This window comes from Mesorhizobium sp. M0923 (genome assembly GCF_040319365.1).
Taxonomy (GTDB): domain Bacteria; phylum Pseudomonadota; class Alphaproteobacteria; order Rhizobiales; family Rhizobiaceae; genus Mesorhizobium.
Window position 1 is genome coordinate 226804 of the sequence record NZ_JAMYNW010000007.1, and the last position, 54101, is coordinate 280904.

The 54101-nt window shown below is 62.6% G+C and carries 57 protein-coding genes, 1 tRNA gene and 2 pseudogenes (2 of these 60 only partly in view); 25 read left to right on the forward strand and 35 right to left on the reverse strand.

All coding sequences use genetic code 11. The annotated features are described in order from the left end of the window. Positions 1-697, reverse strand: the 5' portion of a protein-coding gene (locus NKH89_RS14810) for a DMT family transporter (RefSeq protein ID WP_352515704.1). Its footprint begins 263 nt before the window's first position; 697 of the gene's 960 nt are visible here — the first part of the coding sequence; its start codon is at positions 695-697; its stop codon lies off the left edge, out of view. A gap of 401 nt (positions 698-1098) precedes the next feature. Here NKH89_RS14810 and NKH89_RS14815 point away from each other — a divergent pair, with 401 nt between their 5' ends. From NKH89_RS14815 to NKH89_RS14830, 5 genes and pseudogenes are all read left to right on the forward strand, one after another. After that, positions 1099-2430 carry a PQQ-dependent sugar dehydrogenase gene (locus NKH89_RS14815; protein ID WP_023720304.1) on the forward strand — a complete coding sequence of 444 codons (1332 nt, stop codon included), beginning with the start codon at positions 1099-1101 and terminating at the stop codon, positions 2428-2430. 168 nt (positions 2431-2598) lie between these two features. Further along, a pseudogene (locus NKH89_RS35835) lies at positions 2599-2712 on the forward strand (transposase); the annotation flags it as partial. A gap of 826 nt (positions 2713-3538) precedes the next feature. Further along, positions 3539-3724, forward strand: coding sequence for a hypothetical protein (locus NKH89_RS14820; protein WP_023720306.1), 186 nt, complete (start codon positions 3539-3541; stop codon positions 3722-3724). A 49-nt stretch (positions 3725-3773) separates the two neighbouring features. Further along, positions 3774-4025, forward strand: coding sequence for a hypothetical protein (locus NKH89_RS14825; protein ID WP_352909209.1), 252 nt, complete (start codon positions 3774-3776; stop codon positions 4023-4025). Then, positions 4022-4315, forward strand: a complete 294-nt coding sequence (locus NKH89_RS14830) for a hypothetical protein (protein ID WP_352482028.1) — start codon at positions 4022-4024, stop codon at positions 4313-4315. Before NKH89_RS14825 ends, NKH89_RS14830 begins: the two co-directional genes overlap by 4 nt. Positions 4316-4393: 78 nt before the next feature. On the opposite strand, the gene NKH89_RS14835 is transcribed toward NKH89_RS14830, so the two are convergent. Beyond that, on the reverse strand, positions 4394-4861 hold the full coding sequence (locus NKH89_RS14835) for a DUF995 domain-containing protein (RefSeq protein ID WP_156948081.1): 468 nt from the start codon (positions 4859-4861) through the stop codon (positions 4394-4396). 79 nt (positions 4862-4940) lie between these two features. On the opposite strand from NKH89_RS14835, the pseudogene NKH89_RS14840 reads away from it, so the two are divergent. Next, a pseudogene (locus NKH89_RS14840) lies at positions 4941-5114 on the forward strand (recombinase zinc ribbon domain-containing protein); the annotation flags it as partial. A 61-nt stretch (positions 5115-5175) separates the two neighbouring features. Then, positions 5176-5637, forward strand: a complete 462-nt coding sequence (locus NKH89_RS14845; protein WP_352494800.1) for a hypothetical protein — start codon at positions 5176-5178, stop codon at positions 5635-5637. Between the two features lie 45 nt (positions 5638-5682). Here the strand turns inward: NKH89_RS14845 and NKH89_RS14850 are convergent, their stop codons facing one another. From NKH89_RS14850 to NKH89_RS14865, 4 genes are all read right to left on the reverse strand, one after another. Further along, positions 5683-5841, reverse strand: a complete 159-nt coding sequence (locus NKH89_RS14850; RefSeq protein ID WP_352482029.1) for a hypothetical protein — start codon at positions 5839-5841, stop codon at positions 5683-5685. Between the two features lie 139 nt (positions 5842-5980). Then, positions 5981-9184, reverse strand: coding sequence for an efflux RND transporter permease subunit (locus NKH89_RS14855; RefSeq protein ID WP_352909211.1), 3204 nt, complete (start codon positions 9182-9184; stop codon positions 5981-5983). Continuing rightward, a complete protein-coding gene (locus NKH89_RS14860; protein WP_352494795.1) occupies positions 9181-10311 on the reverse strand; it encodes an efflux RND transporter periplasmic adaptor subunit in 1131 nt (376 codons plus the stop codon). The genes NKH89_RS14855 and NKH89_RS14860 overlap by 4 nt, the downstream gene beginning before the upstream one ends. A 324-nt stretch (positions 10312-10635) precedes the next feature. Then, positions 10636-10899, reverse strand: coding sequence for a DUF1194 domain-containing protein (locus tag NKH89_RS14865; protein ID WP_352482031.1), 264 nt, complete (start codon positions 10897-10899; stop codon positions 10636-10638). 672 nt (positions 10900-11571) lie between these two features. Between NKH89_RS14865 and NKH89_RS14870 the strand changes: the two genes are divergently transcribed. Both NKH89_RS14870 and NKH89_RS14875 read left to right on the forward strand, forming a co-directional pair. Further along, on the forward strand, positions 11572-11736 hold the full coding sequence (locus tag NKH89_RS14870) for a hypothetical protein (RefSeq protein ID WP_023719283.1): 165 nt from the start codon (positions 11572-11574) through the stop codon (positions 11734-11736). 79 nt (positions 11737-11815) lie between these two features. After that, complete coding sequence (locus NKH89_RS14875) at positions 11816-12004, forward strand: hypothetical protein (RefSeq protein ID WP_352482032.1); 189 nt, start codon at positions 11816-11818, stop codon at positions 12002-12004. A 399-nt stretch (positions 12005-12403) separates the two neighbouring features. On the opposite strand, the gene NKH89_RS14880 is transcribed toward NKH89_RS14875, so the two are convergent. Beyond that, entirely contained in the window at positions 12404-12919 is a 516-nt protein-coding gene (locus NKH89_RS14880; protein WP_023719281.1) for a hypothetical protein, read from the reverse strand. Positions 12920-13290: 371 nt separating this feature from the next. Here NKH89_RS14880 and NKH89_RS14885 point away from each other — a divergent pair, with 371 nt between their 5' ends. Beyond that, a complete protein-coding gene (locus NKH89_RS14885) occupies positions 13291-14901 on the forward strand; it encodes a recombinase family protein (RefSeq protein WP_352494796.1) in 1611 nt (536 codons plus the stop codon). On the opposite strand, the gene NKH89_RS14890 is transcribed toward NKH89_RS14885, so the two are convergent. Then, positions 14858-14934: transfer RNA gene (locus NKH89_RS14890), tRNA-Met, on the reverse strand. The genes NKH89_RS14885 and NKH89_RS14890 overlap by 44 nt on opposite strands. 236 nt (positions 14935-15170) lie before the next feature. Here NKH89_RS14890 and NKH89_RS14895 point away from each other — a divergent pair. Further along, positions 15171-16130: a Gfo/Idh/MocA family protein gene (locus tag NKH89_RS14895; protein WP_352482033.1), complete on the forward strand. Its 960-nt coding sequence runs from the start codon at positions 15171-15173 to the stop codon at positions 16128-16130. Between the two features lie 14 nt (positions 16131-16144). On the opposite strand, the gene mnmA is transcribed toward NKH89_RS14895, so the two are convergent. After that, positions 16145-17335 carry a tRNA 2-thiouridine(34) synthase MnmA gene (gene mnmA, locus NKH89_RS14900; RefSeq protein WP_023719279.1) on the reverse strand — a complete coding sequence of 397 codons (1191 nt, stop codon included), beginning with the start codon at positions 17333-17335 and terminating at the stop codon, positions 16145-16147. Between the two features lie 260 nt (positions 17336-17595). On the opposite strand from mnmA, the gene sciP reads away from it, so the two are divergent. After that, on the forward strand, positions 17596-17871 hold the full coding sequence (sciP, locus tag NKH89_RS14905) for a CtrA inhibitor SciP (protein ID WP_023679563.1): 276 nt from the start codon (positions 17596-17598) through the stop codon (positions 17869-17871). Between the two features lie 57 nt (positions 17872-17928). On the opposite strand, the gene NKH89_RS14910 is transcribed toward sciP, so the two are convergent. Beyond that, positions 17929-18855 (reverse strand): NADP-dependent oxidoreductase, encoded by a 927-nt coding sequence (locus NKH89_RS14910; protein ID WP_023719277.1) that lies wholly within the window; start codon positions 18853-18855, stop codon positions 17929-17931. 94 nt (positions 18856-18949) lie between these two features. Here NKH89_RS14910 and NKH89_RS14915 point away from each other — a divergent pair, with 94 nt between their 5' ends. Then, positions 18950-19345: a winged helix-turn-helix transcriptional regulator gene (locus tag NKH89_RS14915; RefSeq protein ID WP_023719276.1), complete on the forward strand. Its 396-nt coding sequence runs from the start codon at positions 18950-18952 to the stop codon at positions 19343-19345. 62 nt (positions 19346-19407) lie between these two features. Here NKH89_RS14915 and NKH89_RS14920 read toward each other — a convergent pair whose 3' ends face one another. Continuing rightward, entirely contained in the window at positions 19408-19785 is a 378-nt protein-coding gene (locus NKH89_RS14920; protein WP_023719275.1) for a flagellar export protein FliJ, read from the reverse strand. 450 nt (positions 19786-20235) lie between these two features. Here NKH89_RS14920 and ctrA point away from each other — a divergent pair, with 450 nt between their 5' ends. Next, positions 20236-20931, forward strand: a complete 696-nt coding sequence (ctrA, locus tag NKH89_RS14925) for a response regulator transcription factor CtrA (protein ID WP_006203583.1) — start codon at positions 20236-20238, stop codon at positions 20929-20931. Between the two features lie 94 nt (positions 20932-21025). Here ctrA and NKH89_RS14930 read toward each other — a convergent pair whose 3' ends face one another. Beyond that, positions 21026-21394, reverse strand: a complete 369-nt coding sequence (locus tag NKH89_RS14930) for a response regulator (protein ID WP_023719274.1) — start codon at positions 21392-21394, stop codon at positions 21026-21028. Between the two features lie 236 nt (positions 21395-21630). After that, positions 21631-22260: a histidine phosphotransferase ChpT gene (gene chpT / locus NKH89_RS14935; protein WP_023719273.1), complete on the reverse strand. Its 630-nt coding sequence runs from the start codon at positions 22258-22260 to the stop codon at positions 21631-21633. Between the two features lie 385 nt (positions 22261-22645). Between chpT and NKH89_RS14940 the strand changes: the two genes are divergently transcribed. Then, on the forward strand, positions 22646-23182 hold the full coding sequence (locus NKH89_RS14940; RefSeq protein WP_245278600.1) for a DUF1134 domain-containing protein: 537 nt from the start codon (positions 22646-22648) through the stop codon (positions 23180-23182). A 168-nt stretch (positions 23183-23350) separates the two neighbouring features. Continuing rightward, on the forward strand, positions 23351-24514 hold the full coding sequence (locus tag NKH89_RS14945; protein ID WP_352482035.1) for a coiled-coil domain-containing protein: 1164 nt from the start codon (positions 23351-23353) through the stop codon (positions 24512-24514). A gap of 137 nt (positions 24515-24651) precedes the next feature. Here the strand turns inward: NKH89_RS14945 and NKH89_RS14950 are convergent, their stop codons facing one another. Continuing rightward, on the reverse strand, positions 24652-25449 hold the full coding sequence (locus NKH89_RS14950; protein WP_352909215.1) for a TrmH family RNA methyltransferase: 798 nt from the start codon (positions 25447-25449) through the stop codon (positions 24652-24654). Positions 25450-25749: 300 nt separating this feature from the next. On the opposite strand from NKH89_RS14950, the gene NKH89_RS14955 reads away from it, so the two are divergent. Then, positions 25750-26754 (forward strand): L,D-transpeptidase family protein, encoded by a 1005-nt coding sequence (locus NKH89_RS14955; protein WP_023719269.1) that lies wholly within the window; start codon positions 25750-25752, stop codon positions 26752-26754. Positions 26755-26842: 88 nt separating this feature from the next. Here NKH89_RS14955 and NKH89_RS14960 read toward each other — a convergent pair whose 3' ends face one another. From NKH89_RS14960 to NKH89_RS14975, 4 genes are all read right to left on the reverse strand, one after another. Next, complete coding sequence (locus NKH89_RS14960; RefSeq protein WP_023719268.1) at positions 26843-27181, reverse strand: ArsR/SmtB family transcription factor; 339 nt, start codon at positions 27179-27181, stop codon at positions 26843-26845. Between the two features lie 173 nt (positions 27182-27354). Continuing rightward, positions 27355-28161, reverse strand: coding sequence for a HugZ family pyridoxamine 5'-phosphate oxidase (locus tag NKH89_RS14965; RefSeq protein ID WP_198030492.1), 807 nt, complete (start codon positions 28159-28161; stop codon positions 27355-27357). Next, positions 28133-28894, reverse strand: a complete 762-nt coding sequence (locus NKH89_RS14970) for a 3-hydroxyacyl-CoA dehydrogenase (RefSeq protein ID WP_352642757.1) — start codon at positions 28892-28894, stop codon at positions 28133-28135. The genes NKH89_RS14965 and NKH89_RS14970 overlap by 29 nt, the downstream gene beginning before the upstream one ends. Before the next feature lie 63 nt (positions 28895-28957). Next, positions 28958-29494, reverse strand: a complete 537-nt coding sequence (locus tag NKH89_RS14975) for a GNAT family N-acetyltransferase (RefSeq protein WP_352909217.1) — start codon at positions 29492-29494, stop codon at positions 28958-28960. A gap of 270 nt (positions 29495-29764) precedes the next feature. On the opposite strand from NKH89_RS14975, the gene NKH89_RS14980 reads away from it, so the two are divergent. Then, positions 29765-30754 carry a glutathione S-transferase family protein gene (locus NKH89_RS14980; RefSeq protein WP_352909218.1) on the forward strand — a complete coding sequence of 330 codons (990 nt, stop codon included), beginning with the start codon at positions 29765-29767 and terminating at the stop codon, positions 30752-30754. Positions 30755-30764: 10 nt separating this feature from the next. On the opposite strand, the gene NKH89_RS14985 is transcribed toward NKH89_RS14980, so the two are convergent. Continuing rightward, entirely contained in the window at positions 30765-31238 is a 474-nt protein-coding gene (locus NKH89_RS14985; protein WP_352591686.1) for an ABZJ_00895 family protein, read from the reverse strand. A gap of 93 nt (positions 31239-31331) precedes the next feature. After that, a complete protein-coding gene (locus NKH89_RS14990) occupies positions 31332-31829 on the reverse strand; it encodes an NUDIX domain-containing protein (protein ID WP_352642764.1) in 498 nt (165 codons plus the stop codon). Between the two features lie 53 nt (positions 31830-31882). On the opposite strand from NKH89_RS14990, the gene NKH89_RS14995 reads away from it, so the two are divergent. Then, a complete protein-coding gene (locus tag NKH89_RS14995; protein ID WP_023719261.1) occupies positions 31883-32827 on the forward strand; it encodes a metallophosphoesterase family protein in 945 nt (314 codons plus the stop codon). Positions 32828-32902: 75 nt separating this feature from the next. On the opposite strand, the gene NKH89_RS15000 is transcribed toward NKH89_RS14995, so the two are convergent. The 4 genes from NKH89_RS15000 to leuA all read right to left on the reverse strand — a co-directional run bounded on the left by NKH89_RS15000 (position 32903) and on the right by leuA (position 38252). Then, positions 32903-33520, reverse strand: coding sequence for a hypothetical protein (locus NKH89_RS15000; RefSeq protein WP_352909220.1), 618 nt, complete (start codon positions 33518-33520; stop codon positions 32903-32905). 133 nt (positions 33521-33653) lie between these two features. Next, on the reverse strand, positions 33654-34457 hold the full coding sequence (locus NKH89_RS15005) for an alpha/beta fold hydrolase (RefSeq protein ID WP_352846532.1): 804 nt from the start codon (positions 34455-34457) through the stop codon (positions 33654-33656). 185 nt (positions 34458-34642) lie between these two features. Further along, positions 34643-36433 (reverse strand): tetratricopeptide repeat protein, encoded by a 1791-nt coding sequence (locus tag NKH89_RS15010; protein WP_023719258.1) that lies wholly within the window; start codon positions 36431-36433, stop codon positions 34643-34645. Between the two features lie 142 nt (positions 36434-36575). Next, positions 36576-38252, reverse strand: a complete 1677-nt coding sequence (gene leuA / locus NKH89_RS15015) for a 2-isopropylmalate synthase (RefSeq protein WP_352494798.1) — start codon at positions 38250-38252, stop codon at positions 36576-36578. A gap of 591 nt (positions 38253-38843) precedes the next feature. Here leuA and NKH89_RS15020 point away from each other — a divergent pair. Beyond that, positions 38844-39158 (forward strand): nuclear transport factor 2 family protein, encoded by a 315-nt coding sequence (locus NKH89_RS15020; RefSeq protein ID WP_352494774.1) that lies wholly within the window; start codon positions 38844-38846, stop codon positions 39156-39158. A 19-nt stretch (positions 39159-39177) separates the two neighbouring features. Here the strand turns inward: NKH89_RS15020 and NKH89_RS15025 are convergent, their stop codons facing one another. The 4 genes from NKH89_RS15025 to NKH89_RS15040 form a co-directional block, all read right to left on the reverse strand. Beyond that, a complete protein-coding gene (locus NKH89_RS15025; RefSeq protein ID WP_352909223.1) occupies positions 39178-40266 on the reverse strand; it encodes an AbrB family transcriptional regulator in 1089 nt (362 codons plus the stop codon). Positions 40267-40536: 270 nt separating this feature from the next. After that, entirely contained in the window at positions 40537-40845 is a 309-nt protein-coding gene (locus NKH89_RS15030; protein WP_352494776.1) for a putative quinol monooxygenase, read from the reverse strand. Between the two features lie 49 nt (positions 40846-40894). Further along, on the reverse strand, positions 40895-41692 hold the full coding sequence (locus tag NKH89_RS15035; protein ID WP_352494777.1) for an SDR family NAD(P)-dependent oxidoreductase: 798 nt from the start codon (positions 41690-41692) through the stop codon (positions 40895-40897). Positions 41693-41764: 72 nt separating this feature from the next. After that, a complete protein-coding gene (locus NKH89_RS15040) occupies positions 41765-42217 on the reverse strand; it encodes a DsrE family protein (RefSeq protein WP_352450551.1) in 453 nt (150 codons plus the stop codon). A gap of 102 nt (positions 42218-42319) precedes the next feature. Between NKH89_RS15040 and NKH89_RS15045 the strand changes: the two genes are divergently transcribed. Both NKH89_RS15045 and NKH89_RS15050 read left to right on the forward strand, forming a co-directional pair. After that, positions 42320-43420, forward strand: a complete 1101-nt coding sequence (locus NKH89_RS15045; protein WP_352494778.1) for a hypothetical protein — start codon at positions 42320-42322, stop codon at positions 43418-43420. 24 nt (positions 43421-43444) lie between these two features. Continuing rightward, a complete protein-coding gene (locus NKH89_RS15050) occupies positions 43445-43693 on the forward strand; it encodes an antitoxin (RefSeq protein WP_023719250.1) in 249 nt (82 codons plus the stop codon). A gap of 216 nt (positions 43694-43909) precedes the next feature. On the opposite strand, the gene NKH89_RS15055 is transcribed toward NKH89_RS15050, so the two are convergent. Further along, the gene (locus tag NKH89_RS15055; RefSeq protein WP_023719249.1) at positions 43910-44839 is read right to left on the reverse strand and encodes a cation diffusion facilitator family transporter; all 930 of its coding nucleotides are present in this window, start codon (positions 44837-44839) and stop codon (positions 43910-43912) included. A 32-nt stretch (positions 44840-44871) separates the two neighbouring features. Next, positions 44872-47061, reverse strand: a complete 2190-nt coding sequence (locus tag NKH89_RS15060; RefSeq protein ID WP_352494779.1) for an anthranilate synthase — start codon at positions 47059-47061, stop codon at positions 44872-44874. Positions 47062-47380: 319 nt separating this feature from the next. On the opposite strand from NKH89_RS15060, the gene NKH89_RS15065 reads away from it, so the two are divergent. Further along, the gene (locus tag NKH89_RS15065; protein ID WP_023719246.1) at positions 47381-48151 is read left to right on the forward strand and encodes an isocitrate lyase/PEP mutase family protein; all 771 of its coding nucleotides are present in this window, start codon (positions 47381-47383) and stop codon (positions 48149-48151) included. A 14-nt stretch (positions 48152-48165) separates the two neighbouring features. Here NKH89_RS15065 and NKH89_RS15070 read toward each other — a convergent pair whose 3' ends face one another. The 3 genes from NKH89_RS15070 to NKH89_RS15080 all read right to left on the reverse strand — a co-directional run bounded on the left by NKH89_RS15070 (position 48166) and on the right by NKH89_RS15080 (position 51190). Continuing rightward, positions 48166-49215: a M14 family metallopeptidase gene (locus tag NKH89_RS15070; RefSeq protein WP_023719245.1), complete on the reverse strand. Its 1050-nt coding sequence runs from the start codon at positions 49213-49215 to the stop codon at positions 48166-48168. A 140-nt stretch (positions 49216-49355) separates the two neighbouring features. Then, the gene (locus NKH89_RS15075) at positions 49356-50732 is read right to left on the reverse strand and encodes an FAD-containing oxidoreductase (protein ID WP_352856587.1); all 1377 of its coding nucleotides are present in this window, start codon (positions 50730-50732) and stop codon (positions 49356-49358) included. Beyond that, complete coding sequence (locus tag NKH89_RS15080) at positions 50729-51190, reverse strand: DUF4126 domain-containing protein (RefSeq protein WP_352482058.1); 462 nt, start codon at positions 51188-51190, stop codon at positions 50729-50731. Before NKH89_RS15080 ends, NKH89_RS15075 begins: the two co-directional genes overlap by 4 nt. Before the next feature lie 146 nt (positions 51191-51336). On the opposite strand from NKH89_RS15080, the gene NKH89_RS15085 reads away from it, so the two are divergent. Next, positions 51337-51894, forward strand: a complete 558-nt coding sequence (locus NKH89_RS15085; protein WP_023719242.1) for a sugar O-acetyltransferase — start codon at positions 51337-51339, stop codon at positions 51892-51894. Between the two features lie 6 nt (positions 51895-51900). Here the strand turns inward: NKH89_RS15085 and NKH89_RS15090 are convergent, their stop codons facing one another. After that, positions 51901-52887, reverse strand: a complete 987-nt coding sequence (locus NKH89_RS15090) for a helix-turn-helix domain-containing protein (protein ID WP_352856584.1) — start codon at positions 52885-52887, stop codon at positions 51901-51903. Positions 52888-53015: 128 nt separating this feature from the next. Here NKH89_RS15090 and NKH89_RS15095 point away from each other — a divergent pair, with 128 nt between their 5' ends. Continuing rightward, the gene (locus tag NKH89_RS15095) at positions 53016-53663 is read left to right on the forward strand and encodes a cysteine hydrolase family protein (protein WP_352482061.1); all 648 of its coding nucleotides are present in this window, start codon (positions 53016-53018) and stop codon (positions 53661-53663) included. Positions 53664-53734: 71 nt separating this feature from the next. On the opposite strand, the gene NKH89_RS15100 is transcribed toward NKH89_RS15095, so the two are convergent. Continuing rightward, positions 53735-54101 carry the final stretch of a formate--tetrahydrofolate ligase gene (locus tag NKH89_RS15100; RefSeq protein WP_023719240.1) on the reverse strand. 1313 nt of this gene lie beyond the right edge of the window, so 367 of the gene's 1680 nt are visible here — the last part of the coding sequence; its start codon lies beyond the right edge, outside the window; its stop codon occupies positions 53735-53737.

Genomic DNA, 54101 nt, shown 5'->3' on the forward strand with positions numbered 1-54101 from the left:
TCGCATGCAGCGCCGAACGATCCCCGGAAAACAGTTCCCAGAGATAGAGAGGCAGTGCGGCCAGCGCGCCGGCTCCCAGCAGCAGGACCACCATCGGCAGAAGCTCAATGCCGAATTTCGCGCGACGCAGCAGCACGGTGTAGAGGCCCCAGCAAAGCGCGCTGCCGACGATCCACAACTCGCCGGGATTGAACCGTAGCTGCATCAGCGCGGCAAGGTCGCCGCGCGCCACGATCACCACCATCCCAGCCAGAGCGACCAGCGCTCCAAGCGCTTTCCAGACACCGAGGGGCTCGCCAAGCACGAAGCGGGCAAGCACCATGGTCATGATCGGCGACAGCGCCATGATGATGCCGGCGGTTGTCGCGTTGGTGTAGTTGAGGCCCGTGTAGATCATGCCCTGACACAAGGTCAGCCCGATGGCGCCGATGGCCAGCACCTCGATCACCCGGGATTGGATCAGCACGAGCATCGCCCCGTGATGACGATGGACGATAGGCAGCAGGATCGCGCAGGCGAGCGTCAGCCGCCAGAAGCAGAGCGCCCAAGGCGGCATCTCGGGGGCAACCCACTTGGCGGCAATATAGACGCCGGCGGACAGGAGCCAGCAGAGCGTCGCGAGGGAATAGGCGAGCGGAAGTGATGCGCCGGGTGTCGCCTTAGCTACATTTGGCTGTGCTATCGGCAGTGATTGGATATCCGTCTCCTCCCATCGCAGACTTTAGCAGATTTGCAGCGTCTTGCTAAGCAGCAACAACAGCTGGTTCACCGGCTGGTGCAATCGGTGGGTCATTGTGGGTCCCGCCGTTCACGGTCTCGTTCCATTCGAACGCATGTTGGCCCATGAGCAACTCGATACCGAAAAGCGCAAGCCGTATCGATTTCGCGCGATACGAATCTGAGATTCATATTGCGCGACAGATATTCGCGCGGTTGCCACAATCTTCTCGCGCCATATTTCTGCCGAGAGCAGATCTGTCGCGAATTCCTGGCCCTCGGATCCGAGCGCCGCTGTTTTTTTCGAAGCAATTGGAAGAATAAGCCACTGACTTCCGTTTGCACAAAGAGCGCGACACATATCCATGCGGAGGACGTCCGATGCATGCCGGCTTCCGAGGGAGCGTACTCGTAGCGGTGTTGGGCGCCGTCATGGCAAGCTGCGCCGGCATCCCGGCGCAAAAAACCGGGGCAATAACCGGCTATGGCCCCAACCCCACTTTACCGAAACCAAGACCGACGCTGATCCCGACTGTTAACATCGCCGAGGCGAAAGGCTGGCAGAAAGGAGGTATGCCGACCCCGGCGAAGGGGCTGACAGTGAACGCCTTCGCCACCGGCCTCGACCATCCGCGCTGGCTGCATGTGCTTCCGAACGGCGACGTTCTGGTTGCTGAAACCAATGCCCCTGCCAAGCATGACGAAGGCTTCAGTCTTAGAAAGGTCTTCATGGACCTGGCTATGAAGCGGGCTGGCGCCGCGACCAAAAGCGCCAATCGCATCACGCTGCTGCGCGACACCGATGGCGACGGCATTGCGGATGTGGGCACGACGTTCGCGGAAGGCCTCAATTCGCCCTTCGGCATGACGCTGTCCAAAGGCAAGCTCTTTGTCGCGAACACCGACGCGCTCGTCGCTTTCCTCTACTCCAATGGCCAGACCCGAGTCAGCACGTCGCCGGAAAAGATCATCGACTTGCCGGCCGGGGACCTCAACCATCATTGGACCAAGGACGTGATCGCAAGTCCGGATGGACGCAAGCTCTATGTCACCGTTGGTTCCAACAGCAACGTTGGAGAAAACGGCATAGCCGCGGAGAAGAACCGCGCCACTGTCCTTGAAGTGGATCGGTCGACCCGCCGCACGCGGGTCTTCGCCTCGGGCCTGCGCAACCCGAACGGGCTCTCCTGGAATCCTGAAACTGGCGAGCTTTGGGTCGCCGTGAACGAGCGTGACGAGATCGGCGACGATCTCGTGCCGGATTACATGACCTCGGTTCGTGACGGCGCTTTCTACGGCTGGCCATACAGCTACTACGGACAGAACGTCGACGAACGCGCTAAGCCGCAGCGCCCCGATCTCGTGGCGACGGCGGTCAAGCCCGATTACGCCCTGGGCTCTCATACCGCCTCGCTGGGACTGACCTTCTCCAAAGGCGCCCGGCTCGGTCCGACCTACGGCAACGGCGCCTTCGTCGGCCAGCACGGCTCGTGGAATAGAAGCGTGCACAGCGGCTACAAGGTGATCTTCGTGCCGTTCCATGGCGGCAAACCGAGCGGTCCTCCGAAAGATGTGCTCACTGGCTTCATCGGGCGTAATGGCGAGGCGATGGGCCGTCCGGTCGGCGTTGCTATCGATCAGACTGGCGCACTGCTCGTCGCCGACGACGTCGGTAACGTCATCTGGCGGGTCCGCCGGGCGAATGGCCGTTGAGCGCAGGTGCCTTTCTGATTCCGACCTCACCAGCCTTCGGCTACAGCGCCACGCCCGATATGGCTGCATTCGGCTACGATCTCGATGCATATGGCAGGCTGAGCGACCCGAGACATAGGTGACATTTTGTACCGGATACATGGGTAACACTTTTGGCTTTTGGCCGGAGGCATTTGGCTCGTCAGCTTCATGCACTATGATCTGGGATATCTCGACCTGGAACAGAGGACGTTGCAGACCATCGGCAATCCGTTCGGCACGAGATTGTCACCCATGTCTTAGGTACAAACTGTTACCCATGTCTCCGGGCTGGACAAATATCTGAATTTGGTAGCGGGAGACCGCTACATCGCAATACCCACTATCGAAGACGCGTCTTCCATTTTCGCCGGCATGCGGCGTAGCTGCAAACTACGAATCTGGGGTCAGGAGTTCGAATCTCTCCGGGCGCGCCAACATTTCAATGACTTAGAAGGACATCGCAGACTAGAGAGAGAAATTAGTCTGCGATTTAGTCTGCGGAGTTCATCGTCTTTCTCTGGTCTCGACATGTGAACGACGGAGAGTTCCTAGCCAAGGGTCCAGTCGCTAGGCTGATGCGCTCACCTCTCGACGTGAACGGTGCGCTGAGGCTTCTAACCAGGATTACACCTGCCGTAGCAGTAGGGAAGCTGAACGTCCGAAGTTGGCGCAATCGCGCAGTTCCCGAAACGAAAAGTCTGACCCGCAGACGACGAACGTCTGCCGCGACGTCAACGTCGGCTTTGCGGGGGCCTCGCCCTACGCCGGAATCCGTTTCGGCAACAAGGCACGAGCCCGGGATCCCAAACAACAACTGCAGAGGAGAGCGCTTTGATCCGGCGTTGCGTACAGGATCGAATGACGCAACGGGTCGACTGCCGCACACTTGTGCCAGGAAGCGGATCGCCAGATTTGGCTCGAGAGCAGGCATTTCGGACTTTTGGGATAAGTCCGGTTCGGGGCATAGTTCATGCCGATGCTCGCGGGGCGCTTGAAGGTCTGGCTCTGACCTTCCGAGCCACGGAGCCGCAACTCCACTTTCGGCTACAGAACTGCTGGCCAACTCCAAGTTCAGATTCTGCCCAAAATGAGCGCCGCCAAGGAGAAGATGACCTTCGCCGATCTGGAGCCGCTGATCTGTGACGCGGACAACGTGGCCGACGTCTTGCTGACCATGCTGGAGGTCTTTTCCACAGTACCTGACGGGAATTTCGTTCTGACCCAAGCGAGGGGGAGCGCCTTTTCTTCATTGCCACCATTGCAGAGCAGATGACGCGGAAGGTTAAGAACGCCTACTACGAAACCCTCGGGGGCGCCGCGTCATGACCGCGCCTTCAGATGACCTCGACGACCTGCAATTCGATACTGGGAACCTGCACCACTTGCTCGAAGTGCTCTATGGCCAGACCATGGAACAGGAGTTCGAGCGCGACGGGAAGAGGGTCGCTTTGGCGGACCAAATAAGCGCGCTGGCCATGATCGCCCGCGACCTCGCCGAACGTCTGAACGAAGCGGCTGGAGCGTATATCGACAACGCGATGGCCGACGCCAAGGCCAGAAAGGCGGCATCATGAGCGCCGTCCCGACCGTCGAACCGTTCTGCGTCTCTGACACGTTCGTCACTGGTGCCGGCCCACTCCAATTTATGGGCGACAATCTCAGGCTGACGCTGCATGTCCTGCAGCGCTCGACTTATGACGGCGGCACAGAAAATGCCGTGGTGTCAAAGATTGTTGGAAGTCGCACCGATATGCTGAAAATCGCCGCCGCCATTCTCAGTGCTTGCAACTCCCGGTCAACGCCAGCGGACAGAGCGGTGGAAAACTTCATGGAGTTCCTTGAAGGGCCCGCTGGGCGCCACTGAACCGGCACCCAGACGGAACTGCTAAGCCCGCCGCCTCACGGTGGCGGGCTTTTTCCTTGCGTGTTCCTGTCGCTTTTGTCACTCCCCGCCTGCAGCAGCGTATTTTTTCGCCACTAAATCTCCGTCCTTAAGCTTCTTAACGGTAGTGGTAACATACCCGCTCTTTAGATCCGGCTTTGATCCATCATAGTGGACAGACCAAAGGTCATATATCCTTTTTCCAGAACGCCAAAATTTGTTGCAGTCCCTGTAGATTTTTGGATCACCCTTTGGCTTATTCTTGGCGCACATCTCATTACCACTTACGCTCCAAGTGCCCTTAAAAGTTGCCGTTACCTTAGGTTTGCCAAAGATTCCTTTGGTTGTGCCGTCAGATGCATAGTAAATGCTAGAGACGTCATAAATACCGGTCTTGCCTGAATATATCGCCTTGACCTCGGCTGCGGTTAATTCGACCGCGTCCTTCGGCAGCTTGCCGGCCCATGCGGACGCACACACAAAACTAGTCAAAGCGCCGCCTAACAGAAAAATTGCAAATGCACGCATAAAGACCTCCCTCTCTTTGCCCAAGCAATGACTAATTTAGCATTTCCTCAGAGGAGAATCGAGGCAGGAAATCGCCGACGTGAGGCACTTGCGCTGGCACACCCCGCTGCGCTGCGGCGCCTGCGGGTCGGGCATGTCGGTCAAGGACAGGATGGGTCGCCTGACGCGCATCATGTGCACGCGCGCCAAGGAATCGCGCTCATGCACCAATGTCAGGCCCTATGCGCTCGATCATATCGAAGCGACGGTCATCGACGGGTTGCGCGCCAGGTTGAACGACAAGGCGCTGATCGACCACTATGTCGCCGCCTACAATGACGAGCATCAAAAGCTCTATTCGGGGCAGGGCGCCTCGCGAAAAGGCCGCCCAGCGGCTCGACGCCGCCAGGCGCGAATACGACCGCGTGCTGAACGCCTATGTCAAAGGCATGATTTCGGAAGCCGAAGCCGAGCAGCGCTTGCCAATGCTACGCGAGGAGCGCCAGCACCTCGAGGGCGAGCTCGCCGTGCTGCCGCAGCCGCCGAAGGTCGTGACGCTGAAGCCGGCGCTTGTCGCCCGCTACATCCGCGATCTGGAAGCGCTCGCCGCCGCGATCGGAGAGAATGGCTTCGTCTCGGAAGAAGCCAAGAAGATCGTCCGCGACGTCGTGTCGACCGTGACAGTCTACCCGCCGAAGGCAGGCGAGCAGCCATCGATCCTGATTGATGGATACCTGTCAAACATGGTCGACCAAGGCCTTGGCCACCTCGTCTCCGTTCGGGGGGAGCGATGGTAGCGGGAGAGCGCTACCGCCTTTCCCCAGACCCTATAATTTACCAGTTCAGGCTTCGTTGCTGCGGTTGAGTAGAGCCGTCTGCTGGGAATCAAATTCGGGGGTCAGCAGTCTAATCTCTTCGGTCGTGCCAGATATCTTAAACGAATCAAAATCCAGCGCTTTGGTCCGGTGTTGAAAGGCAGCTTCGCGCCTGATTTCGGTCATAGAGATCAGCTTCGCCGCGTCCTGAAAGCAGACATCGCAAGCGAGGACTCCGGAGGTCGCGGTGCGCAGATCGTGGCCGTTACCGCGCCGCCGATTTTCTGGAGTGATAAGCCGCGCCCGACGCGGCGAATTCGTAACCCTACTCGGCGGCCGTCTCCGATGGCGCCTCTGCCGGCCCCGAAGGCTCGGCCTCGGCACGGGGCTTGCGCCGTGAAAACAGCGACCTGAGCGTGACGTAGAACACCGGCGTCAGGAACAGGCCGACGAAGGTGACGCCGAGCATGCCGGAGAACACCGCGGTGCCCAGCGACTGGCGCATTTCTGCGCCCGGGCCCGTTGCGATCATCAGCGGCACGACGCCGAGGATGAACGAGAAAGCGGTCATCAGGATCGGCCGCAGCCTGAGCCGGCAGGCTTCGACGGCAGCCTCGGCGGCCGACAGGCCGCGTTCCTGCGCCTGGCGCGCGAATTCGACGATCAGGATCGCGTTCTTGGCGGCAAGCCCGATCAGCACGATGAGGCCGATCTGCACGAGGATGTTGTTGTCCAGCCCTCGGAAAGACACGCCGAGCAACGCCGCGAGCACGCCGAGCGGCACCACCAGCACAATGGCGAACGGCAGCACCCAGCTTTCATATTGCGCCGCCAGCGCCAGGAACACGAACAGCACCGACAGTCCGAAGATATAGACAGCGGCATTGCCGGTGTTGCGCTCCTGATAGGCGAGCTCGGTCCATTCATAGGAGGTACCGGCCGGCAGCGTCTTTGCCGTGATCCCTTCCATCAATGCCAGCGCGTCGCCCGTGGAAACGCCGGGCGCGGCGTTGCCCTGCAGCGGCACCGAGACGTACATGTTGTAGCGCTGGACCAGCGCCGGGCCGGTGACGTCGCGGATCTCGATCAACGTGCCGAGCGGAACCAGCGCGCCGGTCGCCGAGCGCACCTTCAGTTTCAAGATGTCGGCGCGATCGAGGCGGAACGCCTGGTCGGCCTGCGCCCGCACCTGGTAGACGCGCCCGAAAGCGTTGAAGTCGTTGACGTAGGCGGTGCCCAAATTGATCGACAGCGTCTCGAAGATGTTGGGGATCGGCACGTTCAGGATGCGCGCCTTGTCGCGATCGATCGCCAGGAAGAATTGCGGGCTCGACGCGGAGAACGTGGTGAACACGCCCGTCAGCCCCGGCGTCTTGTTGGCCATGCCGGCGATTTCGTTGGCAAGCGCCAGGATCTGCCGCATGTCGGCGCTGTTGCGCTCCTGGATCTGCAGCTTGAAGCCGCCGGCATTGCCGACGCCGCGGATCGGCGGCGGCGGCAGTGCGATAATGAAGGCTTCCTTGATGCTTTGCAGGCTGCCGAACAGATTGCCGATGACCTGGGTCGCCGACTGGCCGGCTTTCAGTCGCTCGTCAAACGGCTTGAACCTGGCGAAGATCACGCCCGCGTTGCTGGCGTTGGTGAAGGTCGCGCCGGAGAAGCCGGCGAAGGCGACTGCGTAGTCGACGCCTGGCGTTTTCTGGATGATCTGCGACGCCTGCTGGATGACCGCATCGGTCCTCGACAGCGAGGCGCCGTCCGGCAACTGGACGACGACGATCGCATAGCCCTGGTCGAGCGACGGAATGAAACCGCGCGGCACCGCCTGCACCATGTAGACCGTGGCGTAGATGAGGGCCGCGAAAACGGCCAGCATGGCGGCGATCGTTATCCACGACCCGACCAGCACGCGGATGATGCTCGAATACCAGTGGGCGACGCTGTCGAAGCCGCGATTGAAGCCGTCGGCGAGCGCCCGTCCGAACCGCGCCAAGAAAAAGCGCGGCGGCGCCGCCGCAGCGTGATGCGGCTTGAACAGCAGTGCCGCCAGCGCCGGCGAAAGCGTCAGCGAATTGAATGCCGAGATCGCCGTCGACACCGCGATGGTGATCGCAAACTGCAGGTAGAACTGCCCAGAAATGCCGGGGATGAAGGCTGTCGGTACGAACACGGCTATCAGCACCAGCGAGATCGCGATGACCGCCGTTCCGACTTCGTCCATGGTCAGGTGCGACGCCGGATTGGGCGCCAGCCCTCTGGCGATATTGCGCTCGACGTTCTCGACCACGACGATCGCATCGTCGACGACGATGCCGATCGCCAGAACGAGGCCGAACAGCGTCAGCATGTTGAGCGAGAAGCCGGCGGCGTAAAGCACCGCCAGCGTGCCGATCAGCGACACGGGGATCGCCACGATCGGCACGATCGCCATGCGCCACGATTGCAGGAAGACGATGATGACGATGATGACCAGCAGCATCGCCTCGAGGATTGTCTTGTATACCTCCTGGATCGACTCGGCGACGAACTCGGTCGGATTGTAGACGATGTCGTAGCTCAACCCCTTCGGGAAGTCGCGGGAAAGCTCCTTCATCTTGTCCTGGATCTCCGCGGCTGCGGCGAGCGCATTGGTGCTCGGCCGCTGGAAGATGGCGAGCGCCACGGCCGGTTTGCCGTTGAGATAGGAGTTGGTGACGTAATCCTTGGCGCCGAGCTCGATGCGCGCCACGTCCTGCAGCGAGATCAGACGGCCGTCGTCGGTCGATTTGACGATCACGTATCGGAAGTCGCGTGCGTCGTTGAAGCGGCCTTGCGTGGTGACCGTGTACTGGAACGCCGTGCCGGTGCTGGTCGGCGGCGCGCCGATCGAGCCACCCGACACCTGGACGTTCTGGTCGCGCAGCGCCTGCACCACATCGCCCGAGGTCATCCCCAGGGCTGACAGTTTTTCCGGATCGAGCCAGATGCGCAGCGAATATTCGCGTTCGCCGAAGATGATGAGGTCGCCGACGCCGTCGAGTCTGAGCAGTATGTCGCGCACCCGCGAGCGGGCGTAGTTCGAGACGTAGAGCTGGTCGTAGGTATTGTCGGGCGACAGCATATGCACGACCATCATCAGGTCGGGCGAGGTCTTGGTGGTGGTGATGCCGAGGCGGCGGACTTCTTCGGGCAGGCGCGGCTCGGCGACCGACACGCGGTTCTGCACCAGCACCTGCGCCTGGTCGAGATCGGTGCCCAGCTTGAAGGTGATGGTCAGCGCCATCGCCCCGTCGCCCGATGAATAGGACGACATGTAGTGCATGCCCTCGACGCCGTTGATCTCCTGCTCGATCGGCGTTGCCACCGTCGCTGCGACCGTCTCGGCGTCGGCGCCCGGATACTGCGCGCGAACGACGATGGTCGGCGGCGCGATCTCGGGATATTGCGCGACCGGGAGCTGGGTATAAGCAATCCCGCCGAGGATCAGCAGGACGATCGAAACGACCGATGCGAAGATCGGACGGTCGACGAAGAAATGTGCGAACCTCATTGCTGCAACTCGGCGGTCTCGGCCTTGGGCGGCAACGTCACCATCTCGACCTTCACCTTGGTGCCGGGCCTGGCGTGCATCAGCCCGTTGACGATGATCGTCTCGTCGCCGGTCAGGCCCGCGCGGATCACCCGGTAGCCGTCGAGAAGCGGGCCGGTGCGCACAGGCTTGGCCGACACCATCCCGGCCTCATCCACCAGGAACACGATGCGGCGATCCTGATCGGCGCCGATCGCCTTGTCGGGCACCAGCACGCCGCTATGCGGCAGCGACCCCGGCACGTTGATGCGCCCAAACATGCCTGGCTGGAGAATGCCGTCGGCGTTGGGAAAACTTGCACGCACCCGCATGGTGCCGGTCGCGTTGTCGATCCGGTTCTCGGCAAAATCGAGCTTGCCTTTGAATACCGCCTCCGCGCGGTCGGCGACGCGAACCACCACCTCGAGCCCGCCGGCGCCTTCCTGCATGCTGCCGCCACGCTCCTTCGCGTCGCGGGCGTAGCTGAAATACAGGCGCTCATCGACGTCGAAATAGAAGTCGATCGGATCGCGCGTAACGATGGTCGTCAGCAAGGTGGAATCCGGCTGCACGAGGTTGCCGACCGACACCAGCCGGCGGTCGATGCGGCCGGACAAGGGCGCCTTGATCTCGGTGAATTCCATGTTCAGGCTGGCCGTCGTCAGCGCAGCCGTCGCGCCCTGCATTTGCGCCTGCGCCGAAAGGTATTCCCGCCGGCGGTCGTCGACCGTCGCGGTTGAGATATTGCCGGTCTTGGCGAGTTCGTCGGCGCGATCCAGCTGCATCTTGGAGAATTCGAGCAGACTCTTGGCGACGTCCACTTGCGATTTGGCGGCATCATAAGCCGCCTGGTACGGACGCTGGTCGATGGTGAAGAGCAGGTCGCCCTTGTTGACCAGTGCGCCGTCCTGGAAACTGACCTTGTCCAGATAGCCGCTGACGCGCGAACGGATGGCGACCTGGTCGACGGCTTCGAAGCGCCCGACGAACTCGTCGTCCTCGACGATTTCACGGACCACCGGCTTGGCCGCCGTCACCACGGGAAGCTGCTGGTCCTGCGCAAACGCAGTGCTGCTGAAAGCCATGCCGAGCAGGAATGCCGTCGACATGGCGGCGCGGGCAAGCCAGCCGGCCGATCGACGGGGTCGCCCGCCCGCGTCGCGATGCAATTGCCCATTCTCTGGGGTGTCCATTTGCGTCCTCGCTCGCTGGACCGGAGGTCGGTTGATCCGCTTCTACGCTCAGGCTTCTCGTCGAGATCAGAGCACTGCAGTGTTGTGCATGGCAACATGATCATTTTCCATGTGGGCTGAAATGTCCACCCTGTGGCTGCCCCGCCACCGGGCTAAAAGTCAGTCGCGAATTAAGGGATTCAGGATTCCTTTGATGGACGGCCTATGATTCATATTGGTCGAAGGAGACCGATATGGGCATTACCACGCCGGCCGGATTCTAATGGACTGCAACACTTCGGCATCGAGCAGTGCGTTGACATATCCCTCCCGCTGCAGCCGTTGTTCCGTCTCGCTCGTTGAAGACGATACATCGACACAAAGAACCAGTTCGAGATCCACCGAGGAAACCTGCTCCGCCGTGGCCGACAGCGACGTTGTCAGGCTCACCGCCACAGCGAATAGCACGCCTCGTGCCCGTTCGGGTTTTCTCCGACCAGCGAAGCGTGGAATGAAGGACATCATCTCGGCGCGTCCATCCGGTTGGTCAAACGGGAGGATGCTGCGGCGGCAATTGCACGCGGCGTCAGCCGCGAAACCGCGCGCACCCCAACTCGGCGACGGAAATGAAAAACCCGCCAAGGGGCGGGTCTAAATTACGTTTATGGTAGCGAGAGCCCGTTTTGCTGCTTCCCCCCCGAATGTTCCAATACCATTCGGCTGCCAGGACTCGGTCAGGAAGTAAGACCTCCATGCGCCTTCAGAATCCTGGCTTCTTGCAGCAGCGATGCACGATCGGTGCCAACCATGTCGATCAGGTCTCGAGCAAATCAGTTATGTGCGCGGCCGTCTCAACATCGTGCCGATGCGGAGGCGGACATGAGCGTGGCCCTACTGATGCCGCGCGAGCCGGTCCATGGGTGCGTTTGCTTCGGCCAACCTAGCCAGCGCTTGCTCGACTTTTTGAGCCGAGGCGTCTGTGCGCTGGATATGCCTCACCATTTCCCGCCTCAGCTGCGCGAGCCTTGCTGCGCGAAATACGTCGCCGTATCTCGCAGTTTCAAGGTGGAGGGTCGCGAGCCTCATGGGCGACGATTCCAATTATCTCGCAGTAGAATTCGCGGAGCCGACTTTCGTTCCGATGTCCGACCTTACGCTCGCAAAGGGCTGGCCGGAAGGCCGGGACGAGATCGTCCGATGATGCTGCTCAGTCGACCTGCTCAATCTCCGGACCTGGTTCAGTCGGCAGACCTGCCCGCAAAAGGCAAAGACAAACCTTCCGACCAGTGGAAGACCGTGACGCGGGAACGTGTCGAGCGGCTCGTCAACGCCTATCGCTCGGCAGAAAAGTCAGGCAACTAGAAAGCGCGTTCTGGTCTGCGGTCCAAGTCGAGATGATCAGGCAGTCCTGTCGTGGCAGTCAGCCCGGAGGGACCGCTGCGTGACCCGTGCGAACTCTGTCAGCGCTGCAGGGATCGATCTTCGTCAGCCGCGATCTCGCCTCTACCACGCGCCGTTGCGCGGCCTGTATTCTTCTGCACATCGCGAGATTCTCGGCCAGCATTTCTTCAGTGCGTTGAAGCGCGAGCTCGGTCCGGTGAATGCGCTGCCTGGCGTTGGCAACTTCTGACGTCAAAATATCGGCCGCCATCCCGTGGCCGTGGGGTTCCATAGTGTCCATTGATTTCTAATACATGGGGGCCGATATCGTTCCCTGATTTCGGGCGAAACGGCGGGCCGCAGACGGGCGGCGACACATTTTGAATCATTACCGTTAGGAGCCCGGAAGAAGAAAGTAGACGACGAAGTGATTGTTCGCCTCATTGATAGGTTGTCCGTTTAGCCCGCACTAGGCTGTGTCAGAGCGGGGCGGTTAGAATGCCGGCGTGACAGGCCAGTGAAAAGGCCATTCTGATCAACGACAGTTTCGATTGTTCGTCAGGCCGAATTCGCACGAAAATGGACAAAAGTTGAAACCAGAACCCCCAGGCCATGGTCTATCAAAGACCGAGGCCAGTGTTAGCGGCAATCAATCTTCGACCATCTCAAAATTGGAGCCGGAGATGTTGCGAACTCGCCAGTTGTGGCCTGCATTAGCCAATTCTGTGTTTAGCCACTTGGCAGGAGGAAGCTCTAGTCCTGCCATCATACGAGAAGTTATGCCGTCGTGGCTTAGGACGTACAGTCCGGCAAATTGCCGGACGATTTCAACGCGATTGGCGATTAGGTCCTTTTGAGCAGCATCCTTATCAACGGCCTTCGTCGTCGCGCTCAATCTCTCTTCAACTTCGGCCTGCAGTTTCGCGGGCACAGTAAGAAGTTTCGACACAAAGAAAATCGCCGCCAGCACCGTTGTCATACCTACGGCCGCCACAAGCTTTACTAGCGCTCCGGACATATCGCCAAGGAAATACCAAGTGGCAAAAAACACAGCGAAAAGCGGAGCCAGAGTAACTAGAATGCGCTCCCAATTGTTCCATCTGACCGATGCGAGACTTTCCCGCCAGGCGCGCTTTGCAATGGTCTTCCAGTAGGTCTTGGTCATTGCCGGTTCATAGCAGAATCGAGTTTCCAATTCAAACTGAGGGCAGATAGGCGTTCAGCTTGGGAAGCTAGCCCTTTCGACCCGATTCCAAGGACTTGCCTGTAAAACAGGCGGAAAGTCGCTTGTATGATATCAACGGGTTACGGCGGGATTGTAAAACCGTCGCGGCATCAGCACCGGTACTTATCAGTCTCGGCGATGAAGCACGTGAACTCGCGCTCGACCTCGAAGGCCGCCTCGTCTCTTGTGGCGGCGGTTCCTCGTCTCTTGTGGCGGCGGTTCCTCGCTGCCCGCGGCGCTGGCGCGCCTCGTCGAGGCCCTTGCGCGTCAGGCGGCGCGCGACGCTTATGAGCGCCGCCAGGAGAACACCCATGAAACGAGCGGCACTCTATGCCCGCTATTCAAGCGACCTGCAGACCGACAGGTCGATTGAGGACCAGGTAGCGCTCTGCTCGGACTATGCCGCCAAGCAGCAGCTGACCGTCGCCACCGTCTTTCACGACCGCGCCCGCTCCGGCGCCTCGATCATGGGCCGCGACGGCGTGCTGTCGATGATGGACGCCGCGCGCGACGGCCTGTTCGACGTCCCCATCGTCGAGGCGCTTGACCGCCTGTCGCGCGACCAGGAAGACCTCGCCGGCATCTACAAGCGGCTCACCCATCTCGGCATCGAAATCCGCGCCGTGCATGACGGCCGGGCAGACATCGTGCAGATCGGCATCCGCGGCCTGGTCGGCGCGCTATATCTACAGGATCTTGCGCAGAAGGTGCGGCGCGGCATGGCCGGCGTGGTGCGCGACGGCCGCAGCGCCGGCGGCAAGGCCTATGGCTATGCGCCGGTGCCGGGAAAGCTTGGCGAACTGTCGATCTTGCCGGAAGAAGCGGCGATCGTGCTGCGCATCTTCGAGGAGTATGCGGCCGGCCGAACGCCGCGCGACATCGCCGGCGGGTTGAACGATGACAACATTGCCCCGCCGCGCGGTCGCTACTGGTCGGGTGGGACTATCAACGGCAACCCAAAGCGAGGCTACGGCATTCTGCAGAATGCCATCTATGACAGCCGCATCGTCTGGAACCGTGTCCACATGGTCAAGGATCCGGATAGCGGCCGGCGCCAGTCGCGCGTCAATCCGAAGTCCGAGTGGCAGGAGCATGCCGCCGAGCATCTGCGCATCGTGCCGGCCGAGCTGTTCGCCGCGGTCAACAACCGCAAGCCGCGCAATCGTTGCGAGACGCCGCAGCGCAAGAACACGCGGCTGCTTTCAGGTCTGCTTCGCTGTGGCGCCTGCGGCTCGGGCATGTCGGTGAAGGACAAGATGGGACGGCTGACCCGCATCGTCTGCACGCGCGCCAAGGAATCGCGCTCGTGCACCAACACGCGGCCCTATGCCGTCGATCATATCGAGGCGACGGTGCTGGACGGTTTGCGCGCCAGGCTGAACGACAAGGCGCTGATCGACCACTATGTCGCCGCCTACAATGATGAGCATCAAAAGCTCTATTCGGGGCAGGGCGCCTCGCGCGAAAAGGCAGCGCAACGGCTTGACGCTGCCAAGCGCGAATATGACCGGGTGCTGAACGCCTACGTCAAAGGTATGATCTCCGAAGCCGAGGCCGAGCAGCGCCTGCCCGAGCTGCGCGCTGAGCGCCAGCGCCTCGAGGGCGAGCTCGCGGTGACGCCGCAGCCGCCCAAGGTCGTTACGCTGAAGCCGGCGCTGGTCACCCGCTATATCAGAGATCTCGAAGCGCTCGCCGCGGCGATCGGCGACAACGGATTCGTCTCTGAAGAGGCCAAGAAGATCGTCCGCGACGTCGTGACCACAGTGACGGTCTACCCGCCAAAGGCGGGTGAGCAGCCGTCGATCCTGATCGATGGATATCTGTCCAACATGGTCGACCAGGGCCTGAGCCACCGCGTCTCCGTTCGGGGGGGAGCGATGGTAGCGGGAGAGGGACTTGAACCCCCGACCCCAGGATTATGATTCCCGTGCTCTAACCAACTGAGCTACCCCGCCAGGGCGGCGAAGGCCCGAAATCCGGCTTAAATCGGCAGGCATATCGGCGCGTTCGCCAAGGTCGCGCGGATATAAGGTTGCGAGGCCAAGCCTGTCAAGCATCGAAGTGGCTGCCGCGCCGGCATATTGCTGGCGCCTAAAGCTTTGCCGGGCAGACATTTGGGCGCACAGGCCGGGGTTGAGTTCGGCGAGGCACGTCGCTATGTCTCGCCCACGAAAGCCATGGTCAGAAATTGATGAAACCGCGCATTGCAGTCCTGGGTTGCGGATACTGGGGAAGCAACCACATCCGCACCCTCAAGGCGCTCGGCGCGCTGCACGCGGTTTCGGACGTCAACCCTGCGCGTGCGGAAGGTTTTGCCAGCGAGCAGGATTGCCTGGCGATCGAGCCGGAGGCGCTGTTTGCCCGCGACGATGTCGACGCCATTGTCATGGCGCTGCCGCCGCAGTTCCATGCCGACATGGCGGTGCGCGCCGTGCTCGGCGGCAAGGACGTGCTGGTGGAGAAGCCGATCGCGCTGACGGTGCCCGACGCCGAGCGCTCGGTGCAGGCTGCCGCCGACAATGGCCGTGTCTTCATGGTCGGCCATGTGCTGCGCTTCCATCCCGCATTCGAGACGCTGAAGGCGCTGATCGACAATGGCGAGCTCGGCGAGGTCCGCTACATCCATTCGCACCGGCTCGGCCTCGGCAAGTTCCACACCGAAAACGATGCGTTGTGGGATCTGGCGCCGCACGATCTGTCGATGATCCTGGCCATCACCGGCACCGAGCCGGTCGAGGTGCGCGGCGAAGGCGCTGCCCTTCTCGACAATCTCAGCGACTTTGCGCATCTGCACATGCGCTTTCCCAACGGCCTGCGCGGCCATCTGTTCGCCTCGCGGCTCAACCCTTACCGCGAACGGCGGCTGACCGTGGTCGGCACCAAGGCGATGGCGGTGTTCGACGATGTCGAGCCGTGGGAGCGCAAGCTTGCCGTCTACCGCCACGCGGTGTGGCAGGACAGCGGCCAATGGGCGTTCACCGCCAACGAGCCGTCCTATGTGGCGGTCGGCGAGGGCATGCCGCTGACGCGCGAGCTGGAGCATTTCATCCACTGCATCGAGACGCGGGCCGAACCGCGCACCAGCGGCGAGGAAGCCATCCGAGTGCTGCGCATCCTGACCGCCGGCACCGTCGCCCACACCAGGCCCTAAGCGAAAAACGCCGTCTATTCGGCGGGAACCCGCGCCGGCTGGACGGCAAGCCGCGTCAGCATCGCCTCGGCTTCGGCGCCGCGCTCGGAGCGCTCGATGAAGCCGCCGCCGAACACGCGCGCCTCGTTGCCGTCGTCGGAATAGAGCACGCAGGCCTGACCGGGCGCGATGCCGGACTCGCCGTCGACCAGCTCCACCGAAGTGACGCCCGCGCGGTGATGCAGCACGGCCGGGCGCGGCGGCCGCGTCGAGCGCACCTTGGCGAAAAGCTCGAGCCCGGCCGCCAGGATCTCGGTCAGCGGGCCATCGCCCAGCCAGTTCATGTTGCGCAAGAAGATCTTGTGGGTTTCCAGCGCCTCGCGCGGGCCGACGACGACGCGGGCCCGGTCGGCGTCGAGATGGACGACGTAGAGCGGCTCGCCGGAGGCGATGCCGATGCCGCGGCGCTGACCGACGGTGTAGCGCAAAATGCCTTCGTGGCGGCCAAGCACGCGCCCGTCTATATGGACGATGTCGCCCGGATTGGCGGCAGCCGGCTTCAGCTTGGCGATGATGTCGGAATATTTGCCCTGCGGCACGAAACAGATGTCCTGGCTGTCCTGCTTGGCGGCGACCGTCAGTCCCATCTCCTCGGCGATGGCGCGAACCTCAGGCTTCGACAGGCCGCCGAGCGGAAAACGCAGATAGTCGATCTGCGCCTGGGTGGTGGCGAACAGGAAGTAGCTCTGGTCGCGGTCGGCGTCGACCGGCCGGTAAAGCGCGCGGTGGGCGCCATTGGCGCCGGAACGGATGTAGTGACCGGTGGCCAGCGCGTCGGCGCCGAGTTCCTTGGCGGTCGCGAGAAGATCGGCGAATTTCACCGTCTGATTGCAGGAGACGCAAGGGATCGGCGTTTCGCCGGCGACATAGCTCTCGGCGAACGGGTCAATCACCGCCTTGCGGAAGCGCTCCTCGTAATCGAGCACGTAATGCGGGATGGCGAGCGTCTCGGAGACGCGGCGGGCATCGTCGATGTCCTGGCCGGCGCAGCATGAGCCGGCCCGGTGCGTTGCCGCGCCGTGGTCGTAAAGCTGCAGCGTGACGCCGACGACGTCGTAGCCCTCGTGCTTTAAGAGACCGGCAACAACCGACGAATCGACACCGCCCGACATGGCGACGACGACACGGGTGTTTTCGGGGCGTCCGGGAAGATCGAGGCTGTTCATGGTTCTTTCGTTCTGCGCGGCGCTTCAATGCCAATGGCCGGAATATAGGTCAAGCGTCCCGGCCGCGCCAGCTTTGCAGGCCGGCTCATTTTTCCAGCCGGGTTCAATGCGCGTGCCGGCAGATATCTCAAATGCCGATGAAAAGACTAACGCGGCGTTCATGATCCTTACCTATCCATTAGGGTCTGCTTAGCCAAATTTTAAAGCTGTGGCGGTAATGTGGTGGGGATTGGGTCTTTGAGTTTTTTGTAGAGAGTACGATGACCGATCTAATTAGACCGCGAGTCAAATACGTTATCGGGCCTGACGGCAGCCCACTTACCATCGCCGATCTGCCGCCGACGAACACACGTCGCTGGGTTATCCGGCGCAAGGCGGAAGTGGTGGCGGCGGTGCGTGGCGGGCTTTTGAGCCTGGAAGAGGCGTGCCAGCGCTACAAGCTCACCACCGAGGAATTCCTGTCCTGGCAGGCGTCGATCGACGAATACGGCCTTGCCGGGCTGCGCACCACGCGCATCCAGCAATACCGGCATTAGTCCGATAAGGGCGCTGATCCGCGCCCTTAAAGTTTGCCGGAGCGACGATCTGGGATTTCAGACCGTCAGCACCACCTTGCCGATCGGCCTGGTGGCGAGAAAGGCATGGGCGGCACCGGCCTGTTCGAGCGGAAACGCCTTTGCCACGTGGACGGCCAGCTTTTTCGCGTCGATCAATTTGCCGAGTTCCACCAGAGCGGCACGGTCGGGCACCACGGACATGCGCTCGACGCGGATGCCTTGCGTCCTGGCCTTTGCCTTGGTGGCATCGCTGACATCGAGCAGCGACACCAGAACACCGCCGGCCTTGAGCACTTTTAGCGATTGCTCCGCATGCTCGCCGCCGAACGGCTCCAGAACGAGATCGATGTCGCGAGCCTTTCCGGTGAAATCATCCTCTGTGTAGTCGATCACCTCGTCGGCGCCGAGCGAGCGGACGAAATCGAGCTTTTCCGGGCTGGCGGTCGCGACGACGTAAGCACCGCGCGCCTTGGCGATCTGCACCGCCAGATGGCCGACGCCGCCGGCTCCGGCGTGGATCAGCACGCGCTGGCCAGGATTGAGCCGGCCATGGCGGACAAGGCCTTGCCAGGCCGTCAGGCCGGCCAGCGGCAGCGCGGCGGCTTGGGCGTGGTCTATGCCTTCAGGTTTCGGCGCAAGCTCATCAGCCGGGACAGTGGCGAGTTCGGCGTAAGCTGCCGCCTGTTTGGGAAAGCGCGACATGCCAAAGACGGCATCGCCGACCTTAAGGCCGGACAGGCCGGAGCCCAGCGCCTCGACAGTTCCCGAAACGTCCCAACCAAGGATGAAGGGCGGCTCGCCAAGCAGCGGATAGTGGCCGCCGCGCACTGCGCCGTCGACCGGATTGATGCCGGCCGCCTCGATGCGGACCAGCACTTCGCCGGCCTCGGGTGATGGCGCGGGACGATCGGCAATGACGAGGACGTTGGGTGCGCCGAAGGAATTCTGGATAATGGCACGCATGGGAGGCTCTCTCCTGCTGGTTTGATATGCCACTATCATTTGGATAGTAATATTCTCTTGTCTAGTATGTACCTTTTTGATATATACGCACCTCATGGATAGCGAAGATTGTTTCCCTTCCGGTTATGACGCGTTCCGACGGACGTGCCCCTCGCACGCGGTGCTTGAGACGCTCGCCAGCAAATGGGTCCACCTGGTGATTTGTGCGTTGCGCCGGGGCCGGCTCCGCAACGGCGAATTGGCGCGCAAGCTCGAAGGCATCACCCCGAAAATGCTGACGCAGACGCTGCGTATCCTGGAACGCGACGGCCTGGTGCGGCGCGAGGTGTTCCCGGTCATTCCCCCGCGGGTCGAATACGAGCTGACCGAACTTGGCCAGAACCTGGCAGGACTGCTCAATCAGATCAGGGCCTGGTCGGAGCAGCATGTGCCCGACATCAAGGACGCCCGCGCGCGGGCGGCCGAACAGCAAGAAGATCTGGATGCCTGAGGCCGGCACCGTTCGGTGCACAGCAATAGCGCTCAAGCGCGACGCGCGTTAAAGCCTTGTTTTCAGCCGATCATGGCGCTGCGGCCGCCGGCTTCCGTGTCGCGCGCCTTGGTGTCGCGCGATTCGAGCATCTCGGCCTTGGAAAGCTCCGCTTCGGCTTCGCTCAGCAATGATTCGGCGACATTTCGCTGCTGGGCGAGGTCGCTTTGCGAATTTCTGAGGTTGTCGCGGCGCAGGCGTGCCGCCTTGGCGAAGGTCGGATAGGCAAAATGATTGATGTCGGTGATGCCGGCCTTCTTCTCTTCGGCCGCGATCTGAAGTTCCAGCTCGACGGCCATGCGCTCGAACTCGGCGATCATCATGTCGAGCTGCAGCAGCTGCCGCCGCTTCTCGCTCACCTGAAATTGCTTCAGCCGAACGAGGTTTTCACGTGACTTCATGATTCGGTACTCCCGGAAACGCACACCTGCACATATCGTCCAATTCACCCGGCAAGGCCCAGGCTTCACCCGTTTCCACCGGCTTTCCCGGAACTATGGGAAACAAACTCCTAAAGTTTTTTGCCGGCGGTAACCATTCGTTTACGGGCATTGTTAATCATACGGCTCAGGACTTAAGGGCGGGTAAAAATTCTGCTACTCGTCGCGAAACCCGGCCAACGAGTCCGAAGAGTCACTTAGTCTGGCTTATTAATGTGCTGCATTAACGGTTTGGGTCTGTGATTCATTATTGGATTCAACAAGGTGTAGAAAGGGGTTAAAAAATCTGATACCGTCATGGACGGGGAATTAGGTTTTATTAACCATTCGATGGCAGCCTCTGCTCAGGCAATCACTGCTCCGGTCCTGGACGGGTCGTGAAATGGTCCGGCGGCAGAAAAGGGGAATGAAATGCGCGTTCTGCTGATAGAAGACGACAGTGCAACCGCACAAAGCATCGAGCTGATGCTGAAATCGGAAAGTTTCAATGTCTATACGACCGACCTTGGTGAAGAGGGTGTCGATCTAGGCAAGCTTTACGATTACGACATCATTCTCCTCGATCTCAATCTCCCCGACATGTCGGGTTATGAAGTTTTGAGGACACTTCGCCTGTCCAAGGTGAAGACGCCGATCCTCATCCTCTCCGGCATGGCCGGTATCGAGGACAAGGTGCGCGGCCTTGGCTTCGGCGCCGACGATTACATGACCAAGCCCTTCCACAAGGACGAACTGGTCGCCCGCATCCATGCCATCGTGCGGCGTTCCAAGGGCCATGCCCAGTCGGTCATCACCACCGGCGACCTGGTGGTCAATCTCGATGCCAAGACCGTTGAAGTCGGTGGCCAGCGCGTGCATCTGACCGGCAAGGAATATCAGATGCTGGAGCTGCTCTCGCTGCGCAAGGGTACCACGCTGACCAAGGAAATGTTCCTCAATCATCTCTATGGCGGCATGGACGAACCGGAGCTGAAGATCATCGACGTCTTCATCTGCAAGCTGCGCAAGAAGCTCGACGCCGCATCGGGCGGGCAGAATTACATCGAGACCGTCTGGGGCCGCGGCTATGTGCTGCGTGAGCCGGAAGATATCCGCGTCAGCGCCTGATCCCGAAAAGTGGATGCCGGTTTTCGGAAAAGAACACAGTAAAACAATAGGATAGAGCCTCATCCCGATTTCATCGGAATGGAACGACCCCTGATCAGGCGGCAATCTTCAAGGCGCGGAAGCACTCGAGCAATTGCGGCCGGTTGAACGGCTTCAGCAGGTAACCCTGGGCGCCGGCGCGTTTTGCCCGCATGATCGCCCCGACGTCGACCTCGACCAGCGAAATCAGAACTTGCGGCAATACCGGGCTTTCCATGGAGCGCACGCGGCGGATGAGGTCCTGCGCCTGCATGTCCGGCAAGGCGCCGTCGACGACGATGATGTCCGGCATGTCGGCAGTGCACATCTCGATCGCCTCATGGCCGCTGGCGGCTTCGATCACCATCATGCCGGAGCCGCCCAGGATACGCTTTGCAACCTTCCTGATGACGCTCGAATTGTCGACGAACATGCAGCGTTTCATTCCCGGACCCTCTTTGCCATGCGGCGAACCGGCAGCGTCGTGGCATCTGCCGGGGAACATAGGCCGATCTGGTAAAGAAGCCGAAAAGCCGTTAGGTAAAATTTTCCTGAAGGTGTTGTAAGCGAAATCTTCTTTCGCAATGCTTCATCCAATCAATCTGCAAGCCCGTCTGACAGATGTTAGGACGGCGCCGCAAATATGACCTGGAGAAATACTTCGCGCTCTTTTGGAGAACTTCAGGCTACGGAAAGGACGATCTCGTCGGCGGTCGCATGGATCGATATCGTCATGTTGGCTTCGCGGGCCAAAAGCAGCGTGTAATAGGGTTGCACCGAATGCGCGTCGATCGGCTCTTCCGGTCTGTGGCCGGAATGCAATTCCAGGAATTTGGGCGGCACGCGCAGCATCGGGCCGCTCGCCGCGAGCGCAAAGCGCGGCTCGGTCTCGAGGTTCTCCAGCGTGACCACCAGCCTGCCGCCGCGCGGAATGGCGGCGTTGGCGACGAGGATGAGGTTGAGCAGCAGCTTGACCTTGTTCTTGGGCAATAGGGCGCGGGTTCCGTTCCAGACCAGTTCCGGCTTCTCGTTCTTCAGGAAGGCGATGGCCACGGCCTCGGCGTCCCCGGTGTCGATCAGCATGCCGGCCGAACCGGCGGCGCCGAAGGCGATGCGGGCGAATTGCAGGCGGGCGGAGGCGTTTTTGGCGCTTTGGCGGATCAGCTTCATGGCGTCTTCGTCGGCGCCGCCTTCGTCGAGCAGCTCAAGCCCGTTGTTTATGGCGCCGACCGGCGAAATGATGTCGTGGCAGACCCGGCTGCACAGCAGCGCTGCCAGGTCGGGTGCGGAAAGGGTGAAAAGCTCGGCCATCGGCAAAAATCCCTGCAAATTTCACAACAAAATGACCGGGCGATCATGATCACGCCTGTCCACACGAATCACCCTCTCTCCCAAGCATTGTGAATACACAGCGCTTGTGCGTGCAGCAACAAATCCAAAATTATCATTGTCGAAAATGGTGTGTTCACGCAGCCTGGGTGCTGCGCGGGCATGCGAAAACAGCCTTCGAACCGCCATGTTCATGTGAGAGTTTAATGGTTGAAAAAGGATTACGGCATAGTTTGCCCCTAACAGTCATCCTTAACGGCCGCCAAAGAGCCGTACGGGTGCGAGGCGTCGGCGAAAGTGCTCCCTGACGGAGATTGGAAGCATGGTTTCCCGATTCTACGACCGGACTTTTTTCCGTGTCATCTCAATGACGATCGCGCTCATCGGCCTTGTCGCCTTTTCGACATCGGCCGCGCGGGCGCAAGAGTACACCGCCCAGGAGATCGTTGATTCCGGTCATAAATTCTTCGGCGCGACATCGGGTGGGCTGGCCACGGTCGTCGAGAAGATTTTCGCCACCTATGGCCTGCCGAACGGCTATCTGCTCGGCGAAGAGGGGTCCGGGGCGCTGATCGGTGGCCTGACCTATGGCGAAGGCACGCTCTACACCAAGAATGCCGGCGATCACAAAGTGTTCTGGCAAGGCCCGTCGCTCGGCTGGGATTTCGGCGGCGAGGGCTCGCGCGTGATGATGCTGGTCTACAATCTCGACGATGTGAGCAGCCTCTATAACCGCTTTGGCGGCGTCGCCGGCTCTGCCTATGTCATCGCCGGCGTCGGTTTCAACGTGCTGAAGAACAACAATGTGCTGCTCGTGCCGATCCGTACCGGCGTCGGCGCCCGTCTTGGCGTCAATCTCGGCTACCTCAAGCTCACCCAACGCGCGACCTGGAATCCGTTCTGACCTGCACGATGGCGCCACTGCGGTTGGCCCTGTGATCCCACGGTCTGAGCTTTGCCGCGGCAGACCCTTGCCGCGGCGCCGGATTTCCGTCATGCGAAGATGGCAAAGTCGAACTTTGACCATTGCCTGCCGCCCATAACGGCCGGCCATGCATAACGGATAGTCATCTTGGTCCAGTCGATCCTGTTCTTTGTCCTCGGCTTTCTCTGCGCGGGCTTTCTGGCGCTGATGATTGCCCCGGCCGTCTGGCGGCGGGCGGTGGCGCTGACGCGCAGGCGCGTCGAGGGTTCGATGCCGCTGACGCTGGCCGAGATCCAGGCGGACAAGGATCGCGTCCGCGCCGAGTTCGCCGTTTCGGCGCGCCGGCTCGAAATGACCATCAAGTCATTGCGCGAGAAAGCCGCCGAACAGCTGGTCGAGATCGGCCGCGACCGCGAAGCCCTGAAGGAATTGGCGGCCGAGCGGCAGGACAAGAACCGGGTCGTCGCCGACCTCACAACCAGGAGCGAGGAGCTTCGCAAGCGCGATGAGCAGCTGCAGCAGCTGTCGGAGAGGCTTGCGGAGACCGAGCGCGCGCTCGAAAAGCGCGGGCTCGAACTGCGAAAACTGGAGCACATGTATGACGACGCCAGTTTTTCGTCCAGCAGCCGGCAGATCGAGTTGGTGGCGCGCGAATCCGAGCTGCAGAAGCTGGCAAGCGACATTTCGCTGCTGCGCGGCCAGCGCAAGGAGGCGGACAGGCGCAGCCAGGAATTGACAGCCGAAAGCAAGGTTTTGCGGGACGCGCTGAAGGCCGAGAAGAAAAGAACCGGCGACTTGGAAAAGAAGGTCGAACGCCTGCTCGCCACGTTGGCCGATCGCGAGGACAGGCTGGAGCGCCGCGAAAAGGAACTGGTGCGCCTTCGCGAAAGGGCGAAAGGCGCTGAAAGCCCGCCTGCGGCGGCCCTTGCCGGCATGCCAGGAAGCCAGGTCAATGCGACCGCCAACGGCGACATCGAAAAGGCAAGCGCCAAGCTCGATGCCGACCGCGAGCGGCTGGAGGCCAGGCTGACATCGCTGGCACGCGAGAACAGGAGGCTGAAGACAGATCTTGCTGCCGTCGAAACATCGAAATCACACGCCGGAGACGATACCGGCAGCGCCAGCGCGGCATTGCGCGAAGAGATGAACGATCTGGCAGCGCAAGTCGTCGCCTTGACGGCCAAGCTCGACGGCCCGGATTCGCCGATCGCCCAGGCGCTTGCAGCGCCTGAGGATGCGCGGCCGGAGAGCGGCGGACGCAGCCTTGCCGATCGCGTGCGGGCGCTGCAGAAGGCCGCATCGACCAACTGAGACGCCGCAAGCGCAAGAGCGAGACGCCCGGCTCTAAAGCGCGTCGTGTTCGACCGGCCTCATGCGACGCGCTTTATGTTCTTGTTTTGATGCATGTCGTTACCGCAAAACCGCTGCACACTTTTGCGCGACATGCATCAGGCCCCGGAAAAATGATGAAGTGCGATGGCTGACGCCGCTGCGACATTCAGGCTGTCGAAATCCTGCGCCATACCGATCCGCAGCGTCTGCAGGCGAGCAAGCAGGCTTTCCGGCAGGCCTTCGCCCTCGGTGCCGAGATAGAGAGCCAGCCGCTCGTTTCTCTTGGCATCGCGAATGTCGATTTGCCCGCGCGGCGACAACGCGAATTGGCTGAAGCCTTGCTGGTCGAGTATGGCGATGCAGCCGGCGGCGTCGGCAAAGGAGGCGAAGGGGACTTTCAAGGCGGCGCCCACCGAGACGCGGATTGCCTTGCGGTACAGCGGATCGCAGCAGGTCGGATCGAGAAGCACGGCATCCGCGCCAAAGGCGGCGGCATTGCGGAAGATCGAGCCCATATTGTCATGATTGGCGATGCCGACCAGCACAACGATCAGCGCGCGGGCGGGCAGTGCGCCGAGCAAAGCTTCAGCGGAGATGGCCGCGCCCTTGCGGCCGATTGCCAATATGCCGCGATGCATGTGGAATCCGGCGATCCTGTCCATGATTTCGCCGGATGCGACATAGATCGGGAGCCCGGCAGGCGCCTTGCGCAGGACGTCATCGAGGCCGGCCAGCCGGTTTTCGAGTACCAGCACCGATTCTGGCTCGAAGCGCCGGGCGGCAAGCAGCGTGTCGAGCACCACCTTGCCTTCGGCGACGAAACGGCCTTGCCGGCCGGCAAGATCTCGCTCCCGGATGTCGAGATAGGCAGCGACGCGGGGATCCTGCGGGTCGTCTATGCGGATCGGATTCATGGCTTCCTCGGCCGACCATGGCATCGGCCGCGAATCGGGATTCGGTTTCGGAAGGCATGATGCCGGATCCGAAGCTCGGACCGTATCTCAGCGTCCAAATGGATGCACGCCGTTCGAACGGTCAAGCTCAATCACTGGACGCCGGGCCGAGCCCCCCCGACGACGAGAAATACTTGATTCCCGCGGCACAGCCCTTCGGCCAAGCCGCTTCAATTCAGAATTTCGATCGGGCGAAGGAACCACACAGGGCCATGCCGCGTCATAGAAGCGGGCTCCTGCTGCAGTCCTGGGAGGACATCGATGATCAGGCTCCTCCTCGTCTTCGCCGCCACGCTTGCCCTCGCATGCGGCGTGGCTCGCGCAGCCAAGCTCGATCCAGCCACCGTCAATCAGGCCCAATTCACTATCGGCGAACCGAAGGGTGTCGATCCGATGCTGCTGAAGGCGCAGATCCTTCTGGATCGCGCCCGCTTCTCGCCGGGCCTGATCGACGGTCGTCTTTCCCAGAACTTCGCCAAGGCCGTCGCCGCGTTTCAGGCGGCAAACGGACTTCCGCCCGACGGCAAGCTCGATCCACAGACCTGGAGCAAACTCATCGCAACCTCCGCCAGGCCGGTGCTGGTGACCTATGAGGTGATGCGCAAGGACGTGCGCGGACCTTTCACCAAGCGTATTCCGGCCCGCTTGGAGAGGATGGCCCGCTTGCGGCGGCTCGGTTACCGCAATGCGGTGGAGAAGTTGGCCGAGCGCTTCCATATCAGCGAACAATTGTTGAGAATGCTTAATCCTGGCACCAGTCTCAGGAAACCAGGCAGGACGTTGGTGGTGCCTGATGTCGGCAGGGGCGACCCTGCCGCCGGGGTTGCCGCCGTCGAGATCGACAAGGGCGCTCGCCTGGTGCGTGTGCTCGACCGTGCCGGCAAATGGCTGGCGGTCTACCCCGCCTCGATTGGGAGCGACGAGAAACCGGCGCCAAGCGGCACGGCAGAGGTCAAGCGCGTGGTGCACAACCCTACCTATCACTATGATCCGGACTTCGCTTTCAAGGGGGTCAAGACCAAGCGGCCCTTCACTATCGCTGCCGGGCCGAATAATCCGGTGGGATCGGTCTGGATCGATCTTTCCATCGAAAGCTACGGCATCCACGGCACGCCGGAACCGGGCAAGATCGGCACGACCTTTTCCCATGGCTGCATCCGGTTGACCAATTGGGATGCCGAAGACCTCGCCTCCATGGTGCAGCCTGGCACGAAGGTCGAGTTCAAGGACGAGATTGCGCAGGCCGCCGAAGAGCGCGCTCAGTAGCAGGCGGACTTGGCAGCAAAGCGGACTTGCCGGCCAAACGGACTTGGCGACCAAACGGACTTGGCGGGGCGTTCTCCGCCCCGGCCAATCAGGTCCCGGCGCGACGCAGCCGGTGAGCCATCTGCGACAGTTCACCTTCGCCGAAAATGCCGTCCAGCATGTGCAGCAGTTCGCGTACCGCGCCGGATTTGCAGGAATAATAGATCATTTGCCGGTCGCGACGGGTCTCGACAAGGTCGGAAGCCCTGAGCTTGGCCAGATGCTGCGACAAAGCGGATTGGCTGAGCGACACTTTCTCGGCTATGGCGCCGACCGACATTTCGCCCTCGGCCAGATAGCTCATGATCAACAAACGTTTTTCGTTGCCCATCAGCGTCAGAAACGCGGCCGCGGCTCCGGCGTTGGCGACTAGCTTGTTCGAGACCATAGATCCCCCATGCCTTCCTGCTCATCCGCCGCTATGGGGGCAATAGCGTCGGATTCCATAGACTTTCCCTATAGATGCACGCCAGCGATTCAGCGTCACTCGCAAAGGTAGAACATTTCGCTCAAATCTCAAGGCTTGCTTTCCATGCAAGCCGATTAACTGTGCGGCTGTGATCAATTTGCCGATCGGGCAGCCTTTGCCATGTCGACCAGGACAGGCCTGAGGTCGCGTGCCGCCTGCAGCGGATTGGGAAAAAAGACCCGGCAGACATTGTCGCCGGATACGAGATCCATCCCGTCGGCGTCGAAGCCGGTGACGATCCAGCCGTCGCGCTCGGCCCCGCCGAAATGACTTGCGTAGAGGGCAATCGCATCGAGATGGTCGGCGTTCATGTGGTCGAGTGCCGATTGCTCGCCGGCGGCAAGCTCTTCAACGATTGCTCCCGTCGCGACCAGATCGGCGCGTTCGAGCAGATAGGCCTTGCCGAAGCCGCCGTTCAGGCTGGCGCGCTCCGGTTCGAGCCGGAAGATCGAGAAGTCGCCGAGCCCGGCATAGAGCTTCGCCTTGGGATTGCGGTTGAGGTAGCGCCGCTCGGCGCGGGCGTGTTCGTTCGATCCGCGTTCGAGCCGTACGGCGCGGCAGACGAGCGTCAATCGCGGATGCGCCAGCGGATCGCCCTTGCCGGGTTCGCCGACGAGCAGCGAGCAGCGCGGGTCGGCAAGGATAGCGCCGGTATGGGCGGACAGCATCGACACCAGGATCAATGGCGTGCCGTCGATGTCGGTGGCGACACCGACCCTGCTGGCCAGCGGCGAACCGGTTCCTGGCTCGAGCACTGCCAGCGCGCCGAAACGGGCGCTGCGGATCAGCGTCTTTGCCAGCCTGATCGCCTCGGCGTCGGTCGCGCGGATCACGTCTTTCCTGGGTTCGTCCAAAGCACCACCGTCGCGTTTACTTCGGCGCCATGCGGATGGCGCCATCGAGGCGAATGGTCTCGCCGTTGAGCATCTGGTTCTCGATGATGTGCAAGGCAAGTGCGGCATATTCCGAAGGCTCGCCCAAACGGGAAGGGAAGGGCACTGCCGCACCGAGCGAATCCTGCACCTCCTGCGGCATGCCGGCCATCATCGGCGTCCTGAAGATGCCGGGCGCGATGGTGCAGACGCGAATGCCGGAGCGGGCGAGATCGCGCGCCACCGGCAGCGTCATGCCGACGACGCCGCTTTTGGATGCCGAATAGGCCGCCTGGCCGATCTGGCCGTCATAGGCCGCGACCGATGCGGTGTTGACGATGACGCCGCGCTCGCCGCCCTGCAGCGGCTCGAGCTTCGCGGTCCGGTCGGCAACCAGGCGGATCATGTTGAAGGTGCCGATCAGATTGACCTCGATCACCTTGCGGTATTGGTCGAGCGGATGTGGTCCGTCCTTGCCGATCGTCTTCATGCCGATAACGATGCCGGCGCAATTGACCAGGATGCGCGGCTCGCCGAGCGTCTCAGCCACTTCCGCGACAGCAGCGGCACCGCTCTCGGCGTCGCTCACGTCGCATCGGACGGCGATGCCGCCGATGTCGGCCGCCACCTTGGCCGCCCGCTCGATGCCGAGATCGAGGACGGCAACCCTGGCGCCGCCGGCGGCAAGTGCACGCGCCGTCGCCTCGCCAAGGCCGGAGCCGCCACCGGTGACGATCGCAATCTGGCCGTTCGGGTTCATCTCGACGTCCTCCTCCGTGCCTAGACTATGCTGCCAAGCCACCGTGCGACAGCACCGGCATCGTCACGCCATCGCGGCGATGTGCTCGGCAATCCTCGCCTGGTCGGCGTGGCAAACCTCGCCCACCAGCCTTGCCACCGCGCCCGGCACGATCTCATGCGTCAAAAGCCGGTCGGGGTCGACCGGACGCGGCATCGAGATCTGCCCACGCGGCAGCCTCTTGAAGCCGAGCGGGCCGTAATAGGGTTCGTCGCCGACCAGCATCACGGCCGGCGCGCCGGCCTTGGCGGCGGCTTCCAGCGCGATTGCCACCAGCCGGCGACCGATGCCGAGGTTCTTGAAGGCCGGCTGCACGGCGAGCGGCCCGAGCATCAGCGCGCGGCCGGCGCCGGCGGCGATGCGCGTCATCCGTACCGAGGCGACGACGATTGCGCCGTCGACGGCCACGAAGGACAAAGCCCGTTCATGCGGACCACCTTGGCGGATCCTGTAGGCGGCAAGCACGAAACGGCCCGGCCCGAAGGCTTCGTCATTGATGGCTTCGATTTCAGGATCGTGCGCCGGAGTTTCCGGCAGGTATTTCACGTCGGCAAGGCTCATGGTCTTTGCGTTCCGGTATGCGAGGAAAGGTTTGCTGCAAGCGGCAGCATTCGCCAGTCAGCGCTTCATCAAGCGCGGGCGCTCTTTCGTCGTCGGTCGAACCGGATCACGGCAAAGTCGAACATGCGGATTGTCCGCTAGCACCAATTTTCAGCCGCCGCAATCGGCAGGCGCACTCGACGACACAGCTGTTGACGATCTGTTCAGCGCTGGCGATTTCGGCAGGTCCATTTCATGCCTACATCAGGCAGGAACGCGAAAGGACATTTCATGGGATTGCTAGTCGAAGGCCAATGGCAGGACCGCTGGTACGATACCGGGGAGAGCGGCGGCAAATTCGTGCGGGCGCAGTCGCAGTGGCGCGACTGGGTGACCCGCGACGGCGCGCCGGCCGAAGGGCGAAAACGCGGCTTCAAGGCCGAGCCCGGCCGCTACCACCTCTATGTCTCGCTCGCCTGCCCGTGGGCGCATCGGACGTTGATCTTTCGCGTGCTCAAAAAACTCGAGGACGTGATTTCCGTCGCGGTCGTCCATCATTTCATGGGAACCGACGGCTGGACGTTCCTGGCCGAGGACGGCGCCACCGGCGACACGCTCTACGGCCTCGATTTCCTGCACCAGATCTACACCAGGGCCGATCCCGGCTATTCGGGCCGGGTCACCGTTCCCGTGCTGTGGGACAAACGCGAGCAGACCATCGTTTCCAACGAATCCTCCGAGATTATCCGCATGCTCAATTCCGCCTTCGACGAATGGGGCGATGCCAAGCTCGATTTCTATCCGCAACCGTTGCGCGGCGAGATCGATGCGGTCAATGCGCTGGTCTATCCCGCGGTCAACAACGGCGTTTACCGTGCCGGCTTCGCCACCACGCAGGCAGCCTACGAGGAGGCGTTCGGCGAATTGTTCTCGACGCTCGACATGCTGGAGGACCGTCTGTCAAGGCAGCGCTATCTCGTCGGCGGCCGCATCACCGAGGCGGATTGGCGGCTGTTCACGACACTGGTCCGCTTCGACCCGGTCTATGTCGGCCATTTCAAGTGCAATCTGCGCCGCATCGCCGACTATCCGAACCTGTCGAATTATCTGCGCGACCTCTACCAGGTGCCGGGCGTCGCCGGCACGGTGAATTTGCACCACATCAAGTCGCACTATTACGGCAGCCACGAGACCATCAACCCGACGCGCATCGTGCCGGTCGGGCCTGAGCTCGACTATGGCGCGCTGCACGACCGCAACAGGTTCAGGAAGGCGGCGTGAGACCGGCGCCCTAGCGGAAGGTTTCTGAGTCCATCTTTGCCCTTCTGACGAGATCAGCTTTCAATGTGGTATTTCCAAATCGATTGGAGTAGCCGAGCGACGTTGCCAGGAACGCCACGATGCCGCCGATCATGACGATCTGGACCGACATCTGGAGCGGGATTGCGCGAAACGATCCCGACAGCAGAAGCACGGCCATTCCCAAACCCATTTCTATCAGGCTTGAGAAGCCGACCATTTTCCAGAATTCAGTGCGAGTAAAAAGCCGAGCATGTCGCTTTATAAAAACGAAATATGTCACGAATGCCGCAAAAAGTTGTATTGCGAACTGGATGCCTCTTCCACTTTTTTCCAACCTGGATGGATCTATCCCAAGGACCATTGTCGAAATTAAGGCTGTAGCAAGAATTGTTGTCACAGTAATTACCGTGTAAAGTGAGATATATAGTACGATTCTAAACCTGTCGTTTTGGCTATGTTTCATTTTTCTCTTATCGCCTAATATATATATTTCTCTCGGAGAACAATGGATGTTGCCGGCCTAAACCGAAGCAGCCAAAGCTGTTGGAGAGATGATCTACCAGTAAGGCGATGCCGAATTCCCCTCAAAAACTTCGGCAATCCGCCGCAGCGTCGCCGGTGTCGTGCCTTCCGGCAAGCGGTCGAGCGGAAAGAAGCCGGCTTCGGCGATCTCGCGGTCGGGCAGCTTGGGTGCTGGCTGGTCGAACTCCTCGACCAGATAAAGGCCGACATGATCGCGGCGGCTGGCGCGGCGGTTGAAATGCAGCGATTTCAGCACCGGCGGTCCGGTCAGCGCGATGTTGCCTTCCTCGAAGACTTCGCGCGTCAGCGCCTCGATCATCGTCTCGCCCAACTCGACGCCACCGCCGGGCAGGTGCCAGCCAGGGACATAGGTGTGGCGGATGAGGAAGACGGAATTGGAAGGGCGGTCGTGGATCAAGCCGCGCACGCCGAGCGTCATCGGCCGCCGCAGTACGAAGTACAGGTGAAACAGCCTTGCCCTGAAGCCCGGCCAGCCGGTCTGGCGCAGGGCTTGCTCCGGATCCGGCGTCATCGTCCGCGAAACCGTGAGTGGAAAGCCGCGCGCGCCTCGCCTATGAAGAAAAGATGTTCAGGCTCGCGCATATTTCCGATGTCCACCTGGGGCCGCTTCCCGATGTAACCTATCGCGATCTCGCCTCCAAGCGCGTGGTCGGTTACGTCAATTGGCAGCGTAACCGCCGCCGCCACATGCACGACGCCGTCATCGACACGATCGTCGCCGACATGAAGGCCAGCGGGCCGGACCATCTCGCCATCACCGGCGACCTGGTCAATCTGGCGCTCGACGGAGAGATCGAGATGGCCAAGCACTGGCTGGAGACGCTGGGCTCGCCCAATGACGTGTCGGTCGTGCCGGGAAATCATGATGCCTATGTGCCGGGCGCCTTCGACAAGACCTGCCGGTCCTGGGCAGCATGGATGACCGGCGACGGCGTCAATACGCCGGTCGACCGCAACACCTTTCCCTATCTGCGCGTGCGCGGCGATGCTGCGCTGATCGGCGTCTCCACGGCGCGCGCCACGGCTCCGTTCATGGCCAACGGCTTCTTTCTGGAAGGCCAGGCGGAAAGGCTGCGCGACATGCTCGACGCCACAGGCAAGCGCGGCCTGTTCCGGGTGATCATGATCCACCACCCGCCGGTGCGCGGCGCCGTTTCGCAGAACAAGCGGCTGTTTGGCATCTCGCGCTTCCACAAGGTTCTTCACCGGCACGGCGCCGAGCTTGTGCTGCACGGCCATTCGCATGTGCCGTCGCTCTTCTTCATCGGCGCCCGCAAGGCCAAAATCCCGGTGGTCGGGGTCGCCGCCGCCGGGCAGGCCCCCGGCAGTTCGCATGCGCCGGCGCAATATAATCTGCTCGACATCGACGGTGAAAAGGACAATTGGCGGATCAGGCTGACGCGCCGCGGCCTGACCGGGCCGGCATTGCCGCCCAGCGACCTGCAGACAATGGAGCTTGGCGTCGAAGCCGAGGCGTCGATGGCTGGAGCAATTCCAGGAAAAGTGTGAAACGGTTTCCGTCCGGAATTGGGTCAAAACAAAGAGATAGAGCGGTTCAGCGTTTCCGTGAAACGCTGAACGGCTCTAGAAGCTGATTTTCATTGCGACAATGCGGTCCCAGAACAGCACGAGCGAAATCGCCAGGCCGACCAGGGCGCCGGCGGCGATCAGGCCCAGGCCCGAGAAGAAGGTCGACCAGCCGTTGCTGCGCGCAGGGACATGCAGCGGCGGCTCGGCTTCCACCACTAGGGCGCGTTTCAGGCCGGCGACGGCCTGCTCGATGCCGCCTTCCATCATCCTTTGGCGTTCGACGACGCGCTCGGCGACATAGCGCGTCACCTGATCGGCAACGACCTTCATCTCGGTCGACTCGGCGAGCACGACGCGGCCGATGCGCGTGTCCTTGAGAAAGCGGTAGGTGCGGCGGTCGCGTCCCATGGCGACATGGCTGACGGCGTCGATCCACAGCCTTGGCTGCAGGCCGGACGAGACGGCGAAGTCGAAACTGTCCATGTCGGTGGGTACGTCGCCGAACACCGGGGCGAGTTCGGCGGCAAGCAAATCGAGCCGCATGCGATGCGCTTCGCGCATGTCGACGACGACGTCGTCGCGGTCGGCGAAGGCGTTCTTGACGTCGCGAATGGCATCGGACAGTTTTCGCGACTGATCGATCTGGGTGATGTTCTCGCCTGCATCCTTCATCGGCGTTGCCTCGCGGGTTTGGTTAACACCGAATTAACACAGCCGCCGGCAAAATGCACTTGCGAGATCGATGGGTGGGCAAGGGTTCGCTGGAGCAGCACCAGCGCCGCCGCCGTGCCTGTGCGAAGACCGATCAGCTCGCCGCAGCGGCGAATCCCGGACGAAGCCGCCTGCTGCGGCGTCGCATATTGCGACGGATGGCCTCGGCGATCAGGCCGGGCGCTTCCTCGACCAGCATATGGCCGGCTTCCAGCACGTGGTGCAGATGAAAACGCTTCGGCAGGCCGTCCGCTTGGCTGACAGGCAGCACCGCGTCGTCCGTCCCCCAAACCACCATCACCGGCATGTTCAGCGTTTCAAGCCGCTCGCTCGGGATGACACCTTGCCGATCATCCCTGGTCATTGCAGCTGCGAGCTCGACAAGTGTCCCCAACTGGCCGGGACGCTGGCGCATCTCGTTGAGGAGATCGACCCGGTGCTGCGGGGGGTGGCTTTGCGGTCCCGACATGGCGGCAAGGCAGGCGCGGATTTCGTCAGTGCCGGCAGCGGCGGCGTAGCGGCGCAGCAGCGGGCCATTGATCTCAGGACCAAGACCGCCCGGTGCCAACAGCGTCAGCGAGGCCATTCTTTCGGGCTCGCTCAATGCCATCAGGGCGGCCACGGCGCCGCCCATCGAATGGCCGACGAGATGGGCCCGCTTTATCCCGCGTGCGGAAAGGTCCGCAAGGACGGCACTGGCTGCGATCCTGGCCGGACCGCCGCCCGGAAAATCGAACGACAAGCCATGACCCGGCAGATCATAGGCCAAGGTCCGCGCGCCCGGAGCCAGAGGCGCGACCACATCGCGCCAGTCGTCGTGGCAGCCACCGAAGCCATGCAGGAAGACAATCGTCGTCGGGCCGGTGCCCCGTTCGGCAGCGTAAAGGGATCGGGTCATGCAAACTTAATGGGTTTGTGCCGGGATCAGTCCGGATGCCGGGGGGATCAGTCTTTGTGCCGCGATTGGTCTTTATGCCGCGATGGGTTTGGGCCGGTTCAATCGTGTCTGAATTGCGCTTTGGCCGTGCGGATGGCCAGTAAAATTTTCGCGATCAGCTGACGTCGTTCGCGCGCCGGAAGACGTCAGCTGGCACCGCCAAGCCCGGCGGCGCGCAGGGCCTCTACCAGCCGGTTGGTCAGATCGGCGGGATATCTTCGCTCGACGAACGTTGCACGCGGATCGGCTGCGAATTTCGGGAATTTGGTCGTCAGTTCCTGCAGCAGCCTGCTTGCCAGCTTTTCGCGGCCGGCAGCGTTGGCACCGATCAGCCGCGCCGCCAGATAATGCGATTTCATTTCCGTCGTTCGCAAGCCGTCGCTGGCAAGCGTCGCCTTGTTCATGTCGCCCATCATGAACTCTCCTGCGAACAGCCCGTAATCCCACCATGTCGGATGGGCGCTGGCGATATCCACCGCGTGAGCAAGGATCGGGGTGCCCTCGCTGTACCTGCCGGCGAAAACGAGCCCGTAGCCATAGGCGGCGGCCATTGCGAGATCGTAAGGATTGAGTTCGTAAGCCTTGCGCATCCAGCGGATCGATTCCTCGGAATTGCCGATGCGCGAATTGAGATAACCAAGGGCGCGGTGCGCATAGGGGCTGGTGGGGCCCATCTGGATGGCGCGATGGGCAAACATCATCGCCTTTTCCATCGTCGCGTCGGCGGGGTAGGGATAATGGTCGGTGACCGCCTCCAGATGCAAGGACGCGAGTTCCGAATAGACGAGCGACGACTTCGCCTCCCGGTTGGCAAGATCTTCGAGGCAGCGGTAGGCGGCTTCGTGCGTCTGCGCGTTCTGGTCGAGATAATATTTGCCGTTGAGCACCAGACACGCCGTCAGCCCGGTCTGGATGCCGCTCTGCTCGATGTAATTGTAGATCGTGCCCGAGGCGGGAAGAGCCGAGCTCAAAATGCCGGAGATTTGGTCCTCGATAGCGGTGTTTGCGCTGTCGCCGGCGGTCAGGTTGCGTGACAGCAGCACGCGGCCGGTCGCCACGCTCTGCAGCTCGAGCATAATGTCGCCGCTGCGCGGCCCGGGCAGGACATCGAACACGAAGCTGGCGGCGTCGGTAAGTGGATCGGGCGGGCTGTCGGCATCACGACCGATGAAGTTGATGGTATCGAAGCCGCTAAGGCCGGCGCGCAGTGATGCAGCGACACGGCGAGCCACGTCGCTGTCGGCCTTGATGGCAATGTAAACCTGGGGGAGGGTTTCAACCGGAGGCGCCGCTATGCTGCCGGTCGCCACCGCGGTCTCGACCGCCGTGTCGCCGCCGGTCAGCAACACCACGCTGCCCTGGCGAAGGATCAGCACACCCAGCATGAGGATGACCAGCGCGATCGCCAGCCAGAAGAACTGCAAATGGCGCTGCAGCGACGGTGCAGCGGGGCTGAGCGCTGGAACGCTCAGCAATGCAGCCGGATGTGCCCGGTTGCGGGCATCCTCCGAGGATCCAGGCGGGGCGCTCGTCGCCGCCTCCTCTGTCGCCGGCTGCGGCTTGCTCTCTGCCTCGGCCTCCGCCGGCAAGCGAATGGCATTGAGTTCGTAGGATGGAACATAGCCGCCGCGCGGAATGGCGATGCGGACCGGTTCGGCAACGCCCTCGTTGGCGAAGTACTGCTGCAGCAGCTCGCGCAGCCTGCCGGCCTGCACCCGCACCACCGCATCGGTCGACGGATCGAAATCGCCGTCCTTGCCAAAAACGTCCATCGCTATGGAGAAGCCCTTGAGCCGGTCGGCTTCGCCTGCCTGCTCGCGCTCGACCAGGTAGCGGAGCAGCTTGCGCGCGCGCTCGGATCGTCCGAACGTTTCGCTGGCCAGCAATCGCTCCAACGTTTCGCGCACTGCGGGGGCGGCAGGCGTGGTATGCTGCAAGTGTCGATCCCTTCGAATTCGGCACAGGTTGAGGTACGATCATATAGCGCTGGCGCCGCCTTACAAGCATGTGCTTATGGTGCGATAGCGTACCCACCGGATAAATATCCGGTGGCTGATGGCGCGGGCCTGGCAGTTTCGGCTAGCCGCCCTTCCGGCCGACGATGCGGTTGGCGGCCGAAACCACGGCTTCGAGCGAGGCGGCGACGATATTGGTGTTGATGCCGGCGCCGAACAGCTTGCCGCCCGGATGTTCCATCTCGACATAGGAAATGGCCGAGGCATTCGAGCCGCGCTGCATGGAATGCTCGGAATAATCGAGCACCGACATCGGCACCCCGACGTGGCGCGACAGCGCATCGACGAAGCCGTCGATCGGGCCAGTACCGGTGCCGGATATGGTCACCTCCTTGCCCCCGTCGAGGATCACCGCTTCGACCACGCGCCGGCCCTTGACCTCGGTGTCGGGGTAGGTGTGGTGGTCGAGGAACTTCAGCCGCGCGCCGGGCTGGTCGACATAGGTGTCGAGAAAGCGCTCGTAGATGCGCTTGGCCGGCACCTCCTTGCCTTCGGCGTCGGTGATCGCCTGGATGGCCTGGCTGAACTCGATCTGCAGGTTGCGCGGCAGGTTGAGGCCGTAATCCGCATGCAGCACATAGGCGATACCGCCCTTGCCGGACTGCGAGTTGATGCGGATGATGGCTTCGTAGCTGCGGCCGACATCGGCCGGGTCGATCGGCAGGTAGGGCACCTCCCAGTGCGGCGTGTTGGCCTTGCGCAGCGCCTTCATGCCCTTGTTGATGGCGTCCTGGTGCGAGCCGGAAAAGGCAGTGTAGACGAGCTCGCCAACATAGGGATGGCGCTCGGGGATCTTCAGTTGGTTGGAGTATTCGTAGACGTCCTTCATGCGGTTGATATCGGAGCAGTCGAGCCCGGGATCGACGCCTTGCGTGTACATGTTGAGCGCCAGCGTGACGATGTCGACATTGCCGGTGCGCTCGCCATTGCCGAACAGCGTGCCTTCGACGCGGTCGGCGCCCGCCATCAGGCCGAGTTCGGTGGTGGCGATGCCGGTGCCGCGGTCGTTGTGCGGATGCAGCGAGATCAACAGGTTCTCGCGGTTGTCGAGATTGCGGCACATCCATTCGATGCGGTCGGCATAGATGTTGGGCGTCGACATCTCGACCGTGGAGGGCAGGTTGATGATCAGCTTGTTTTCCGCCGTCGGCTGGACGATTTCGGTGACGGCGTTGCAGATCTCCAGCGCCACTTCGAGCTCGGTGCCGGTAAAACTCTCCGGCGAATATTCAAAACGATAGCCGCCGCCGGCCTTCGCCGCCATGTCGGTGATCATCTTGGCCGCATCGGTGGCGATCCGCTTGATGCCGGCGACGTCTTTCTCGAAGACGACGCGGCGCTGCAGCTCGCTCGTCGAATTGTAGAAATGGACGATCGGGTTGGTGGCACCCTTGAGCGCCTCGAAAGTGCGGGTGATCAGTTCCGGCCGGCACTGCACCAGCACCTGCAGCGAGACGTCGGCGGGCACGTTGCCTTGTTCGATGCACCAGCGGGCGAAATCGAAGTCGGTCTGCGAGGCCGACGGGAAGCCGATCTCGATCTCCTTGAAGCCCATGTCGAGCAGCAGGGCGAACATGCGCGCCTTGCGTTCCTGGCCCATCGGATCGATCAGCGCCTGGTTGCCGTCGCGCAGGTCGACCGAGCACCAGATCGGCGCCTTGTCGATCACTCTCGAAGGCCAGGTGCGATCGGCAAGGCCGACGGTCGGATAGGGCTGGTATTTGCGGGCGGCGTCCGGCATGCCCTTTACCGCAGGCTTGCTGATTTCCTCTACATTCAGACGGATATCTTCTCGTGCGTTCATCGTCATTTCTCCCGGCGGCTCGCGGATCCAGCTTCAGCCGGATTGGTGGCGAGCGGCGCCTTTACCAGAATTTCGTTCGCTTGATGTGACGTGCCAATTTGTGACTGGCCAAGGAGCGTGCGCGTGAGCGGCAATTCGACCGCCGGGCGCTCCTTCAGCGAACCCGGCGATCGCCGATAAGGCCGAGAAGCAGCAGGGTGGAGGCAAGCGCGCGAACGGTCTGGCCGGCAATGCCGGTCGGGCGGGACGCAAAAGAGGTGGCGCGCGGGCTCATGGCGGATTTCATACAGGAGCGGGCAAAGCGAGGCAAGTGGGAGCCTCGCCGTCGCAGAAGCTGCCGATCTCCCCCCGCAAGGGGGAGATTGGATGTCGCCTTGGTTTTCGCCAACATTCAAAGTTGAGGGTGGGGCAACTTTGTTCTTGCTTTGTGCCGGCAGCTATGCTACTAATCTGGCTATGGTGCTGATTGGCGCCGAGGACCCGCCGTCGAGGCGGGTTTTTTATTTCCGGCACCTCCCAGGAGGAAACATGACCACACCCGATCCGATCCGCCGCTTTGTCGAAGCCACCAATGCCGGCGATAGCGAAGCCTTCCTGGACAGTTTCACGCCCGACGCCTTCCTGAGCGACTGGGGCCGGTCGTTCAAGGGCCGCGAGCAGATTGCGCGCTGGAACCAGTCGGACAATATCGGCGTGCAATCCAGACTCCGCATCCTCGGCATCGCAGCGAAGGACGGCACCTACCGCGTTCGCATCGCCGTCGAAGGCAACGGTTTCAACGGCGACGGCGATATGGTCTTCACGCTGGACGGCGAGCGTATATCGGGCCTGGTGATCAGCTGACGCACTGCCCGGCTGGTCTTTACTCCCGCAGGCTTCTCGCCACCAGCCGCGCCACGCTTGGGCCGACCAGAAGCACGATCAGGAAGCGTGCCGATTGCAGCGCCATGACGAAGGAGATGTCGACGTGCTGCGCGGCGGCGGCGATGATGGCGACGCTGTCCATGCCGCCGGGGCTGGTCGCCAGATAGGCGGTCAGCGGATCGATGCCGAGCAGGCGGCTGATCAGGAAGGCGAGGCCGCCGCAAAAGACGATCAGGGCAATGATCGAGCCGACGATCTGCGGCAGCGCGCGGGCCGCGTGGCGCAAGATGGCCCTGGTGAAATTCAGGCCGATGCTCCAGCCGATCATCGTATAGCTCAAGGCGAGCAGCCAGGGCGGCAGCTGCATGGTCACGCCGAGCCCGAGATGGATCACGGTGCCGAAAATGAAGGTGCCGAGGAAGAACGGCGACGGCAGCCTGAAAAGCTTTCCGGCGAGGCCGCCGACCAGCGCCACGCCGAATGTCGCGGCCAAGCCTTTCGGGTCGACCGGCGGAAACCAGACGATGGCCGGCACCTCGATGCCTGAGGTGTCGACCCAAAGCTTGGCCACCAGGGCCGCCGTCATCGAGACGCAGATGACGCGCAGATAGAGCATGAAGGCGACGAGGCGCTGGTCGGCGCCGAAGGCACCGCGCATCAGCACCATGGCGGTGGCGGCGCCCGGCGACGAACCCCAGACGGCGGTGGTGCCGGGCAGGATGCGCCAGCGGCTGATCAGCCAGCCAAGCAGGCTGGATGCCGCGACCGTCGCCATCACGACGCCGAGGAACAGCGGCCATTCCTTGTAGAAGACGGGAAAGATATCGGCCGAGATGGAACTGGCGACCAGGCAGCCGACGACCGCCTGGGCGGAGCCGAACAGAACCCGCGGCACGCGCACCGTGGCGCCGTTGGTGCCGGCAGCGATGGCAGCCAGCATCGGCCCGATCAGCAGTGCGGCGGGCAGGGCGGCGAGTTCCAGCGCGCCGGCAAACAGCACCGAGACCACCACCAGGACCGGCCACTGCCAGCCCTTGTGGATCCGCCCCAGGTGCTCGATGGCCGGCGGGTTCGGGGAAGAATCCATAGATCGGCTCTTAGACCGGTCGCGAAAAAATGCGAACCCTTTTTGCGGGGGAAAAGGGCTTGGGTGGTAATGGCACCAGCCATCCGTAGCGATCCTTCGCGCCCCCCTCTGTCCTGCCGGACATCTCCCCCTCTAGTGGGGAGATTGGATGTCACGTCGGCCTTCGCCAATCTCCAAAAAGAGAGCTGTCGGCGAAGCTGCCAATCTCCCCACTTGAGGGGGAGATGGCCGGCAGGCCAGAGGGGGGGCGCTGTCCCGCCGGCCTCTCCTCTATCCCGCCTTCACCGCCGGCAACCCAAACCCACCAACCGGACGCGTCTCCACCTGGAACTCGAAGCCGGCGATGATCGGCCGTGCCTTGGCGATTGCCGCCTGGACTTCGGGCAGCTGCAGCGAAGCTTTATGGCTTTCGGCGTCGGTCCACACTTCGGTCACCCAGATCGCGTCGGCGTCGGCCGGGTCGGTGGCGATGATGTAGTTCAGGCAGCCGGGCATGGCGCCGGTGCTGGCGAGCAGGACCTCCATGACCGCGTCGCGCTGGCCGCGCGTCGCCCGCATCTTGCCGATCAGTCCGTACATTCGCTTTGCTCCGTTGAGATTACGCAACCAGGAGTATGCAGTTCGCCGTCTACGGCATCAACTGGCCGCCATTCACCTCGATCACCTGGCCGGTGATGTAGCCGCTCAACAGAGCGGAGGAGAGGAACAGATAGGCGCCAACGCAGTCCTCGGCGGTGCCGGCGCGGCCCTGCGGGATGGTGGCGATCATGCCTTTCATCTGGTCGTCGGTCGAGTAGCGCTCGTGGAAAGGTGTCGCGATCGTGCCGGGCGCCACCGCGTTGACGCGGATGTTGAAACCGATCAGCTCCTTGGCCATGCCGCGCGTGACGTTGGAGACGAAGGCCTTGGCGGAGCCGTAAAGGCCGGCGCCGCCACCGGCGCCGTTGCGCGCGGCGATCGAGGAGGTGTTGACGATGAAGCCGCCCTGCCGCTTCAGCCATGGGATCGCCTTGCGCGAAGCTGTCAGCACGGAACGCGCGTTGAGGTCCATCACCGCGTCGTAATGCGCCTCGGTCTGCTCGGCATAGGGCACGCGGCCGAGCATGCCGCCGGCATTGTTGACGAGGCCGTCGAGCCGGCCGAAATGTTGCGCACTGTCCTCGACGACGCGCTCGACATCGGCGGGGATCGAGAAATCGCCCTGGGTCAGGAACACGTCGCCGCCACCGTTGCGAATGGTCGCCGCCAGGTTTTCGGCAGCCACCCGGCTCGAATTGTAGTGCAGTGCGACGCGACATTTCTGCGCGGCGTAGGCAAGTGCAAGCGCCGCGCCGATGCCGGTCGACGCGCCGGTGACCAGCACCGCCTTTCCGGCAAGGTCGGGGATGACCAGAGAGGGGCTGACAAGGGTGGTGGTGGCTGGCACGTCTATTCCTCCGGGGGACTCGGCCTGCTCTTCGTAGGCCCTCGCAGTCCTCGCGTTCAAGTCCGTAAAAGCCTATGGCCTGAGATAGGCGTAGCCCTGGCGCTGCAATTCGGCGAGCTTGACGACACCGCCTCTGTCGGCGGCATGGAAGCCGTCGAGCAGGTCGGCCAGGCCGATATCCATGCCGTGCATGGTGTTGGCGCAAGCGTGCGGGCTGAGCCCATCCTGGACAAGGCCGGCGAAACGCCCGGAAATGGCGGCGGATATGCCCTTCGACTTGAAGGCGGCAAGTGCTGGGCCGTGCACGACAAGCGCGATGTCGACCTTGCCGTCGGTGCCTTCGAAGTGGTTCTTGATGTTGCCGAGCACGAAATTGACCTTGTCGAGATCGCTGAGGTGATAGGCGACCTTTTGCCTTTCCTCTTCGACGGCCTTGACTTCAATGGCTGCCGCCTTGGTGGGGCGCAGCCCGAAAAGCCCGGCGGCCCCGGCAAGACCGACGCGGAAAATATCGCGGCGTCGCATGGCTTCATCTCCCATTTAGCCGGCCCGCGCAAATTGCGTGGCCTCGGCCTCGATCCTAGCATAAATTGACGTCACGTCTTGTCGGGGCAATGGAGGGGTAGCATGACGTCGAGGACCATAACGGGGACCATTGTGGGCGCCGGGCTTGGGGCTGCCTTGCTTTCCGCCGTCGGCGGCGCTGCTTTCGCCGATGACACGCTCAAACTCACCGAGCTCAGCCCCGACGGCAAGGACGCCTGTTTCGGCCGCGTCTACGACGCCGCGCATCTCAAGTCGCATCCGCACCAGAAGGTGGCGCGCATCTTCTTCTATTACGGCCGCGATCCGGTCAGCCGGCCAAACGAGGAGCCAAGCACCGGCATCGATTCCTCCTACAATGGCTTCATGGCGACGACGGTACGCGGCGCCAAGGCGCCGGAATGGCTCGGCGGTTGGTGCAGCCATGAATCGGAGGACGGCAAAACCGGTCCGATCCGTTGCGGCATGGACTGCGATCGCACCATGGCTTCGCTGAAGGTCGACGACAAGGGCCGGCTGATCGTCTCGGACGTGCAGCCCGATCTTTATCTCGATGCCGGATCGGAAGACGAGCTCGGCAAGGCGGAGTACGAACGGCAGGCGTTGGGCAAGGACGACAACGGCTTCAGGCTCGATCCGATGCCGGCCGCGACCTGCAAGGCGGAGTTCGCCCGCATCGACCCGATCGATCCGGCACTTGGCCCGCCATTGCGCGAGCGGCTGAAGCCGGACCAGGCCTTCTGCTACGGGCGTGACTATGATGCCGCGCATCTCGGCTCGCATCCCGATCAGCTGACCCAGACGATCCGGGTTTTCCGCGGACCGGTCGAGCTGGCATCCTTCGCCAAGGGCGGCGACCTCGCCAATTGGCCGAGCGGCGCAGACATCGCCGTTTCGGTTACCACGCGGCAGAAATCGGCCAAGGTCACGCAGGTCTATAACTGCCAGGGCGAGGGCGACCAGTGGCGCTGCGCGGCGAGCGCGAAGACGGGTGGTGCCTCCTGCGATATCGCGCAAAAGGAGATTTTCCTCCGCCGCGGCGCCAACGGCACGATGATGCTGGCCAACCCAAACAGCGGCCTGCCGATCGTCGATCTGTGCTCGAAGGCGGCGGAAGGCGACACCAGCTCCGACGACAAGGTCTACCGGCTGGAGCCGATGCCGCAGGCCGCCTGCGGGCCTTGATCATGTGACGAGGAGGTGGATGCCATGCGCAAGACAAGGGTGTTTTGGTCCGGCCGCTCGCAGGCGGTGCGCTTGCCAAAGGAGTACCGTTTCGACACCAAAGAGGTTTTCATCAGCCGCCACGGCCAGAGCGTCATTATCGAGCCTCTTGCGCAGGATTGGGCTTGGCTGGACAGAGTGATCGGTCCGCTTGATGACGATTTCGCGGAGGCGGCTCTGGAAAGTCCGTCGGATCAGATCCTCGAATCCATGGCGCGCAGCGGCTCGGAATGAGGGCTACAGCGATCCTTCGCGCCCCCCTCTGTCCTGCCGGACATCTCCCCCACTTGGGGGGAGATCGGCAGCTTCCTCGCGTCACTCACTCCTGCGACTATGGCTATTGGCAAAAGCCGCGGTGACGGCCAATCTCCCCACTTGTGGGGGAGATGTCCGGCAGGACAGAGGGGGCGCGAAGGGTCACGACTGAGCGATTTTTCTGCGCGAATTGCTTCACGCGAACGGCACGGCCGTCGTGCCCTTGGGCAGTTTCGCTTCGTCGTCGGGCTCGACATGGATGATGACGCGAACCGAAGGAATCTCTGCCCGCAGCGCGTCCTCGATGCGGTCGCAGATGACGTGGCTGGCGCCGACCGACATGTCGGCGTCGACGACCAGATGGAACTCGATGAAGGTGGCGCGGCCGGCGATGCGCGTCTTCAGGTCGTGGACCTCGAGCGCGCCCTTGCAATTGGCAGAGATGATGTCGCGGATACGGATATGTTCCTGGGTGTCGACGGCGCGGTCCATCAGCCCGTTCATCGACGAGCCGATGACGTGCCAGCCCTGCCACAGGATGTTCAGCGCCACGATCACCGCAAGAGCCGGATCGAGAACCTGCCAGCCGGTCAGCACGGCGCCGACCAGGCCAATGAAGACACCGACCGAGGTCGCTACGTCGGTCATGATATGCCTGCCGTCGGCAACCAGCGCCGGTGATTTTTCACTCCGTCCGGTGCGGATCAGCGTCAAGGCCCAGACGGCGTTGATGACGGTTGCGACGCCGTTGACGGCAAGGCCGGTCCATGGCTGTTCGAGCGGGGCCGGATGCTGCCACGACCACCAGACCTCGTTGAGGATGAGCAGGGCGGCAAGCACGATCAGCACGCCTTCCAGGACGGCCGAGAAATACTCGGCCTTGTGGTGGCCGAACGGATGGTCCTGGTCGGCTGGCTTGTAGCTGACCTGGATCGCCCAATAGGCGGCGGCCGAGGCAATGACGTTGACGATCGATTCCAGCGCGTCCGAATAAAGCGCAACCGAACCGGTGACGTACCAGGCCACCAGCTTGAGGCCGAGCACGACGAAGGCGACGACGATCGACCAGAAAGCGAGGCTGGCGACCTTCTGCCTGGCGGCTGCTTTGATTTCTGCCGCGGTCACTGGGGAAGAAATCCCAACACTGAGCCCTCGAATTAAGCGGCCTTTTCCTTGGCCTTGCGCGGCAGGTGCGCGACGATGTTCTCGATGATGCGCATGCCGGCATTGTGGCCGAGCGTCATGATCGATTCCGGGTGGAACTGCACAGCGGCGATCGGCTCCTTGCGGTGCTCGAAGGCCATGATGATGCCGTCCTCGGTCTCGGCGGTGACGACAAAACCATCGGGCAGCCGCACCGGATCGGCGAAGATAGAATGATAGCGGCCGACCGTCACCTCCTTGGGCAGGCCGGAGAAGATGATGCCCGGCTTCGACACGCGGATGCGCGACGGCTTGCCATGCATCGGGATGTGCAATTGCCGCAGCTCGCCGCCATAGGCCTCGGCCAGCGCCTGCAGCCCAAGGCAGACGCCGAAGATCGGCAGGTCGCGCGCACGGGCTCGCTTGATGGTGGCGGCGCAGTCGAAGTCCTTCGGCGTGCCGGGGCCGGGCGACAGCACGACCAGGTTTGGCTTCAGCCGGTCGAAGACCTCGTCCGGCACCGGCGTGCGCACCGTCGAGACATTGGCGCCGGTCTGGCGGAAATAGTTGGCCAGCGTATGGACGAAGGAGTCCTCGTGGTCGACCAGCAGGATGTTGACGCCATCGCCGACCCGCGCGGTGCTGCGTTCGGTGCTGGCGGCATTGCCTGACTTGGCGTCGCGGATGGCGGAGATCATGGCGGATGCCTTCAGTTCGGTTTCGGCTTCTTCTTCTTCGGGTATGCTGTCGAAGAGCAGCGTGGCGCCGGCGCGCACCTCGGCAATGCCGTCCTTGATGCGGATGGTGCGAAGCGTCAGGCCGGTGTTCATGTCACCGTTGAAATTGACCATGCCGATCGCCCCGCCATACCAGGCGCGCGGGCTCTTCTCGTTCTGCTCGATGAAGCGCATGGCCCATAATTTCGGCGCGCCGGTGACGGTGACGGCCCAGGCATGCGACAGGAAGGCGTCGAAGGCGTCCATGCCTTCGCGCAGCCGTCCCTCAATGTGGTCGACGGTGTGGATCAGGCGCGAATACATCTCGATCTGGCGACGGCCGATGACGCGCACCGAGCCCGGCTCGCAGACCCTCGACTTGTCGTTGCGGTCGACATCCGAGCACATGGTGAGTTCGGACTCGTCCTTCTTGGAATTGAGCAGCTTGAGGATCTGCTCGCTATCGGAAATGGCATCGTCGCCGCGCTTGATAGTGCCGGAGATCGGGCAGGTCTCGACGCGGCGGCCGTTGACGCGAACGAACATTTCCGGCGAGGCGCCGATCAGATATTCGCCCTCGCCGAGATTGATGAAGAAGGAATAGGGCGAGGGATTGATGCTCTTCAGCTTGCGGGAAATCTCGGAGGGCTGGGTTTCGCAGCGTTCGTAGAACATCTGCCCCGGCACCACTTCGAACAGGTCGCCGCGCTCAAAGCTCTTCATCGCCTTGCGCACCAGCTTGGCATATTCGCCGGGCTCGTGGTCGCCGCGCGGCGGGATCCGGTCGGCGGTCCTGAACGGCTCGACGATTTCGTCGCGCGGCAGGCCTTCGGTCGAAAAGCCGTCGCCGGAATAGTCGTAGCGGTCGGTCCAGGCCTTGGTGGAATAGTGGTCGACGACGAGGATCTCGTCGGGCAGGAACAGCACGAGATCGCGCTGGCTTGGCTTGCGCTCGAGCTTGTAGTCGACCGGATCGAACTGGAAGGCGAGGTCGTAGCCGAAGGCGCCATAGAGGCCGAGATTGGCGTCTTCCTCGGTCTTGAACAAAGCAGTGATGGCGCGCAGCACGGTGAACACGGAGGGAACGCGGCTGCGTTCCTCTTCGGTGAAGACACGGCCGGGCTTGGCGACCTCGAGGCGGATGAGTTTGTTCGACGTCTCGGCGATCGTGACATCGTCAAGGCCGGCAAGCACCGTACCGATCACCGGCAAAAGCACCTCGCCACGGCGGTTCAGCGCCTCGATGCGCATGGCGCGGCCGCGTGCCGAGATCACCAGCGGCGGATCGATGATGGCGGTATCCCAGCGCGTATAACGGCCGGGATATTCGTAATTCGAGGAAAACACGGCGCCGCGGCGCGAATTCAGGCCATCGACATAGCCGTCGATCGCGCCCTCATATGGCCGGTCATGGCGCTGGCGGGTAATCGCCACGCCACCCGCGGTGACGAAGCGCTCGGCGCCATTCTCCAGAATTTTCGTCGTCATTGCCGTCTCCATCAGCGTCTTTGGGGCAACGGACCCGGGAATGGCTTGAAAAAACAAATGGCCGCCCGGACATTCCGCTGCGGCCACCTTCTATTGTCACGCGAACGCGTTCGAACAGGCCGCTGTCAGCGAGCCCACCACCAAATGGTCTTGATCGAACGCATATTCATGGCGAAATCCATAGCCGCGAAAAGCGGTATGCGCAACAGGTTTGAAAGTCTGTGGGGTGGCTGCTGCTTTCGCAACCCATGGCACATGGCCAAGACCGGCAGTCCTGCCTAGACTCTGCATCAAACAGCAGGAAGACGGGAAAACATCGATGACCGAGCAGATCGACCGCGCACGGACGTTCCATTCCCTCCATGTCAAGGGCAACCCGATTGTCCTCTACAATGCCTGGGACCCAGGCTCCGCCAAGATCATCGCGCAAGCAGGGGCCAAGGCCATCGCCACCGGAAGCTGGCCGGTCGCGGCCGCTTTCGGATTCGCCGATGGCGAGAAAATCCCGTTGGAACTGGCGCTCGAAAACATCAAACGCATCGTTGCGGCGGTGGATCTGCCGGTAACCATGGACCTCGAGGGCGGTTACGGGGTCGCTCCGGAGGTTGTCGCCCGCAGCGTGGGGCTCGCCGTGCAGGCTGGAGCCGTCGGCTTTAATTTCGAGGATCAGATTGTCGGCGGCAGTGGGCTGCACGACATCGCCATACAGGTGAGGCGGATCGAAGCCGCCGCGGCGGCCGTGAAGACCTCGGGTATTCCGGCCTTCATTAACGCCCGAACCGACATTTTCCTGAAGGCGAAACCGGATGCGCACGACAAGGCTCTCCTCGATCAGGCGATCGAGCGGGCGCACGCCTACGAAAGGGCCGGAGCGCATGGCTTCTTTGCGCCGGGGCTTGCCGATGAAGGCCTGATCGAGGCGCTCTGCCAGGCAACGGCATTGCCGGTCAACATCATTGCACTGGCGCATGTGCCGCCGCGCCAGAGGCTTGCCGAACTCGGCGTCGCCCGCGTGAGCCATGGTCCGGTGCCTTACCGGCAGATGGCCGAATGGCTGGAGTCCAAGGCGCGACAGGCGATTTCGGGGTAGCCTGGCGGGTTGCGTCAGTCCTCCAGCGTCCCCGACCTTGCATCGGCACTCTTCCTGTCGCCGACCAGCTTCAAGAGGTCCTCGCCGGCGCGAATTATGCGGCGCGAGCGGCGTGTCAGGATGAGGCCGGCCTGGGGCGCCAACACTTCCGTGCGGCCGTCGGGCTCACCCGGCGCGTGGACGATGGTGGCAAGGCGCGCACCCTTGGTGACGCGGTCGCTCGGCTTCACGTGGTAGAGGATCGCGCCCGAACGGGGCGCCGGCATCATCTCGATATTTTCGATCGGCGCGACGAGTCCTCCGAAGCTGCCAGACGCGGGCAGCGTCTGATCCCGGATGACGCCGCGCGCCACCAGCAGCCGGTAGAGCCCTTCGGCGTCGGCGCTGGCGAGGGCGCCGTCGACGTCGAGTATGCCGCGATATTCGACGGTGGTGGCGACGCGCCGATCGAGGCGCGCGACGTCGGCGGGAACGTTCTGATACGGCATGATCGAGGCGCCTTCGAAGGTGCCGTCGGGATCTTCGTGCCACAGCATCACCGCATCGACGCCCATAGCCGCCGCACAATCCGCCATGGCCGGCCACAGGCTGGTGTGGACGTAGAGGTAGGCGAGGCCTTCATCGTCGCAGTGCAGGTCGAGCACGATGTCGTGGCCGATGGAGAGCTGCAGCAGCCGCGTCTTCAGCCGCTGATCGACCGTGCCGTGCGCCGGCAGGAGCGTGAGGTCGGGCGCGGCGAGCCGCGGAAAGCCGCGATTGAAATTGGTGCGCGTCCCCAGATGGAAGCGGCCCTGATGGTCGCCATAGAGATATTGCGCGCGGCCGATCGGATTGGCCCAGGGCACGATGGTCATATTGCCGCTGATGCGGCCTTCGGCTTCCGCCCTGCTGAGCATCGGCATCAGCGCATCGATGGCAACGACGCCCGGCAATTCGCCGGCATGAAGTGCCGCCTGCAGATAGGCCGAAGGCGCTGTCTTGTCCGTTCCGGTGAAGCGGAAGACGGGGAATTCGTAGGAAACGCCCTCGCTGTCGCCGGCGATGCGTTCGATGGATTTCTGCATGGACTGTCTCCAGGAAACGAGACCGAACACATGCCCTTTCGCCAATACACTGTCGATTGGTCCAGCTTTTCGCGCTATGGGCGCACGGCTCTATCCGGGCTTGGCGCTCAAAGGATCGCGAGATAACGCCTGCGCCCGGCCTATGCCAGCGGCTTCAATTCCTGGGCGATGGTCGGCAGAAGCTCCGAGACGTTCGGGTGGATGTGCACCGCGCGCGCCAGCGTACTGACTGGCGCCTTGGCATACATCAGATCGAGCACGCAGTGCACTGCCTCGTCGCCACCCGGGCCGAGCACCGAACAGCCGAGGATTTCCTTGGTGTCGGCATCGACCAGGATCTTCATGAAGCCTTGCGTCTCACCTTTTTCGACGGCACGGCTGACGCGGGTCATTGGCCGCTGGCCGACAAGGGCGCGGCGGCCGGATTTCCTTACCGCGGCTTCGGTCATGCCGCAGCGGCCGAGTGGTGGGTCGATATAGAGCGCATAGGCCTCGATGCGGTCGCTGACCTTGCGCGGATCGTTGTCGAGCAGGTTGGCGGCGACAATCTCGTAGTCATTGTACGAGGTGTGGGTGAAGGCGCCCTTGCCGTTGCAGTCGCCCATCGCCCAGATGCCGGGCACGCTGGTGCGCAGCTGGTCGTCGACGACGATGAAGCCGCGTTTGTCGACCTCGACGCCGGCTTTGTCGAGGCCGAGATCGTCGGTATTTGGCGTGCGGCCCAGGGCCAGCAGCACATGCGAGCCGACCGCAGCCGCCTTGCCTGGCGAGAAGGTCACGGCGATTTCGTTGCCTCGCCTGGCGAAGCGGATATCGTCGGCGCCGAGATGGACGGCAATGGCTTCGTTTTCGAGGATCGACAAAATGGCGTCCGAGACGTCATCGTCCTCGCGGCCGATCAGGCGCGGGCTCTTTTCGATGACCGTGACTTCGGAACCGAAGCGGCGGAACATCTGCGCGAATTCGAGCGAGACATAGCTGCCGCCGACGACGATGAGATGGCGCGGCAGCACGTCGAGATCCATCATCGACGAATTGGTCAGGTAAGAAATGCCGTCGAGGCCGGGCAGGTCGGGCACCGAGGCGCGGCCGCCGGTGTTGAGGAAGATATTTTCGGCGCTCAGCAGATCGTCGCCGACGCGCACCGTATTGGCGGTCACGAAGCGCGCATGGCCGCGATAGAGCGTGCATTTGTCCATGCCGGCAATCCAGTCTTCGAGATTGCCGCGGGCATCGTTCGAGACTTTGTCCTTGCGCGCCTTGATCGCCTTGTAGTTGACGCCGATGGGACCGGAGAGCGTCACACCGTAGTCCGCGGCGCAGCGGGCGAGATGCGCGGCATAGGCGCTTGCCACCATCGTTTTGGTCGGCGTGCAGCCGGTATTGACGCAAGTGCCGCCGACCAGCTTTCGCTCGATCAGCGCCACGCTCATGCCGGCCGCATTCAGCCGGCCGGCGAGCGGTGGGCCGGCCTGCCCGGCACCGACGATGATGGCGTCGAATGTCTTTGCCGTCATGCCACCGCCGCCACGATCAGAAGTCCGCCGACGATCGCCACCGCGTCCTCGATGAAGGCGGCGGGCGGGTCCTTGCCGAAGGCGGTGGCCAGGCGCTTACGCGCCTCGGCGCCGCCCAACGTGCCGATCACCGCGCCGACGGCGCCGGCGATCAGGCCGCCGATGGTGGCGCCGCCGGTGGCGCCGATCACCGCGCCGGTGAAAGCGCCCAAGACGATGCGCGTGCCGAATTGCTGCGGCACCTTGCGGCTCGGCGCCGATGGCAGCTGGTCGGTGACCAGTTCGGCGATGGCCAGGATGGTGAAGATGCCGACGGCGATCCAGTGACCCATGAAACTCGCCCAGGTGCCGGTGACCGGCAACCAGCCTAGCCAGGCGCCCCAGGCGACCGCGGCGGGCGCAGTCATGGCGCGAAGCCCGGCAACGATGCCAATCAGGAGTGCAAGAATGTACAGCATGATTGATCCCTCGATGGCCGGCTTGGGACAGGTCCGAGAGAGCAAGCTACCATAGGTCCGGTATTTGACCAGAGGTGGTGTCGCCGCCGGCGCTTCCGTATTTTCACCAGTTGTGCTTGGCAAAGATTGAGACTGGAGTTGCGGCCATGACGGGGAGCGAACGCACGAAAATGGCGGCGGGCGAGTGGTATTGCTGCCTCGACCCGGAACTGGAGGCGCTGCGGATCACGGCACGCGACGCGGTGTTCGAGCACAACAGCCTGCCACCACGACAGCGCGGCGATATCGGGCCTGCCTTGCGGGCGCTGCTCGGCGCTGCAGGCGAGGGCGCCCGGATCGAAGCGCCGTCCCACTGCGCTTATGGCTTCAACATCTTTCTCGGCGACCGCGTCTTCCTCAATGCCGGCTGCACTATTCTCGATACGGCGCAAGTCCGCATCGGCAAGGGAACGCTGCTCGGCCCGAATGTGCAGATCTATTGCGCCGAGCACCACAAGCAGGCTGCCGGGCGGCGGGCAGGGCTGGAGATCGCCAGGCCGGTCGAGATCGGCGACAATGTCTGGATCGGCGGCAGTGCCATCATCCTCGGCGGGGTCAGGATCGGTGATGGCGCCATCGTCGGCGCCGGTGCCGTGGTGACGCGCGATGTGGCGGCGAACACCACGGTGGTCGGCAATCCGGCACGGGTAATCAGGAGCGGGTGAGCCGGATCAGCGTGAAGCGCCGCGTCTATCCAAATCGACACTCCTCGAGAATTCGCGCCGATACTGCCCGGGCGAGGTTCTGAGCCGCGCCGCGAAATGCTGGCGCAGCGAGGTGGCGCTGCCGAAGCCGGCCTCGAAGGCAACCGTATCCATCGATTTTTCCGTTGCTTCCAGCAGCCGCTGTGCGAGTTGCACACGCTGGTCGGTCAGCCAGTCGCCGAAACTGGTGCCGATCGTTTTCTGGAAACGGCGCGTGAACGTCCGGCGGGTGAGGCCGGCGAGACCGGCAACGCTGTCCAGACTGTGCGGATCACCCAGGGTTTTGCGCACCGTTTCGAGAGCCTGGGTGAAGCGGTCCGCATTGCCGGTTCTGGCGATGGGACGTTCGATGAATTGCGCCTGCCCGCCCTGCCGATGCGGAGAAAGCACGATCTGCCGGGCAAGGCGAAGCGCTGCCTCCGCGCCGTAACGAGCCCGTACGACGTGCAGGCAGCAGTCAAGCCCGGCGGCGACGCCGGCGGATGTCACGACATCGCCATCGTCGATGTAGAGCACTTCTGGTTCGACGAGAATGTCGGGATAGAGTTCCTGCAGCTGATCCGCGTAGGCCCAGTGCGTCGCGGCTCGCCGCCCCGAAAGCAATCCGGTCGCCGCGACAGCGAACGTTCCCAAGCACAGTCCGACAATCAGCGCGCCGCGCTCGTGCGCGCCAAGCAACGCCTCGATCAGTGTCGTCGGCGGTGAGATCCCGAGATTCTTCCAACTCGGCACGATGACGATGTCGGCATCATCGAGCGCTGAAAGCCCGTGCGGGACGCTGATGGTCAGCCCGGCATCAGTGCGGATCGGCCCGTTCTCAATCGCGCAGACCCGGAAGTCGAAGCGCGGCAGGCCGAGCGTCGTGCGATCCGCGCCGAACACGAGACACGGCACGGAGAGATGAAACGGGCTGATGCCATCGAAGGCGATGGCGGCAACGACAGGATCGGCCATGGGAGCTCCAGCAAAGGGTGACACCGATTGTCCCAATTCTTTCGAACAATGTCAATCGGGACACTTTTTGCGATCCGGCGCCGCGCTTATCGTCCACCCATCAATGCCAAACGGGAAAGGAAAACCCCATGTCGGACCCAGCCAAAGGCAAAGCTCCACGCCGCGCCCTCATCGTCATCGATGTTCAGAACGACTATGACGGCGGCAACCTCGCCATCCAGCATCCGCCGTTCCGCGAGAGCGTCGTCAATGTGGCGCGAGCGATGGACGCGGCCACCGAGGCAGGCGTCAAGGTGGTGGTCATCAAGCAGTTGGCACCGGAAACCTCATCGGTCTTCGCCAAGGGCAGCCATGGCGCCGAGTTGCACCCGGAAATCGCCAGGCGAAACCGCGACCACTACATCGAAAAGAACTTGCCCAGCGCCTTCACCGGCACGGATTTAGAGGAGTGGCTGCGCGCCAACTCTATCGATACGATCACGGTCATCGGCTACATGACGCATAATTGCGATCTGTCCACGGTCATCCATGCCGTGCATATGGGTTTTGAGGTCGAGTTCCTGTCGGACGCGACGGGGTCGTTGCCCTACGCCAACAGCGCCGGCTACGCTTCGGGCGAGGAAATCCATCGCGTCGTGACGATCGTATTGCAGTCGCGCTTCGCGGCCGTTCTCAAAACCGCCGAATGGATCGATTGCCTGAAGACCGGCGTGGTACCCCAGCACGACACACCCTATGCCTCCAACCAGCGCGCGCTGGCGCGAAGCGCGGCGTAGGAGACTATTGCGAGCAGGCAGAAGGGCGCCGCAGCGTTGCGGCGCCCTTTGCCGTTCGAGCGTTGATATCCTTAGAACAGGCCCTCGATCTGGCCCATTTCGTTCAGGAAGATCTTTTCCGAGGATGGCGCTTTGGGCAGACCGGGCATGGTCATCACCTCGCCGCAGATGATGACGACGAAGCCGGCGCCGGCAGACAGCCTGACCTCGCGCACCGGCACGGTGTGGCCGGTCGGCGCGCCGCGCAGATTCGGATCGGTGGAGAAGGAATATTGCGTCTTGGCCATGCAGACCGGCAAATGACCGTAGCCGGCGTGCTCCCAGGCGTGGAGCTGGTCGCGCACCGATTTGTCGGCGATCGCTTCGGAACCGCGATAGATGCGCTGGACGATGGTGTTGATCTTCTCGAACAGCGGCATGGCGTCAGGATAGAGCGGG

What these genes read in the sequence shown, in the direction of transcription:
- NKH89_RS14860 (WP_352494795.1), bottom strand. Translation starts at nt 10,311, where the DNA reads ATGTCGACGGCATTCCTGCTCGGCATGGCTTTCAGCAGCACTGCGTTT.
- NKH89_RS14865 (WP_352482031.1), bottom strand. Translation starts at nt 10,899, where the DNA reads ATGATGTCCTTCATTCCACGCTTCGCTGGTCGGAGAAAACCCGAACGG.
- NKH89_RS15095 (WP_352482061.1), top strand. Translation starts at nt 53,016, where the DNA reads ATGTCGGACCCAGCCAAAGGCAAAGCTCCACGCCGCGCCCTCATCGTC.
- NKH89_RS15000 (WP_352909220.1), bottom strand. Translation starts at nt 33,520, where the DNA reads ATGAAGGATGCAGGCGAGAACATCACCCAGATCGATCAGTCGCGAAAA.
- NKH89_RS14895 (WP_352482033.1), top strand. Translation starts at nt 15,171, where the DNA reads ATGAAACCGCGCATTGCAGTCCTGGGTTGCGGATACTGGGGAAGCAAC.
- NKH89_RS14955 (WP_023719269.1), top strand. Translation starts at nt 25,750, where the DNA reads ATGATCAGGCTCCTCCTCGTCTTCGCCGCCACGCTTGCCCTCGCATGC.
- NKH89_RS14880 (WP_023719281.1), bottom strand. Translation starts at nt 12,919, where the DNA reads ATGACCAAGACCTACTGGAAGACCATTGCAAAGCGCGCCTGGCGGGAA.
- NKH89_RS14985 (WP_352591686.1), bottom strand. Translation starts at nt 31,238, where the DNA reads ATGAAACATAGCCAAAACGACAGGTTTAGAATCGTACTATATATCTCA.
- NKH89_RS14825 (WP_352909209.1), top strand. Translation starts at nt 3,774, where the DNA reads ATGACCGCGCCTTCAGATGACCTCGACGACCTGCAATTCGATACTGGG.
- NKH89_RS14870 (WP_023719283.1), top strand. Translation starts at nt 11,572, where the DNA reads ATGATGCTGCTCAGTCGACCTGCTCAATCTCCGGACCTGGTTCAGTCG.
- NKH89_RS15050 (WP_023719250.1), top strand. Translation starts at nt 43,445, where the DNA reads ATGCGCAAGACAAGGGTGTTTTGGTCCGGCCGCTCGCAGGCGGTGCGC.
- NKH89_RS15070 (WP_023719245.1), bottom strand. Translation starts at nt 49,215, where the DNA reads ATGCAGAAATCCATCGAACGCATCGCCGGCGACAGCGAGGGCGTTTCC.
- NKH89_RS15040 (WP_352450551.1), bottom strand. Translation starts at nt 42,217, where the DNA reads ATGCGACGCCGCGATATTTTCCGCGTCGGTCTTGCCGGGGCCGCCGGG.
- NKH89_RS14845 (WP_352494800.1), top strand. Translation starts at nt 5,176, where the DNA reads ATGACGAGCATCAAAAGCTCTATTCGGGGCAGGGCGCCTCGCGAAAAG.
- NKH89_RS14830 (WP_352482028.1), top strand. Translation starts at nt 4,022, where the DNA reads ATGAGCGCCGTCCCGACCGTCGAACCGTTCTGCGTCTCTGACACGTTC.
- NKH89_RS14910 (WP_023719277.1), bottom strand. Translation starts at nt 18,855, where the DNA reads ATGCGTGCCATTATCCAGAATTCCTTCGGCGCACCCAACGTCCTCGTC.
- NKH89_RS14950 (WP_352909215.1), bottom strand. Translation starts at nt 25,449, where the DNA reads ATGAATCCGATCCGCATAGACGACCCGCAGGATCCCCGCGTCGCTGCC.
- NKH89_RS15045 (WP_352494778.1), top strand. Translation starts at nt 42,320, where the DNA reads ATGACGTCGAGGACCATAACGGGGACCATTGTGGGCGCCGGGCTTGGG.
- ctrA (WP_006203583.1), top strand. Translation starts at nt 20,236, where the DNA reads ATGCGCGTTCTGCTGATAGAAGACGACAGTGCAACCGCACAAAGCATC.
- NKH89_RS14940 (WP_245278600.1), top strand. Translation starts at nt 22,646, where the DNA reads ATGACGATCGCGCTCATCGGCCTTGTCGCCTTTTCGACATCGGCCGCG.
- NKH89_RS14920 (WP_023719275.1), bottom strand. Translation starts at nt 19,785, where the DNA reads ATGAAGTCACGTGAAAACCTCGTTCGGCTGAAGCAATTTCAGGTGAGC.
- NKH89_RS14815 (WP_023720304.1), top strand. Translation starts at nt 1,099, where the DNA reads ATGCATGCCGGCTTCCGAGGGAGCGTACTCGTAGCGGTGTTGGGCGCC.
- NKH89_RS15065 (WP_023719246.1), top strand. Translation starts at nt 47,381, where the DNA reads ATGACCGAGCAGATCGACCGCGCACGGACGTTCCATTCCCTCCATGTC.
- NKH89_RS14885 (WP_352494796.1), top strand. Translation starts at nt 13,291, where the DNA reads ATGAAACGAGCGGCACTCTATGCCCGCTATTCAAGCGACCTGCAGACC.
- NKH89_RS15030 (WP_352494776.1), bottom strand. Translation starts at nt 40,845, where the DNA reads ATGTACGGACTGATCGGCAAGATGCGGGCGACGCGCGGCCAGCGCGAC.
- chpT (WP_023719273.1), bottom strand. Translation starts at nt 22,260, where the DNA reads ATGGCCGAGCTTTTCACCCTTTCCGCACCCGACCTGGCAGCGCTGCTG.
- NKH89_RS15080 (WP_352482058.1), bottom strand. Translation starts at nt 51,190, where the DNA reads ATGCTGTACATTCTTGCACTCCTGATTGGCATCGTTGCCGGGCTTCGC.
- NKH89_RS15075 (WP_352856587.1), bottom strand. Translation starts at nt 50,732, where the DNA reads ATGACGGCAAAGACATTCGACGCCATCATCGTCGGTGCCGGGCAGGCC.
- NKH89_RS14960 (WP_023719268.1), bottom strand. Translation starts at nt 27,181, where the DNA reads ATGGTCTCGAACAAGCTAGTCGCCAACGCCGGAGCCGCGGCCGCGTTT.
- NKH89_RS15005 (WP_352846532.1), bottom strand. Translation starts at nt 34,457, where the DNA reads ATGACCCGATCCCTTTACGCTGCCGAACGGGGCACCGGCCCGACGACG.
- NKH89_RS14915 (WP_023719276.1), top strand. Translation starts at nt 18,950, where the DNA reads ATGGATAGCGAAGATTGTTTCCCTTCCGGTTATGACGCGTTCCGACGG.
- NKH89_RS14855 (WP_352909211.1), bottom strand. Translation starts at nt 9,184, where the DNA reads ATGAGGTTCGCACATTTCTTCGTCGACCGTCCGATCTTCGCATCGGTC.
- NKH89_RS14975 (WP_352909217.1), bottom strand. Translation starts at nt 29,494, where the DNA reads ATGAGCCTTGCCGACGTGAAATACCTGCCGGAAACTCCGGCGCACGAT.
- NKH89_RS14980 (WP_352909218.1), top strand. Translation starts at nt 29,765, where the DNA reads ATGGGATTGCTAGTCGAAGGCCAATGGCAGGACCGCTGGTACGATACC.
- NKH89_RS14990 (WP_352642764.1), bottom strand. Translation starts at nt 31,829, where the DNA reads ATGACGCCGGATCCGGAGCAAGCCCTGCGCCAGACCGGCTGGCCGGGC.
- NKH89_RS14835 (WP_156948081.1), bottom strand. Translation starts at nt 4,861, where the DNA reads ATGCGTGCATTTGCAATTTTTCTGTTAGGCGGCGCTTTGACTAGTTTT.
- NKH89_RS15060 (WP_352494779.1), bottom strand. Translation starts at nt 47,061, where the DNA reads ATGACGACGAAAATTCTGGAGAATGGCGCCGAGCGCTTCGTCACCGCG.
- mnmA (WP_023719279.1), bottom strand. Translation starts at nt 17,335, where the DNA reads ATGAACAGCCTCGATCTTCCCGGACGCCCCGAAAACACCCGTGTCGTC.
- NKH89_RS15090 (WP_352856584.1), bottom strand. Translation starts at nt 52,887, where the DNA reads ATGGCCGATCCTGTCGTTGCCGCCATCGCCTTCGATGGCATCAGCCCG.
- NKH89_RS15020 (WP_352494774.1), top strand. Translation starts at nt 38,844, where the DNA reads ATGACCACACCCGATCCGATCCGCCGCTTTGTCGAAGCCACCAATGCC.
- NKH89_RS14970 (WP_352642757.1), bottom strand. Translation starts at nt 28,894, where the DNA reads ATGAACCCGAACGGCCAGATTGCGATCGTCACCGGTGGCGGCTCCGGC.
- NKH89_RS14965 (WP_198030492.1), bottom strand. Translation starts at nt 28,161, where the DNA reads ATGGCGCCATCCGCATGGCGCCGAAGTAAACGCGACGGTGGTGCTTTG.
- leuA (WP_352494798.1), bottom strand. Translation starts at nt 38,252, where the DNA reads ATGCCGGACGCCGCCCGCAAATACCAGCCCTATCCGACCGTCGGCCTT.
- sciP (WP_023679563.1), top strand. Translation starts at nt 17,596, where the DNA reads ATGACCGATCTAATTAGACCGCGAGTCAAATACGTTATCGGGCCTGAC.
- NKH89_RS14930 (WP_023719274.1), bottom strand. Translation starts at nt 21,394, where the DNA reads ATGAAACGCTGCATGTTCGTCGACAATTCGAGCGTCATCAGGAAGGTT.
- NKH89_RS14820 (WP_023720306.1), top strand. Translation starts at nt 3,539, where the DNA reads ATGAGCGCCGCCAAGGAGAAGATGACCTTCGCCGATCTGGAGCCGCTG.
- NKH89_RS14995 (WP_023719261.1), top strand. Translation starts at nt 31,883, where the DNA reads ATGTTCAGGCTCGCGCATATTTCCGATGTCCACCTGGGGCCGCTTCCC.
- NKH89_RS14850 (WP_352482029.1), bottom strand. Translation starts at nt 5,841, where the DNA reads ATGACCGAAATCAGGCGCGAAGCTGCCTTTCAACACCGGACCAAAGCG.
- NKH89_RS15025 (WP_352909223.1), bottom strand. Translation starts at nt 40,266, where the DNA reads ATGGATTCTTCCCCGAACCCGCCGGCCATCGAGCACCTGGGGCGGATC.
- NKH89_RS15085 (WP_023719242.1), top strand. Translation starts at nt 51,337, where the DNA reads ATGACGGGGAGCGAACGCACGAAAATGGCGGCGGGCGAGTGGTATTGC.